The 57,671-nt window shown below is 32.9% G+C and carries 48 protein-coding genes, 4 tRNA genes and 2 rRNA genes (2 of these 54 running past the window's edge); 30 read left to right on the top strand and 24 right to left on the bottom strand.

All coding sequences use genetic code 11. From position 1 onward, the window contains the following. The 8 genes from speB to ACXAG4_RS00885 form a co-directional block, all read left to right on the top strand. Nucleotides 1–301 carry the end of an agmatinase gene (gene speB, locus ACXAG4_RS00920; protein ID WP_475294195.1) on the top strand. The gene continues 644 nt to the left of window position 1, outside the view, so the window shows 301 of its 945 coding nt (coding positions 645–945); its start codon lies beyond the left edge, outside the window; the stop codon is at nucleotides 299–301. Further along, a complete protein-coding gene (locus tag ACXAG4_RS00915; protein ID WP_475294194.1) occupies nucleotides 291–1,265 on the top strand; it encodes a deoxyhypusine synthase family protein in 975 nt (324 codons plus the stop codon). Before speB ends, ACXAG4_RS00915 begins: the two co-directional genes overlap by 11 nt. Nucleotides 1,266–1,276: 11 nt before the next feature. Next, the gene (locus tag ACXAG4_RS00910; protein ID WP_475294193.1) at nucleotides 1,277–1,570 is read left to right on the top strand and encodes a hypothetical protein; all 294 of its coding nucleotides are present in this window, start codon (nucleotides 1,277–1,279) and stop codon (nucleotides 1,568–1,570) included. Nucleotides 1,571–1,589: 19 nt separating this feature from the next. After that, nucleotides 1,590–2,015, top strand: a complete 426-nt coding sequence (locus tag ACXAG4_RS00905; protein WP_475294192.1) for an NUDIX hydrolase — start codon at nucleotides 1,590–1,592, stop codon at nucleotides 2,013–2,015. A gap of 117 nt (nucleotides 2,016–2,132) precedes the next feature. Beyond that, the gene (locus ACXAG4_RS00900; RefSeq protein WP_475294191.1) at nucleotides 2,133–2,921 is read left to right on the top strand and encodes an RMD1 family protein; all 789 of its coding nucleotides are present in this window, start codon (nucleotides 2,133–2,135) and stop codon (nucleotides 2,919–2,921) included. 39 nt (nucleotides 2,922–2,960) lie between these two features. Continuing rightward, on the top strand, nucleotides 2,961–3,707 hold the full coding sequence (locus ACXAG4_RS00895) for a TerC family protein (protein ID WP_475294190.1): 747 nt from the start codon (nucleotides 2,961–2,963) through the stop codon (nucleotides 3,705–3,707). 150 nt (nucleotides 3,708–3,857) lie between these two features. Next, nucleotides 3,858–4,055: a hypothetical protein gene (locus ACXAG4_RS00890; RefSeq protein WP_475294189.1), complete on the top strand. Its 198-nt coding sequence runs from the start codon at nucleotides 3,858–3,860 to the stop codon at nucleotides 4,053–4,055. Nucleotides 4,056–4,145: 90 nt separating this feature from the next. Beyond that, complete coding sequence (locus ACXAG4_RS00885) at nucleotides 4,146–4,457, top strand: hypothetical protein (RefSeq protein ID WP_475294188.1); 312 nt, start codon at nucleotides 4,146–4,148, stop codon at nucleotides 4,455–4,457. 48 nt (nucleotides 4,458–4,505) lie between these two features. On the opposite strand, the gene ACXAG4_RS00880 is transcribed toward ACXAG4_RS00885, so the two are convergent. Next, a tRNA-Leu gene (locus ACXAG4_RS00880) sits at nucleotides 4,506–4,589 on the bottom strand. Nucleotides 4,590–4,772: 183 nt separating this feature from the next. Between ACXAG4_RS00880 and ACXAG4_RS00875 the strand changes: the two genes are divergently transcribed. Together ACXAG4_RS00875 and ACXAG4_RS00870 are read left to right on the top strand one after the other, a co-directional pair. Then, a complete protein-coding gene (locus tag ACXAG4_RS00875; RefSeq protein WP_475294187.1) occupies nucleotides 4,773–7,502 on the top strand; it encodes a T9SS type A sorting domain-containing protein in 2,730 nt (909 codons plus the stop codon). A gap of 35 nt (nucleotides 7,503–7,537) precedes the next feature. Further along, complete coding sequence (locus ACXAG4_RS00870) at nucleotides 7,538–8,209, top strand: hypothetical protein (RefSeq protein WP_475294186.1); 672 nt, start codon at nucleotides 7,538–7,540, stop codon at nucleotides 8,207–8,209. 87 nt (nucleotides 8,210–8,296) lie between these two features. Here ACXAG4_RS00870 and ACXAG4_RS00865 read toward each other — a convergent pair whose 3' ends face one another. The 8 genes from ACXAG4_RS00865 to ACXAG4_RS00830 are packed head-to-tail and all read right to left on the bottom strand — an operon-like array spanning nucleotide 8,297 to nucleotide 17,191. Further along, on the bottom strand, nucleotides 8,297–9,862 hold the full coding sequence (locus ACXAG4_RS00865; protein ID WP_475294185.1) for an alpha-L-fucosidase: 1,566 nt from the start codon (nucleotides 9,860–9,862) through the stop codon (nucleotides 8,297–8,299). Beyond that, nucleotides 9,855–10,322, bottom strand: a complete 468-nt coding sequence (locus ACXAG4_RS00860; protein ID WP_475294184.1) for a MaoC family dehydratase — start codon at nucleotides 10,320–10,322, stop codon at nucleotides 9,855–9,857. Before ACXAG4_RS00860 ends, ACXAG4_RS00865 begins: the two co-directional genes overlap by 8 nt. A 20-nt stretch (nucleotides 10,323–10,342) precedes the next feature. Continuing rightward, on the bottom strand, nucleotides 10,343–11,413 hold the full coding sequence (locus tag ACXAG4_RS00855) for a Gfo/Idh/MocA family protein (protein ID WP_475294183.1): 1,071 nt from the start codon (nucleotides 11,411–11,413) through the stop codon (nucleotides 10,343–10,345). Nucleotides 11,414–11,415: 2 nt separating this feature from the next. Next, nucleotides 11,416–12,651: an ABC transporter substrate-binding protein gene (locus tag ACXAG4_RS00850; protein ID WP_475294182.1), complete on the bottom strand. Its 1,236-nt coding sequence runs from the start codon at nucleotides 12,649–12,651 to the stop codon at nucleotides 11,416–11,418. Continuing rightward, nucleotides 12,651–13,796 (bottom strand): CaiB/BaiF CoA transferase family protein, encoded by a 1,146-nt coding sequence (locus tag ACXAG4_RS00845; protein ID WP_475294181.1) that lies wholly within the window; start codon nucleotides 13,794–13,796, stop codon nucleotides 12,651–12,653. Before ACXAG4_RS00845 ends, ACXAG4_RS00850 begins: the two co-directional genes overlap by 1 nt. Before the next feature lie 5 nt (nucleotides 13,797–13,801). Continuing rightward, nucleotides 13,802–14,944, bottom strand: a complete 1,143-nt coding sequence (locus tag ACXAG4_RS00840; protein ID WP_475294180.1) for a CaiB/BaiF CoA transferase family protein — start codon at nucleotides 14,942–14,944, stop codon at nucleotides 13,802–13,804. 6 nt (nucleotides 14,945–14,950) lie between these two features. Continuing rightward, on the bottom strand, nucleotides 14,951–16,102 hold the full coding sequence (locus ACXAG4_RS00835) for an ABC transporter substrate-binding protein (protein WP_475294179.1): 1,152 nt from the start codon (nucleotides 16,100–16,102) through the stop codon (nucleotides 14,951–14,953). 15 nt (nucleotides 16,103–16,117) lie between these two features. Beyond that, entirely contained in the window at nucleotides 16,118–17,191 is a 1,074-nt protein-coding gene (locus ACXAG4_RS00830) for an L-rhamnose/proton symporter RhaT (protein WP_475294178.1), read from the bottom strand. A 104-nt stretch (nucleotides 17,192–17,295) separates the two neighbouring features. Here ACXAG4_RS00830 and ACXAG4_RS00825 point away from each other — a divergent pair, with 104 nt between their 5' ends. Then, a complete protein-coding gene (locus ACXAG4_RS00825) occupies nucleotides 17,296–18,063 on the top strand; it encodes an IclR family transcriptional regulator (protein ID WP_475294177.1) in 768 nt (255 codons plus the stop codon). A gap of 93 nt (nucleotides 18,064–18,156) precedes the next feature. Next, entirely contained in the window at nucleotides 18,157–19,020 is an 864-nt protein-coding gene (locus ACXAG4_RS00820) for a family 16 glycosylhydrolase (RefSeq protein ID WP_475294176.1), read from the top strand. 58 nt (nucleotides 19,021–19,078) lie between these two features. Here ACXAG4_RS00820 and ACXAG4_RS00815 read toward each other — a convergent pair whose 3' ends face one another. Then, entirely contained in the window at nucleotides 19,079–20,185 is a 1,107-nt protein-coding gene (locus ACXAG4_RS00815; RefSeq protein WP_475294175.1) for a glycoside hydrolase family 88/105 protein, read from the bottom strand. A 314-nt stretch (nucleotides 20,186–20,499) separates the two neighbouring features. Between ACXAG4_RS00815 and ACXAG4_RS00810 the strand changes: the two genes are divergently transcribed. The 5 genes from ACXAG4_RS00810 (at nucleotide 20,500) to ACXAG4_RS00790 (ending at nucleotide 28,750) form a co-directional block, all read left to right on the top strand. Next, complete coding sequence (locus ACXAG4_RS00810) at nucleotides 20,500–22,164, top strand: sulfatase family protein (protein ID WP_475294174.1); 1,665 nt, start codon at nucleotides 20,500–20,502, stop codon at nucleotides 22,162–22,164. A 14-nt stretch (nucleotides 22,165–22,178) separates the two neighbouring features. Further along, nucleotides 22,179–24,392: a glycoside hydrolase family 3 C-terminal domain-containing protein gene (locus ACXAG4_RS00805; RefSeq protein WP_475294173.1), complete on the top strand. Its 2,214-nt coding sequence runs from the start codon at nucleotides 22,179–22,181 to the stop codon at nucleotides 24,390–24,392. Nucleotides 24,393–24,494: 102 nt separating this feature from the next. After that, nucleotides 24,495–25,829 (top strand): family 43 glycosylhydrolase, encoded by a 1,335-nt coding sequence (locus ACXAG4_RS00800; RefSeq protein ID WP_475294172.1) that lies wholly within the window; start codon nucleotides 24,495–24,497, stop codon nucleotides 25,827–25,829. A gap of 84 nt (nucleotides 25,830–25,913) precedes the next feature. Further along, complete coding sequence (locus ACXAG4_RS00795; protein WP_475294171.1) at nucleotides 25,914–27,221, top strand: sulfatase-like hydrolase/transferase; 1,308 nt, start codon at nucleotides 25,914–25,916, stop codon at nucleotides 27,219–27,221. A gap of 11 nt (nucleotides 27,222–27,232) precedes the next feature. Continuing rightward, entirely contained in the window at nucleotides 27,233–28,750 is a 1,518-nt protein-coding gene (locus tag ACXAG4_RS00790; RefSeq protein ID WP_475294170.1) for a sulfatase family protein, read from the top strand. 45 nt (nucleotides 28,751–28,795) lie between these two features. Here the strand turns inward: ACXAG4_RS00790 and ACXAG4_RS00785 are convergent, their stop codons facing one another. The 5 genes from ACXAG4_RS00785 to ACXAG4_RS00765 form a co-directional block, all read right to left on the bottom strand. Continuing rightward, a complete protein-coding gene (locus tag ACXAG4_RS00785; RefSeq protein WP_475294169.1) occupies nucleotides 28,796–29,638 on the bottom strand; it encodes an alpha/beta hydrolase in 843 nt (280 codons plus the stop codon). Nucleotides 29,639–29,645: 7 nt separating this feature from the next. Then, nucleotides 29,646–32,135 carry a beta-galactosidase GalB gene (gene galB / locus ACXAG4_RS00780; protein ID WP_475294168.1) on the bottom strand — a complete coding sequence of 830 codons (2,490 nt, stop codon included), beginning with the start codon at nucleotides 32,133–32,135 and terminating at the stop codon, nucleotides 29,646–29,648. Between the two features lie 294 nt (nucleotides 32,136–32,429). Beyond that, nucleotides 32,430–33,932, bottom strand: coding sequence for a sulfatase family protein (locus ACXAG4_RS00775; RefSeq protein WP_475294167.1), 1,503 nt, complete (start codon nucleotides 33,930–33,932; stop codon nucleotides 32,430–32,432). Between the two features lie 98 nt (nucleotides 33,933–34,030). Continuing rightward, the gene (locus tag ACXAG4_RS00770) at nucleotides 34,031–38,224 is read right to left on the bottom strand and encodes a hybrid sensor histidine kinase/response regulator transcription factor (RefSeq protein ID WP_475294166.1); all 4,194 of its coding nucleotides are present in this window, start codon (nucleotides 38,222–38,224) and stop codon (nucleotides 34,031–34,033) included. Nucleotides 38,225–38,387: 163 nt separating this feature from the next. Further along, a tRNA-Lys gene (locus ACXAG4_RS00765) sits at nucleotides 38,388–38,460 on the bottom strand. A 146-nt stretch (nucleotides 38,461–38,606) separates the two neighbouring features. On the opposite strand from ACXAG4_RS00765, the gene ACXAG4_RS00760 reads away from it, so the two are divergent. Then, nucleotides 38,607–39,125, top strand: coding sequence for a shikimate kinase (locus ACXAG4_RS00760; RefSeq protein WP_475294165.1), 519 nt, complete (start codon nucleotides 38,607–38,609; stop codon nucleotides 39,123–39,125). Here the strand turns inward: ACXAG4_RS00760 and ACXAG4_RS00755 are convergent. Together ACXAG4_RS00755 and ACXAG4_RS00750 are read right to left on the bottom strand one after the other, a co-directional pair. After that, nucleotides 39,117–39,620, bottom strand: coding sequence for a phosphoribosyltransferase family protein (locus ACXAG4_RS00755; RefSeq protein ID WP_475294164.1), 504 nt, complete (start codon nucleotides 39,618–39,620; stop codon nucleotides 39,117–39,119). The two genes, ACXAG4_RS00760 and ACXAG4_RS00755, sit on opposite strands and share 9 nt — an antisense overlap. Before the next feature lie 91 nt (nucleotides 39,621–39,711). Continuing rightward, a complete protein-coding gene (locus ACXAG4_RS00750; RefSeq protein ID WP_475294163.1) occupies nucleotides 39,712–40,086 on the bottom strand; it encodes an RNA-binding S4 domain-containing protein in 375 nt (124 codons plus the stop codon). 144 nt (nucleotides 40,087–40,230) lie between these two features. On the opposite strand from ACXAG4_RS00750, the gene ACXAG4_RS00745 reads away from it, so the two are divergent. Then, entirely contained in the window at nucleotides 40,231–41,292 is a 1,062-nt protein-coding gene (locus ACXAG4_RS00745) for an FKBP-type peptidyl-prolyl cis-trans isomerase (protein ID WP_475294162.1), read from the top strand. A 75-nt stretch (nucleotides 41,293–41,367) separates the two neighbouring features. On the opposite strand, the gene ACXAG4_RS00740 is transcribed toward ACXAG4_RS00745, so the two are convergent. Beyond that, on the bottom strand, nucleotides 41,368–41,961 hold the full coding sequence (locus ACXAG4_RS00740; RefSeq protein ID WP_475294161.1) for an outer membrane beta-barrel protein: 594 nt from the start codon (nucleotides 41,959–41,961) through the stop codon (nucleotides 41,368–41,370). 203 nt (nucleotides 41,962–42,164) lie between these two features. Here ACXAG4_RS00740 and tgt point away from each other — a divergent pair, with 203 nt between their 5' ends. The 6 genes from tgt to ACXAG4_RS00710 all read left to right on the top strand — a co-directional run bounded on the left by tgt (nucleotide 42,165) and on the right by ACXAG4_RS00710 (nucleotide 49,407). Beyond that, the gene (tgt, locus tag ACXAG4_RS00735; RefSeq protein ID WP_475294160.1) at nucleotides 42,165–43,295 is read left to right on the top strand and encodes a tRNA guanosine(34) transglycosylase Tgt; all 1,131 of its coding nucleotides are present in this window, start codon (nucleotides 42,165–42,167) and stop codon (nucleotides 43,293–43,295) included. A gap of 42 nt (nucleotides 43,296–43,337) precedes the next feature. Then, nucleotides 43,338–44,414, top strand: coding sequence for an LptF/LptG family permease (locus tag ACXAG4_RS00730; protein ID WP_475294159.1), 1,077 nt, complete (start codon nucleotides 43,338–43,340; stop codon nucleotides 44,412–44,414). Beyond that, nucleotides 44,401–45,297 (top strand): DMT family transporter, encoded by an 897-nt coding sequence (locus ACXAG4_RS00725; protein WP_475294158.1) that lies wholly within the window; start codon nucleotides 44,401–44,403, stop codon nucleotides 45,295–45,297. Before ACXAG4_RS00730 ends, ACXAG4_RS00725 begins: the two co-directional genes overlap by 14 nt. 71 nt (nucleotides 45,298–45,368) lie before the next feature. Continuing rightward, nucleotides 45,369–46,322: an acetyl-CoA carboxylase carboxyltransferase subunit alpha gene (locus ACXAG4_RS00720; protein ID WP_475294157.1), complete on the top strand. Its 954-nt coding sequence runs from the start codon at nucleotides 45,369–45,371 to the stop codon at nucleotides 46,320–46,322. 168 nt (nucleotides 46,323–46,490) lie between these two features. Further along, nucleotides 46,491–48,032, top strand: a complete 1,542-nt coding sequence (gene dnaB / locus ACXAG4_RS00715; protein ID WP_147136555.1) for a replicative DNA helicase — start codon at nucleotides 46,491–46,493, stop codon at nucleotides 48,030–48,032. 190 nt (nucleotides 48,033–48,222) lie between these two features. Next, nucleotides 48,223–49,407 (top strand): asparagine synthetase B, encoded by a 1,185-nt coding sequence (locus ACXAG4_RS00710; RefSeq protein WP_475295228.1) that lies wholly within the window; start codon nucleotides 48,223–48,225, stop codon nucleotides 49,405–49,407. 3 nt (nucleotides 49,408–49,410) lie between these two features. Here the strand turns inward: ACXAG4_RS00710 and ACXAG4_RS00705 are convergent, their stop codons facing one another. Next, nucleotides 49,411–49,863: a hypothetical protein gene (locus ACXAG4_RS00705; RefSeq protein ID WP_475294156.1), complete on the bottom strand. Its 453-nt coding sequence runs from the start codon at nucleotides 49,861–49,863 to the stop codon at nucleotides 49,411–49,413. A gap of 89 nt (nucleotides 49,864–49,952) precedes the next feature. Here ACXAG4_RS00705 and ACXAG4_RS00700 point away from each other — a divergent pair, with 89 nt between their 5' ends. Further along, nucleotides 49,953–50,375, top strand: coding sequence for a secondary thiamine-phosphate synthase enzyme YjbQ (locus tag ACXAG4_RS00700; protein WP_475294155.1), 423 nt, complete (start codon nucleotides 49,953–49,955; stop codon nucleotides 50,373–50,375). Here ACXAG4_RS00700 and ACXAG4_RS00695 read toward each other — a convergent pair. The 5 genes from ACXAG4_RS00695 to thrS all read right to left on the bottom strand — a co-directional run bounded on the left by ACXAG4_RS00695 (nucleotide 50,372) and on the right by thrS (nucleotide 54,584). Further along, the gene (locus ACXAG4_RS00695) at nucleotides 50,372–51,175 is read right to left on the bottom strand and encodes an HAD family hydrolase (RefSeq protein WP_475294154.1); all 804 of its coding nucleotides are present in this window, start codon (nucleotides 51,173–51,175) and stop codon (nucleotides 50,372–50,374) included. The two genes, ACXAG4_RS00700 and ACXAG4_RS00695, sit on opposite strands and share 4 nt — an antisense overlap. Nucleotides 51,176–51,308: 133 nt before the next feature. Next, nucleotides 51,309–51,653 (bottom strand): 50S ribosomal protein L20, encoded by a 345-nt coding sequence (gene rplT / locus ACXAG4_RS00690; RefSeq protein WP_147136542.1) that lies wholly within the window; start codon nucleotides 51,651–51,653, stop codon nucleotides 51,309–51,311. Between the two features lie 143 nt (nucleotides 51,654–51,796). Next, on the bottom strand, nucleotides 51,797–51,994 hold the full coding sequence (gene rpmI, locus ACXAG4_RS00685) for a 50S ribosomal protein L35 (protein WP_019388182.1): 198 nt from the start codon (nucleotides 51,992–51,994) through the stop codon (nucleotides 51,797–51,799). Nucleotides 51,995–52,058: 64 nt separating this feature from the next. Beyond that, nucleotides 52,059–52,613 (bottom strand): translation initiation factor IF-3, encoded by a 555-nt coding sequence (infC, locus tag ACXAG4_RS00680; protein WP_475295227.1) that lies wholly within the window; start codon nucleotides 52,611–52,613, stop codon nucleotides 52,059–52,061. Nucleotides 52,614–52,649: 36 nt separating this feature from the next. Next, nucleotides 52,650–54,584 carry a threonine--tRNA ligase gene (thrS, locus tag ACXAG4_RS00675; RefSeq protein WP_475294153.1) on the bottom strand — a complete coding sequence of 645 codons (1,935 nt, stop codon included), beginning with the start codon at nucleotides 54,582–54,584 and terminating at the stop codon, nucleotides 52,650–52,652. 1,010 nt (nucleotides 54,585–55,594) lie between these two features. Between thrS and ACXAG4_RS00670 the strand changes: the two genes are divergently transcribed. The 4 genes from ACXAG4_RS00670 to ACXAG4_RS00655 all read left to right on the top strand — a co-directional run. Then, nucleotides 55,595–57,112, top strand: a 16S ribosomal RNA gene (locus ACXAG4_RS00670). 135 nt (nucleotides 57,113–57,247) lie between these two features. Further along, nucleotides 57,248–57,321: transfer RNA gene (locus tag ACXAG4_RS00665), tRNA-Ile, on the top strand. An 86-nt stretch (nucleotides 57,322–57,407) separates the two neighbouring features. After that, nucleotides 57,408–57,481, top strand: a tRNA-Ala gene (locus ACXAG4_RS00660). A gap of 140 nt (nucleotides 57,482–57,621) precedes the next feature. Then, nucleotides 57,622–57,671 (top strand): 23S ribosomal RNA (locus tag ACXAG4_RS00655); it runs 2,750 nt beyond the window's last position. Together the 16S and 23S rRNA genes with 2 tRNA genes alongside form the textbook arrangement of a ribosomal RNA operon.

The following is a 57,671-nucleotide window of genomic DNA, read 5'->3' as shown; positions in this document are numbered from 1 at the left end:
TTCTTCAATATTACCAAGTACAGGCACGCCAGAACCTGGTGGTTTATTATGGTATGAAACCTTAGATTTTTTAAAGCAGGTGTTTGAAGAAAAAAATGTAGTAGGGTTTGATATAGTTGAACTTTGCCCTAATGAAGCAGAAAAATCGTCAGACTTTTTAGCGGCAAAATTATATTACAAAATGTTAAGCTATAAATTTCAAAATGAAGATGTTGAAGATGGCTATAACGATGATTTTAACAACAACAATAACAATAAAGTAAATAACTTTTCAAAATTTAACCAAGACGATGAGTACTAAAGGCGCTATTTCAAATTTCATAGAAAAATACTATCTGCACTTTAATGCAGCATCAGTAGTTGATGCCGCTAAAGCTTACGAAGATCAATTAAACAATGGCGCTAAAATGCTAGTGTCTCTTGCTGGCGCTATGAGTACTGCAGAGTTAGGTAAAATTTTTGCTGAAATGATTAGGCAAGATAAAGTGCATATTATTTCATGTACAGGGGCAAACCTTGAAGAAGATATCATGAATTTAGTTGCACATTCGCACTACAAACGCGTACCTAATTACAGAGATTTAACACCACAACAAGAGTGGGATTTGTTAGGAAAAGGCCTAAACAGAGTTACAGATACATGTATTCCTGAAGAAGAAGCTTTTAGAAGATTGCAAAAACACATACATGCTATTTGGAAAGAAGCCGATGATAAAGGCGAACGCTATTTGCCACATGAGTTTATGTATAAAATGTTATTATCTGGTGTGTTAGAAGAGTATTACGAAATAGATTTAAAAGACTCATGGATGTACGCTGCAGCACAGAAAAATTTACCAATAGTTTGCCCTGGTTGGGAAGACAGTACAATGGGTAACATTTTTGCAAGCTACGTGTTAAAAGGAGAGCTTAAAGCAAGCACCATGAAATCTGGTATTGAGTACATGGCATTTTTAGCAGATTGGTACACTAATAATTCTGAAAAAGGTATCGGGTTCTTTCAAATAGGAGGCGGTATTGCAGGCGATTTTCCAATATGTGTAGTACCAATGCTATATCAAGATATGGAAAGAACAGATACGCCTTTTTGGAGTTATTTCTGTCAAATTTCAGATTCAACAACCAGCTACGGTTCATATTCTGGGGCAGTACCAAACGAAAAAATTACATGGGGTAAACTAGATATTGATACACCCAAATTTATTATTGAAAGTGATGCTACCATTGTAGCTCCATTAATTTTCGCCTATTTATTGGGTATGTAATTATGAAAAATATGATTCGTAAAATTGTAGATTATCAAAAGTTAAACGAAGATATTTTAAACCTTCTTTTAGAAAAATATCCTGATGGGTATGGTGATAATGATGTAATTACGTTTAAAAACGCTAAAGGAGAATTAGTAGAGGCTATTGAAGTTAAAACCGAAGATACCGTGTATCTTGTTAAAGTTGGGCTTAAACTTATAAAAGCTATGGAAGATTTTGCTGATGATTATGATCAAAACAATGATGATGATAACAGTGATTCTGAAATGGCAGATATGGAGTTTTTAGAGGATGAAGACTAATAATTTATTTCATCTTAAGGTGAAAAAAAAGGCAGTTAAAAAAATTGACAAGTCCAGACTTATAGCCTTCAATAATGACAATATTTTAGTTTTAGAAAAAATTGAAGGCAAAAGTAAATACTCTTTAGCAGGTGGTGTGAAAAAGAAAAAAGAGACTGATATTCAGTCTCTTATTCGAGAAGCTTATGAAGAAATTGGTGTGCAACTTTTTAAAAAAAACGTAAGTTATTTTGTCTCAAAAAAGCAGGTTACCAAACAAAAACAAGAAATATATAAGCACTATTTTGTAGCTAATTTAAATATAGAAAACATTCAAGTATTTGAAATTCATAAGTTTAAAGAAGCTAAATGGGTGCCATGGTGTGAAGCCTTAGAATTTTTAGACAAGCAAGACAAACAAGTTGTAGCTTTATATTTTGGGCAACAAACTAAAAAAGTAGATTAAAGCATCACTAACTTCAATACAAGTTTTCTGCAGCACTTTATTCAGAAAAGTTGAAACTTCAAAACACAATATAAAAAGCTTTAAAAGCAATGATGAGGTATTTACCTCGTAAAAACAATGGAAACAACAGCAAGTGCAATTCATATTGCCGAAATTATAGACATTCAGTCATTAAAAGGGGTTTTTAATTTAACACCTTTATACGCAGATAACGATGAGATTTTTTTGCAACTAAGTGAGTACAAATATTTATACGCATTTAAATACGGTATTATTTGTGTTTATAATTTTACTGAAGAAGAAACTACAGCGTTAAAACAAAAAATACACGCAACATTAAAAGGCGATGTTACAAAAACAACAATGGCAGAAACTATTGAAGTTGTTACAAATGCTAATACTTTTAAAATAGAGTTTGAAACCATTACAATACCAGATAGTGACTCTGAAAAACTACGTTTAATAATGTTAAACCTATCACAATCTGTAGCTTTAGATTTTTATTATAACATAGCCGAAAAATTATTAGAAGACACCAGAAGGCATACTAGTTTTCTTGAAGAGCAAGGAAAACTTAACATTAATGGTAAAAAGTTAAAACGATACATTGGTAAAGTATTAAACATTAAAAACAAAATTTCTGAAAACTTATACATTTTTGAATCGCATGAATTAGCAACTGATGATGAAGATTTGAATAAGTTTAATTTAGAGCTTAAAAAGAAATTTGATTTAGTAGATAGGCACCAAATTATTCACCAACAAGTAGATATTGTAAAAGAAAATTTAGATCTGTTTAAAGACATTATGTTTCATAGTGAAAGCAGCAGATTAGAGTGGATTATCATAATTTTAATTGTAATTGAAGTAATAGACTTAATTATTTTAAAAATAATGAACATTTAAAAAGCCTTTTTATAACTTTAGTAACATAAAATTTTAATTATGGAATGGCTAACCTCTTCTGAAGCTCTATTATCATTACTTACTTTAACAATTATGGAAATTGTTTTAGGTATAGATAATATTGTGTTCATATCAATTCAAACTGATAAATTACCCCAACATCAACAAAAAAAAGGAAGAATTTTAGGTTTAGCCTTTGCGTTATTTACCAGGGTTATTTTACTACTGTCTATAACATGGGTATTAACACTTACAAAGCCATTGTTTAATGCCGCTAATTGGTTCAATTTAACAGGAAGTTGGGTTGAAAGGTTATCATTTTCTGGCAGAGATTTAATATTGCTTGTTGGTGGTTTGTTTCTGTTATACAAAAGTATTATTGAAATTTATAACATGCTTGAAGGAGAACATAAAGTTAAAGTAGGCTCAAAACTATCATTTGCTCAAACTGTTATTCAAATTGGGTTGTTAGATATTGTTTTTGGTTTAGATTCTGTTATAACCGCAGTTGGTATGGCTTCGCATGTTGAAATAATGATTATTGCCATTGTAATAGCCATGATTATTATGGTGTTTTCAATACATAGTATTAGTAATTTTTTAAATAAACACCCAAGCGTTAAAGTGCTAGCATTGTCTTTTTTATTACTAATAGGGGTGTCATTAATGGCCGAAAGTATAGATGAACCCATAGCAAAAGGGTACATATATTTTTCAATGGGTTTTTCAATGTTTGTTGTTATGTTGGTTATTAGGTTAAAACCAGGTGGTAATGCTACATTATAGTATTTTTTTAATTAGAACTTATAGCTACTTTATAGTGAAAAAAAATAGCAAAAACACCTTAAAAAAAATGATAAAAAAACACCAACTAATCAAAAAATAAATTACATTTATAGTCATGTTTGCCACTGGTTTTTAGGCAAGTAAAATATAATGAAACATATTGTTAAGTCTATATTTTTGGGTGTTTGGAAGTTAAACTCAAAATGCGCTCATGGTGTGAGTAACTGGACTTTGGATAATACTTCTTCAATTTTTAATATACAAGCACAAATATTGGCTTGTATGCAAGATATTTCAATTTTATTTAACTCTAATTTACCTTTAATAACTGTAAGATTAAAGGTTTAGTTAGTTGTTTCGTATTCAAAATCTAGCCCTTAATATTTAGGGTTGGCACCTATCTATATACATTTTATTTAACAATTAATTTTTTAAACAATGAAAACAATTTGCATTTTATTATTAGCATTAATATCATTTAAAAACACAACTACTGCACAAGATTTAAAAACAGCAAAAGCTATTTTTGATGGTTATGAAGATGGTACTTACTATTTTACAGATAGTGAAGATGACGAAAAATACTATTCATTTGAAAAAATAGACGAAAGTATTTTAAAAACCTACGATTTAACAAGCAAAAAATACGATGGTAAAGTTTTTAATATTACCTACAAAATTGAATCTGAAAAAGATGAATTTGATGAATATTATGATGTTTGGGTTATTGTAAAAGTAGCTTTGTTGTAAAAAAAGAAAAGGGTAGATTTAAAATCTACCCTTTTTAATTTAATATTGTGCACACGAGAGGATTCGAACCTCCACGTTCTTAAGAACACTGCCCCCTCAAGGCAGCGCGTCTACCAATTCCGCCACGTGTGCTTTATTGGTGGCGCAAATATATAAATAACTACCTAATCAACTTCATAATGCACAAATCATTTTTTTAAAGAAGCGTAAATAAAATAGCTCTATTAAATCATTTATTCTAGCTATTAAAACATATGTACTATAAAAAAAGCAAGTGTAGATGTAACTTTGAGCAATTAACTAAAACAAATTTTAATGAGAAAGAATTACTTATTAGCATTGTTATTTTTAGTCTGCATAAATGTATTTGCAAAAGATATTTATGTGGCAAAGAATGGAGATGATAATAACCCCGGAACCATGGAAAGTCCTTACTTAACCATATCAAAAGCAGCTAGTGTTGCTGTTGCCGGTGATGTTGTTTACATAAGAGAAGGTACTTATGAAGAAACTTTAACACCTGCAAATTCAGGAACACCAGGAAACCCAATTGTTTTTCAATCTTATCCAGGTGAAAAAGTAATTATATCGGCAATGGAAGCCTTGTCTGGATGGACTCAAGATAGTGGGGTTATATATAAAACATCTATTTCTTTTAATTCTTTAGGGCAAGGGAATTTTGTAGTAAATGATCAAACACCACTAAACTTAGCTAGGTGGCCCAACAAAACAAGTGAAGACCCTTTTATTCTTAATTCTATAAGAAACACAGGCGGTAGTGACGGAAATGTTGTAAATGGTGCTTACCTTACTGAAGCAAGTATACCTGGAATTGATTGGACAGGTGGAGCATTATGGTTTTATGGCGATAGACCAGGTTCAGGATGGACCGCTTGGAAAAGAGAAATAACAAGTAGTTCAGCAGGTCGTGTGAATTTTAATTTCACATCAGACCAAGATTGGATTCGAACCTTTCACCCTCCATCAGATTTAGGAGACTTTTACTTAGAAGGGGTTAAAGCAGCCTTAGACTATGAAAATGAATGGTATTTTGACGAAGCAACAAAAACACTTTATGTGCAATTACCTGGAGGTGTAGCGCCTGAAGATGGTAAAATTCATATGCGTAGAAGAACAGAAGCAATAAACTTAAAGGATAAAAAGCATATTGAAATTAGAAATTTAGCGGTTTATGGAGGCAATATAAATATGGAAGATAGCTCTACATGGCAAGCAAATGGTAATAATAGAACAACTGATATTGTACTTTATGGCCTTTCAGTATTTTATGCAAATCATTCACAAGGTGTTTTTAATGGTGTTCATACAGGAAAAGCAGCTATAAAAATACAGGGTTCTAACCATGTGATAGAAAAATGTGAAGTAGCATTTGGAGCCACGTCAGGAATTGATGCTAGAGGTAATAATTTAATAATTAAAGATAATTATATACATGATTTTGATTTTCTATCTGTTTATGATGGCCCACTAATTATTAGAGGAATAAACAATACTTTGGTTCAAAATAATACTGTTTTTAATGGAGGTAGAGATGCTATACAATATAATGGTGAAACTAATGAAATAGCATATAATGATGTTTATAAAAGTAACCGTTTAGCAGATGATTGTGCTTTGTTTTACACAGTTGGCCCAAGAGAAACAGTAACTGAAATTCACCATAACTGGTTTCATGATACAGATTCTCCTGGTGTTAAATACAAAGCAGCAGGTATTTATTTAGATAATAGTGCGTCTAAATATAATGTGCACCATAACGTAGTTTGGAATACAGAATGGAGTAGCGTTCAAATAAACTGGGATGGCGCAGATATTAATATTTATAATAATACTTTATGGAATGGATCTGCAGTAATGGGAGCATGGCACAAAGAAGGAACTCAATTTACTAATGTAAATGTTTGGAACAATTTGGGCAGTGATAATAATTGGGAACCACAGTCTGACAAGCAAAATAATTTAGTAGTAACAGATGATGTGTTTGTTAATGCTACAACTGGTGATTTTAATTTAAAATCTGGCGCATCACCAATAGATCAAGGTAGAGAAATATCAGGAGTAACCGATGGTTTTCAAGGAGCTGCTCCAGATGTTGGAGCTTATGAAAATGGAGGAGATCAATGGGTTCCAGGTATTACTTGGGAGCCTCTTTACGGCCCTACAGGTAATGGTTGCTACGGCTTACCAGGTGAAAACTGTGTAACTTTTGACCCGAATGATGATGATAATGACGGCGTAGCAAATGCAGATGATTTATGCCCTGATACACCACTTGGAACAACTGTAAATACAGATGGATGTGCTGTTTTTACATTGCCTTCAGATAATTTTAAAATAAAAGCTATTGGCGAATCTTGTAAAGCAAGTAATGATGGAGTTATAATAGTAACATCTAATGAGTCTACTTATGATTTTACTGCTTCAATTGAGGAAACTTCCGCAGAAAAAACATTTACAACTAATGTGTCGTTTGAAAACTTAAGTGCAGGAAATTATACTATTTGTATAACAACAACAGCAGACGCTAATTATAAACAATGCTTTAATGTTTTAATAACAGAGCCAGAAGATTTGTCAGTAAGCTCAAAAGTAGATGATGTTAAAAAACAAGTAACTTTAAATTTAAGCGGAGGAACTAATTATAGTATTATTTTAAATGGTGAAGAAACTATTACAAATTCAAGTAGCGTAACTCTTAATTTATCTAAAGGTCTCAATAATATATCAGTTAAAGCAGATAAAGATTGCCAAGGTAAGTTTGAAAAAATGATAACCGTTTTTGATGATGTAGCTATTTACCCCAATAGTGTTAAAGATTATTTTAAAATAGCATTTCCTGAAAGTTTAGAAACTATGGCAACTATAAATGTGATATCTACCACCGGAAAAATAGTTGTTTCAAAAACAGCAACTATAGGTAGTAAGGAAACTACAATAAATACTAGCCAATTAACAGCCGGTATGTACTTTGTTAAAATTCAGTCTAAAACAATAAATTCTCAAACAAAAATTATAAAACAATGATATTAAGTAAATATATTAAAAGCGGTTTCATATTAATGAGCTTAGCATTTTTAAGCTGTGGAGGTAGTAGTGATGGAGGGAGTGATGATGGCCCAGGAGAAATAGTACCACCTGAAGCAGCCGTTTTAACATTTCCTGAAAAAGATGAAGCGTGTAATGAAGGTACAGTAATTTCAGAAACAGAAAGCCGTATTACTTTTCAATGGAACACTTCAGCAAACACAAATAGTTATACTTTGGTATTAAAGAATTTAGATACCGATGAAACATCAGAGAATACAACATCTAATAATTCAATATCATTAACAATACAAAGAAATACAGCCTATTCTTGGAGTGTAGTTTCAAAATCTAATAAAACAACCACAACAGCTACTAGTGAAACCTGGAAGTTTTATAATGCAGGTGAAGGTGTTGAAAATTATGCGCCATTTCCAGCAGAAGTTATAGCTCCAGCTATGGGTGCAGAGGTTGCTGCGCCTGTAACATTAAGTTGGTCTGGTAGTGATGTAGATAATGATATAGCATCTTATGATGTGTATTTAGGCACTACTAACCCGCCAACAACATTACAAGAAACTACTACAAATACAACTATAGAAAATATAGCATTAACAGCAAATACTGTTTATTATTGGAAAGTAATCACTACTGATGAAAGCGGTTCTAGTTCTCAGTCTCAAGTTTTTGAGTTTAGAACTGAATAGATTACAGTAGTATTTTTGTGTTGTCAAAAAAAAAATCCAGAGTAACTTTACTCTGGATTTTTTATTGTTTTATTTTATAAATATATTTTAGAAGTTAAATTTGAATGTATAAGCATGATTACCAGATTTTTTAGGAAGTTTAATATGTAAACCATCAACTTTAACTTCAAAATCTAAATCATCTTCACCTCCAATAAAATCAATGGTTTTTATAGGTTTCTTTAAAAGTGTATTGCCTTTTTTAAATGATTTGATTACCAGATTATTACTTTCAGGCCAATCTAAAGCTATAGCATAAAGTGTTTCGCCTTTAGTTGTAAACCTAATATCTTTTGCAGTGTTATCATCATTGTTGCGTTCACTCAAATGACCTTCAACAACTTTGGCATCACCTTCTCCATAAATTTCAAATGTACGTGTGCCATAAATAGCTTCACCATTAACTTTTAACCATTGCCCCATTTCAAGTAAACGCTCTTTTACAGGCTCTGGTATTGTACCATCTGCTCTTGGTGTAATATTTAAAAGTACGGCACCATTTTTACTAACCACATCAACTAAAAAGTCAATTAAACGGTTGGTAGATTTATAATCTGGATTACTAATATGGCTCCAAGATTTCCAGTCAATAGAGTCATCTGTAAGCCATGGGAAATCCTTTTTTTCACGCATTCTTGCGCGTTCTAAATCATATACGGCACTACCTTTTGCAAAATCATAAAATTTATAAGTAGATACTACTTTTTGGTTTTTCTTTTCAGCTTCATTGTAATAATATTGTAAAAATCCTTTTCGGTGTTCTTCGCTAATAATATCCATTTTATTATCAAACCACACTAAATCGGGGTTATATTTGTCAATAATTTCTTTTAGGCGGTTTAACCATTCATCATTAAAAGCTTTATCAGCCACAGGGTAATAAGACTCAATTCCGTTATCAATGTCGTGTTTGCTACGCGGCATTTTGTTATCGCCTTTTTTTAATTTTGGTCCATAAAGTCCTGCGTATTTAGGGTTTGAAGCGTCTGTTGTTTCATCCCAAGTAGGGTACCAACCAAATAACCAATGGCGGTGGTATGTAGCAATAAATTTCATATTACGTTTACGAATTTCTTTAGCTAACTCACCCATTACATCACGTTTTGGTCCCATATCTTTGGCGTTCCATTCTGTTAATTCACTATCCCACATAGCAAAACCATCGGCATGTTCAGATACGGGGCCTGCAAATTTGGCACCTGCTTTTTCAAATAAATCTGCCCACTCAACAGGGTCAAATTTTTCGGCTTTAAACATAGGTATAAAATCTTTGTATCCAAATTCGTTTAAAGGGCCATAAGTTTTAACATGGTAATCGTGTATTTTGTGTGCTTTTCCGTTTCTAGCCTCAGGATTATCTTTGTTTACATACATCCAGTGTGCGTACCACTCGTTTTCATAAGCAGGAACACTGTATGGTCCCCAATGGCAATAAATACCAAATTTGGCATCTAAAAACCAATCTGGGGTTTTGTGTTTTTTTAAAGATTCCCAATCAGCTTCATAAGTAGCTTTAACTTCTTTTTGGGTTTCATTAGCCTCATCTTGAGCTTTTGTTTTGTTATTACATGAAAACAATGTTGTTACAAGTAATATTATTAATACCTTATTCATGTGTTTGGTTTTTAGGGTGTTCTTTTTTCTTAGCTAATAAAATATGATCGCACACCAAAACAAGTTCGTCATTTTGGTTAAAAATTTCTACATGCTCATTTACATGACCCAAGTGAGCATGTTTAGAGTCTTTTTTTTCTGAAATTGTAACAACAACTCTAATGGTGTCACCAATATGTACGGGTTTGATGAACCTTAGTTTGTCATACCCTTTAGAAAAAGCTTCGGGGTTAATTTCTGTAGCTGTCATGCCAATACCTACGGCAAAAGTTAAGGTGCCGTGGGCAATACGTTGTTTAAATGGTTGGCTTTTACACCATTCAGCATCCATATGGTGAGGGAAATAATCGCCGGTGTGTCCTGCATGAACAACAAAATCTGTTTCGGTAATGGTTCTTCCTAGGGTTTCTCTTTTATGGCCTAGTGTATAATCTTCAAAAAATTGCGATTTTATATGCATATTAAAACTTTTTAATTCTATTAAACATTGTAATTTGGAGTAACACCACCGTTGTTGTTAGATTCGTATGCGGCTTCAACTATGGCCATAGAGTGTATAACATCTTCAACACTTGTATGTAATTCTTTTGAAGATCCTTCAACATAACGCATTAATGAGGCCATTGTGCCTACAAAAGCATCTGGAAACCATGAGCCTTCTAATGGAATTTCAACCCATTTAGGAGCTTTTCCTTCTTCAATTAAACAATATTGAAATAAGTCTGGTTTTCCGTTAGGGTAATCTAGTAATAAGCCAATGCGCGCTTTTATGGCGCCTTTAGTGCCTTCCCATTTTACAAAGCTTTCTTGATTTTTTTCTCCAAAATTATGATCATGATTGGTGTTTATAATGGCACGCATGGCATCACTATAATCCATTATAGTTGTGGTTCTGGTAGAAGACATTGTTTTGGCAGGATTTTTTAAGGTTTTAGAATACACCTTTTTTGGGTTGCCTAAAAACGAACGAATTAAGTCTATATAATGAATACTGTGTTGCTGAATTTCTAACCGTGGATGATTTACAACATTAGGAAAATATTCCCAAGGTGTATAAATTGAAAGTCTAATTTCAAAATCATACAGCTCACCAATTAATCCTTTTTCTATCATATATTTTGCAGCCATAACGTAAGGAGCAAAGCGCATTTGGCAGTTAATGGCAGCAATTAAATTTTTTCTGCGGCAAACGTTTAAAATTTCTAATGTTTGCTCGTAATTGTCGCCCATGGGTTTTTGAATTAAAACGGCAGCACTATTGGGCAATAATTCTAAAGTTTTAACAAATTGATTGGGCATTAAAGTTAAATCAAACACTGCGTTTTCTGGTGCATTTGCTACCATATCTTCTACAGAATCATAAACATTTGGAATGTTGAAAATCTCTGCTAAGTCAATAGCACGTTGTTTGGTTCTGTTTGTAATGCCAGCAACATTAAATCCTGCTTTTTTATAGGCAGGTAAGTGTGCATCGCGTACTATGCCACCTGCGCCTATTATGTAAATGGGTCTGTTTTCTTTTGGTAATTCTGGTTTGTAAACTAAATCCATGATTAAATATTTTCTATTTTATTTACTTTTTCTTGAGCCTGGTTTAATATAGTTTCAATGTTTTTTGATGTGTTTATAACATCTAAAACCAAAGCATCAATAACATTAGCAATGCTAGACCAATTTGATTTTCTTGGTAAAGATTTTGTGTTTTCGTGAAGTGTTTCTAGTTTATGATAATAAGGTACTTCATTATTAACATCTGTATCATGCCATGTAGATTTTCGGCATCCAATGGCACCTTCTAATGTAAGTAGTTTATCGTTTTCTTGGTTTACGGCAAATTTTATAAATTCATAAGCTATATTTTTATGTTTACTACCACTACCAATAACATACATCCAATAGGCATTTAATGAAGTGCCCATGCCGTTAGGGCCTGCAGGAACATTGGCAATATCAACTTTACCTTTTACTTTTGAAGTTTTTAAAAATTCACACATTGAAGCAAAACCAAACCAATTAACCATCATGGCTAAGTTGCCATTTGCAAAAGCCATACCTGATTTTACAGAATCAAAATCTCTTGATTTTGGGTGTATGGCATTGGTGTTTTTTAAAGCTTTACGGTAAAATGTCATGCCTTCAATAGCGGCTTTTGAATTTAGTTTTATGTTTTTGTTATGGTCAAAAAGGTTGCCACCACGCGTCCAAAGTTGTAGGCAAAAATCAAAAACAGTATTGTGCCCATCAGGATAAGCGGCAAATGTAGTGCCGTATAGGTTTTGGTCTGGTCTGTTAAAAAATTCAGCAACTTGCATTAAATCATCCCAAGTTTTGGGTATTTCTAAAGGTTTGCCGTAGGCACTGTAAAAGTTAACACCTTCTTCTATAGATTCAAATAAATCTTTTCTGTATATTAAGCATTCAGGCCCGTCATGAAATGGTAGAGCAACAATGTTGTTATCAAACTCTTGTTTATAGCGAAGGGAATGTGACCAACCGTTTGGGAAGTCTTCTGGCGGATCATTTTTTATATAAGGCGTTAAGTTTTCAATGGCATTATTGCTATATGCTTCGGTAATCCAATCTGTATTTATAAGCGCTATGTCCCAAAGCCCTTTTTTTAACCCTTCTTCTTTTAAAATGGTGTCGTATAACGGATGAAGATCTAACGGAACAGCTTCAATTTCTAAATCTGTACCAATTTGATAGCAAAATTTATCCCATATTTTAGCAATGGCTGTTTCAAAAGCATCAAATTTTCTAACTGCTATTCTAAGTTTGTTTTTCTTCATTATGCTTTTATCAATTCATTTAAGATAGCTTGAGTGTGTTCGCCCAACGCGGGAGAACCAACGGTTGACTTTAGTACTTTTCCATCTATTTTTATTGGGCATCGGGTGGTTTGGTATTTAAAACCATCGCCCATAACAACTTCTTGTATCATGTCTAGTACTTTAAAGCCTTCAAGTTCAAAAAGTTCATCCCAATGCATTATTTTGGCACACCATATATCTGCTGGTTCTAAAATAGATAGCCAATGTTCAGAGGTGTTTTTAGATAGTGTTTCGGCTAGTAAATCTTTAATTTCATCTCTTTGGTTATACCAACTTTCTACGTCTTGAAATGCTATTAGTTTTTCGTTGCCTAATAATTCGCCTAAAAAAGGAATAGAACCCATAGCCAATGATAAGTAACCATTGCTGGTTTTATAAACACCATAAGGTGCGCCTAAATATGCGTGTGCACTATGACGTTTTGGGCGTTCGGTTGGTTGCCCACCATCATGATAAAATGTGGTGATAGATTCAAATTGAAAATCTAGAATAGATTCTAGCATACTAACCGATACTTTACTGCTTTTACCCGTTTTTATACGGTTTAGTAATGCGGCTATAATACCTTGTACTAAATGTCCGCCAGATAAAATATCTACAATAGCAAGACCAACTGGTGTAGGGCCATTACCCTCGTTGCCGTTTAGCCAAGTTAAACCAGATAACGATTGTAATAGTAAATCTTGACCGGGTTTAGTTTTCCAAGGGCCTTCTGTACCGTAACCAGAAATTTCGCCATATATAATTTTAGGGTTTATTTTTTTTATGGTATCATAATCAAAACCAAGTCTATCTATAACACCAGGGCGAAAGTTGTGTACTAAAACATCGGCTTTTTCAATGAGTTTAAGAACACGTTGCTTGTCGGTTTCATTTTTTAAATCTGCTTGAAAGCTTTCTTTATTCCTATTGATGGCTCTAAAAACTGATGATTCGCCATTTAAAATAGTGTTTGAAACATATAATTGACGACAAATATCACCTGTTTCTGGGCGTTCAACTTTTATAACTCTAGCACCTAAATCGGCTAAACGTAGGGTTGCTGAAGGTGCTGATAAAAACTGACTTAAATCTATAATTAATATATCTTGTAATGGTTTCATTGGGCTTACAGGTTAAATTCTTTAATAATAGCATTGGTGTGTTGGCCTACTCTTGGTGCTGGTTTTTCGGCAAATAATCTTTCATCATTTACTCTAATTGGGCAGCGGGTAGTGTGCACATGTTCACCTGAAAGCAATTGTATTTTTTGGTCCCATTGTAATACGTTGTAAGCTTCGTGGTTTAATAATGTTTCGTAATCAAAAACGTTTGAACACCAAATACCTTCTTTTTCTAATATTTCAAGCCAATGCGATGTGTTTTCTTTAATTAAAAACGACCTTAATATATCCATAATCTCATCGCGGTTTGTAAACCATGATTTTGAGTCTGTATATTCTGTTAAAGTTTTGCAGTTAAGTACTTCGCCTAGTTTTATTAAAGACCCCATTGCCAAAGCAATATAACCGTCTTTAGTTTTGTATACGCCGTATGGAGCGCCAAGATATGCATGAGCAGAACCTTGTTTTGCACGCACTGGTTGTTTATTGCCATCGTTTAAATAAGTGGTTATAACTTCAAACTGAAAATCTAGCGTAGATTCTAGTAAGCTTACTTCTACTAAGGCGCCTTGGCCTGTTTTTTCTTTTCTAATTAAGCTAGATAAAATACCATGAGAAAGGTGTACGCCGGTAATTAAATCGGCTAGAGCAGCACCAACAGGCGTTGGGTTATCGTTTTTATTTCCTGTTAAATTGGCAAAACCAGACATAGATTGTATTAATAAATCTTGCCCTGGTTTTTTTGCCCATGGCCCAACGGAACCGTAGCCTGTTACTGTAGCATAAATTAATTGTGGGTTTATTTTTTGAACCGTATTATAATCTAAACCAATTTTCTCCATAACGCCTGGTCTGAAATTGTGCGTCATAACATCAACTTGTGCAATAAGTTTTTTAATACGTTCTAAATCTTCAGGGTTTTTTAAATCGGCAGCATAAGAATCTTTATTTCTATTTACCGTATGAAAAACCAAGCTGCTGCCATCTAAAAATAAGTTTTTAAGCGCTATTTGTCTGCCAGCTTCACCTTTTACGGGTCTTTCAATTTTAATAACACGAGCTCCTAAATCGGCTAATTTAAGTCCTGCCGAAGGGCCTGCCATAAATTGCGCAAATTCTAGAACCGTTATACCTTCTAATGGTTTCATAGTAAATTAAATTTCAAGTGATTTTTTGTATAATTCATTTAAGCCTTTTAATAAGTCTTTTTCATCACCACCATGCATCATGTAATTTCTAATAGGAGCACCGGCTCTGTCTTGAAAATACATGTGCCCGTTGTAACGAGGTCTTAAAAAAGCTCTGTCTAGTGCTGGTAGCGTATTTTTAAAAAAGTTAGCAGTTACGTTGTTTGTATGGGCATCAGTCCATGCTTTTCTGTGTCCTGGTTGACCGCCATTATCAAAAAATATTGTTTTTTGGCAGGCTTCGGAAGCAGTGTATTCAACGTATTTCATAACTGTATTAGTATGCTTTGTTTGCGCAGAAACAGCTAAACCTGTACCGCCCAAAGTTGAAATAGCACTAATACCATTAATTTCTACCATATCATGAAAATGAAGCAGCTTACGTGCATACCCATTTCTGCTGTAATTTGTGTAGCCGTAAGCCCATGGGCAGTAGGCATATTTATCGGTTTTTGTCATGGCTTCGTATACTTGAATAGGGTTCCAATTGAAAATGTCATTATCCATTTCAATAGCCAATTCTCGCAGCATTTTTAGGGCTTGTATTCCAATGGCTTCGCTAACAACGTGTTCTTTTGAAGTACACACATCTTCACCTAAATTGCAGCACATCATATAAAAATTCATTAAAGTATCTTGTGGAATACCAGGCATAACAACCAAGCCTTTTTTTGCAAGTTCTAATAAATCGTTATAAGTTTTAGGTAGTTTTAAATTTTTTTCAGCAAAAATATCGGGTCTGCTAGAAGCTACAGGTGTTGCGGCATCAATAGCTAAAGCCCATTGGTGACCATTGGAGGCATAACTTTTATGTGAGTGCCCAACGGTATTTTCTTCTAAATCTTTCATGAATTCTTTTGGAAGATATTCGTCTAAAGGAAGAATAACATTGTTTTTACCTGCAAAACCAGCCCATGGATGATCTATAATTAGTAAATCATATCGTTTTGCTAGTTCGTCAATAGGTTCATCGGCAAATGCTTGTAACGAACGTTTTTCCCAAGTAATATTAACATGAGGGTTTAATTCACAAAAGCGTTGCGCAGTAGCAACCACAGAAGTAAATCCTCTGCTATGATTCCATGTAATGCCCTTTAAATGTATTGGTTTTATGCTCATTTATATATGTGTTTTTTAATGACTAGTTGAGGTTAAATCGGTTCCTAGTTTGCTTCCGTAGGCTATAATTATAAAAGATACTACTAGAATAATTAGCGCAAAAACTAAGGTTAAATATGTGCGTTTGGTAACTTGTTTCCATTCTTTTAAAACAATACCAACTATGTAACTAAAGAAAATAAGCATAGACATGTGTAGTACCCAACTAGCAAATTTAAAGTTGCCCATTTGTACATGGCCAATTCCGTAAAAAAAGAATTGTCCGTACCACAAAGCACCACTTAAAATAGACATGCCTAAGTTTAAAGTGTAGTTTTTTCTGCCAACGCTTTTAATATCAATAACTTCCTTTAGTGTTTTGTTTTTTAAACCAACAATAGTAAACCAAATAAAGTTTGTAATAAATGCGCCTCCTGTAGAAAGAATTAAGTTTGCATTACCTTCAAAATTACCGGCACCGTATTTACTTGCTATTTGGGCAACGGGTGCGCCTACTTCTAATGAAATACCAAAAACAGCAGAAAGTACACCTGCAATTAATGTAAGAGTTAACCCTTTTTTCATATTAAAAGTTAAAGGCTCTGCTTTAGTTGCGTTATTGTTTTTTAAGTCTTTTTCTTTTCGGTAGCCAGCAATACCGCAAATAATAATGCCAATAAGAGCCAAAAACATACCAAAAAATATAGTGTAACCACCAGGAGCATTAAATTTTTCAACTAAAGTTCCATGCATAATTAAAGGTACAATAGTGCCTAATATAGCTGAAATGCCAATGGATATTGTATAAGTAAGTGAATACCCAATATGCCTAATAGCGAAACCAAAACACATGCCACCAAAACCATAAACAGACCCTAAAAGTGTTGCGTTTATTAATATTTCATTGTTAGCTTCTTTAAAAACATCCATTAAATTTGGTACGGTTAAAAAGCCTATTAAAAAAGGAAAAATGAACCATGCAAATGATGCTTGAACAATCCAGTAAGAATCCCAAGACCATTTTTTTACTTTTTGAAAAGGAACATAACATGTTGAAGCAGCAACACCGCCAATAGCGTGAATTAATGTTCCTAAAATTGGATTAGCCATACTTTTAGTTTAGTTTTTAATTTAAATACGAAATTATATTTTATATATGAAAAAAGCAAATAATTAGAATAGTTTTATTAATATTGTGTAATTCAATTTTTAATATGGCAGAAACAAAAACTGTAAAATATAATGCACCGGCGTTAGATAAGGGTTTAGATATTTTAGAATATCTATCAAAAGAGCGCGTGCCTTTAACGCAAGCAGAAATTGCGCAAGGTATAAATAGAACACCAAGTGAAATTTATAGAATGTTGGTATGTTTAGAGCAGCGTGGTTATATTGTTAGAGGGCATAGTGCAGGAAAATATAGGTTGTCATTAAAAATGTATAGTTTATCGCATTCACATACACCTTTTGATGAGTTAAAACGTGTGGCACATTACCCCATGCAAATGTTAAGTGAAAATACCAGGCAATCTTGCCATTTAAGTATTATGAACAGTGATCAACTACTAGTAATATCTCAAATGCGAAGCCCAAGTGCAGTATCATTGTCAATAGAAGTTGGTACACATTTTCCGTTGTCTAAAACAACTTCAGGATTGACACTTCTTTCTATGTTAAACAAAAAAGAGCGCAACAGTATATTATCTAGAGATGTTTTTTATAAAACTTGGGATAAAGAAAAGAAGGAAGCTTTCATAAAAGAAGTTGAAGCCATAAAAGACATAGGTTATAGAACTGCAGATAGCCAGCTAACAAGTGGTATTACAGATATAGCAATACCAATTGGTAAAAACTCTGAAGTACCAGCAGTTTTAGCAGTTTCGGTATTTACTTCAACATTACATGAAGAGTTAAATATGGAAACTATTATTGAAAATTTAAAACAAACACAAGAGAATATTAATAAGCTAATAGGCATTTAAAGTTAAAAAACTCATAAGTACAACGCTTTTAACCATCCGTCTCATTAAGAGCTTATAGTAGTATCTAATTTTGTAATATTAAAAAATAATATTATGAAATATTTATATACTTTGCTAATGTTTTTGGCATTTCAAATTACAAATTCACAAGATTTAACTATTCCACCAAAAAAATATGTAGATTCTGTTAGTTTAGAGAATGCTCCAAAGCGAAAAAATGACAAATTTCCTTTATCAGATCAAAAGAATTCTAAAAAATGGAAATTATTAAAGAAGTTTTCAGATGAATTTGATAGCAAATCTTTAAATACTGAAAGATGGTATCCAAATAATCCAGGATGGAAAGGAAGAAAACCAACATATTTTCATGGTTCAAATGTAAGCTTAGAAAATGGAGAATTAGTGTTTAGAGTAAACCAACATGGTAATGAAAAATTACCTGAAGGATATACACATTCAACCGGATTCATAAAAAGTAAAAACAAATTTTTATATGGTTATTTTGAAGCTGAAGGAAAGCTAATGGATGCGCCTTGGGTATCAGGTTTTTGGATGACCAACGTATCAAAAGACTGGTGGACGGAAATTGATATTTGTGAAAACGCCCCGGGCCTAAATTACAACCGCCATGATTTAAATTCTAACATTCATGTGTTTAGAGCGCCAAAAGACAAAGGAGACGTTAAAAAACATTTCTCCAGAACCAAAAAGTATTACTTTCCTCTAGAATTACAGGAAGATTATCATGTTTGGGGATTAGAATGGACTCCTGAGTATATACGTTTTTACATCGATGGAATTCTTTTTAGAGAAGCTGAAAACACTCATTGGCATCAGCCTTTAGAGGTGAACTTTAATTGTGAATCTAACAAGTGGTTTGGTGCATTACCTGATGATAACCGTTTAGATGGCGAGTACCATGTAAAGTATTTTAGAGTTTGGGAATTAAAAAAATAACATAAAAAGTAAAGCTTGTTTCTTAAAAATCAGAAACAAGCTTTGTTTTAAAGATGTATTATTTTTTCAACATTTTATAAATTTCTGCTCCAGCAGCAAGAAAAGCACCGGTACCATAAACCTCAGTTTTGTCTGCCCACGCATTACCAGGAGCTGCTCCTATTGGTTGAACATATCCAAGCATACCATCTTCAGTTATATGGCTGCAAAGACTATTCCAAGCCTTTTCAATATGTGGTAAATAAGTAGCTTTATCAAGTAAACCATTGTTAATACCCCAAGCAAGTCCAAATGTAAAGAATGAAGTACCACTGGTTTCTGGTGTAGGATATACATCTTGACTAAGTAAACTCATGGCCCAATGTCCTTCTGGTGTTTGAATTTTAATGAGTTTTTTTGCCATTTTCAAGTAGATATCTTCAAAGTATTTATATGTTTCAGAATCCTTTTCGTACTCATCCATAATTAAAGTTAATCCACCAAATACCCAGCCATTTCCTCTAGACCAAAATATTTTTTTTCCATGGGCTAATTTGCCAATGTAGCTATTATCTCTGTAGAATAAGTTCTCATCAAAGTCAAATAGATGTTGTTTTGTGGCTTCATATTCACGCATCATAAAGTTTGTATACTTTTTATCATTTGTTTCATTAGCAAGTTTGGCTAATAAAGGAGGTGCCATAAATAAAGCATCGCACCAAGTCCAACGTTCCAAATGTTTGTAATTATCAAGCGTAATTGGTTCTTTACTAGGGTTGTCAATAATGTAATTCATGCCTTTTATTGTTTGAGCAATCATTTCTTTATCACCATATTTTCTATACAGTTCAACATACATTTGGCCTACAACATGATCATCAGCATGATATTTACGCCAATGAAGTTTCCAGTTTTGTTCTTCACCAATATTTTTCAGCCATTTCCAATACTTTTTATTTTTAGCTACTTCAGCATATTTTACCATGCCAACATATAGTGCACCGTTAGTCCAATCTGCAATATGGTGTGGTTTTTGTCTTCCGCTGTAAGTATCTCTAAAATGTTTAATCTGCCAATTGGCAACACGTTTCATTTCTTTTTTTACAGATGATGCTTTTATGTTTTGAGCATTTACAGAATAGCAAAAAATAAAGATAACTAAGCAAGTTGTTTTAAAAATGTTCATTATGAAGTTTAGTTTAGATTAAGCTAATATATAAAAAAATACAATCGATTGTATTTTTGATTTTTATTTGAGTATTTTTGAATATTCAATCAAAAATTTTTTTATATAGTATATAATGTGTGGTTTTCATGTTAAGTTGTTGTTTTATAGTTTTTTATTTTTGAGGCTTTCTTCTTTGTATATATAAAATAAATATAATGTGCACAATAATTACTAATTTTTGAATGATAAATGGTATTATTTAAAACATATGTGTTACAAATTATCATAAAAGAAGTTGAATTTTATAATCGGAAAAATAAAGTTTCATAATTATGTTAAAAAAGTCTTTAGCAATTGTTGTATTAATAGCATTCATTTTCAGCTGTAATAAAAAGCAAATTCAAGAATCAAAACCTAAACAACCCAACATTATTTTTGTAATGTCTGATGATCATACCTCACAAGCTTTTGGTATTTATGGTAGTAGGTTAGCAAGTTTAAACCCAACACCAACTTTAGATAAAATTGCTAGAGAAGGGATGATTTTTGATAATTGCTTTGTAACAAATTCTATATGTACGCCAAGTAGAGCCACAATTATTACAGGACAATACAGCCAAACAAATGGTGTATTAGATTTAGAAGGACATATTAATCCTGAAAATCAATATTTACCACAAGAAATGAAAAAACTGGGGTATGAAACGGCTATAATAGGTAAATGGCACTTAGAACGTGAACCAGCATCTTTTGATCATTATACCGTTTTACCAGGGCAAGGTAAGTACCACAACCCATCATTTATTACTCAAGGCGAAAAACCTTGGCCACAAAATACAATACAAACAAAAGGCCATTCAAGTGATATGATTACTGATATATCTTTAGATTGGATTAAAAATAAGCGTGATAAAAACAAACCCTTCTTTTTAATGCATCATTTTAAAGCACCGCATGATGATTTTGAATTTGCACCACGTTATAAAGATTATTTAGAAGAAACACACATACCAGAGCCCGCTAGTTTATATGATAACGGTAATAATGGATCAATTGCAACCAGAGGAGTTAATGACTCATTAATCCATGATATTGGTTCTTCTGTATCTAAAAGAAATACAATTAGAGGAATGCACATGCGTTTATGGAGCGGACAATATACTAAAGTGTCAAACCCAGATTTTGACCCATCAAAGCGTATTAAAGAAGGCATGAGTGATAGAGACTTTACACATGAAACTTATCAAGAATATTTAAAACGTTATTTGCGTTGTGTGAAAGGTGTAGATGATAATATGGCACGTTTAGTACAATTCTTAAAAGACGAAGGATTATACGATAACACCATAATTGTATATACAGGAGACCAAGGTTTTATGCTAGGTGAACACGATTATATTGATAAACGTTGGATGTATGAAGAATCTTTAAGAATGCCATTTTTTGTTAGATATCCTAAATCAATTAAAGCTGGTGCTAGAACTAACGCCATAATAAATAACAGTGATTTTGCTCCTACATTAATTGAAATGGCCGGAGGTAAAACACCAGATTATATGCAAGGAAATAGTTTTATATCTATTTTAGAAACAGGTGAAGAACCAGAAAATTGGCAACAATCATCATACTACAGGTATTGGATGCATATGGCACATGCACACGCAAATCCTGCACATTTTGGTATTAGAACAAAAAAATACAAGCTTATATTTTTCTACGGAAAGTATTGGGTAGATACCGATAAGCCAGATGCAGAATGGAATAAAAAAAGCTGGGGTAACAGGTTTACAATGCACACGCCAGCAGCTTGGGAATTCTATGATTTAGAAAATGATCCTGAAGAAATGAATAACCTTTATAATAACCCAGCATATAAAGATATAATTGCAGATTTAAAAGAGCAATTGGCAAAAAAGCGTGAGGAATTAAATGAAGAAGACGGAGATAAATTTCCGCATATTCAAGAGGTAATTGATAAACATTGGAACGATATCTAAACATAATATAAGCCATGAAAAAAGGCAGTAAGCTAATAACACTTTTATTTTTATCTTTTTTTATAACAGCTCTTCAAGGGTGTAAAGAGCAAAAAAGCGAAAAAAAAGAAACTGTAGTAACTCAAGAACCTAAATTTCCTTGGGAGAACACAACACTTTCAGTAAATGAAAGGGTAAATATTCTTGTTAAAGAAATGACATTAGAAGAGAAATGTTCTCAAATGTTAGATGTATGTCCACCAATTGAAAGATTAGGAATCCCTGAATATAACTGGTGGAATGAAGCATTACACGGTGTGGCAAGAAATGGTAGAGCTACTGTATTTCCGCAAGCAATAGGACTAGGCGCTACATTTGATGAAGATTTAATAAAACGTGTGGGTACTGTTATTTCAGATGAGGCCAGAGCAAAATACAACGAAGCCATTAAAATTGGTAACCGTAGTAGGTATGCTGGTTTAACATTTTGGTCTCCCAATGTTAATATTTTTAGAGACGCACGTTGGGGACGCGGACAAGAAACCTACGGTGAAGACCCGTATTTAACAAGTAGAATAGGCGTGTCTTTTGTTAAAGGCTTGCAAGGTGATGATGCTAATTACATAAAGGCAGCAGCTTGCGCTAAACACTACGCGGTTCATAGCGGGCCAGAAGAATTTAGGCATGAGTTTGATGCTGTGGTGTCTAAAAAAGATTTATATGAAACCTATTTACCCGCATTTGAAGCATTAGTAAAAGAGGCTAATGTAGAAGGTGTAATGGGCGCTTACAATAGAACGCAAGGAGTACCATGTTGCGGTAGTCCATATTTATTACAAGATATTTTAAAAGATGATTGGGGTTTTAACGGCTACATAGTATCAGATTGCGGAGCAATAAGTGATTTTCATCGCTTTCATAAAGTTACCAATACACCCGAAGAGTCTGCAGCAATGGCTTTAAAAGCAGGTACAAGTGTAAACTGCGGAAATGTTTATAGCGTATTAAAAAGTGCGTTAAATCAAGGTTTAATTACAGAAGAATTAATTGACAAACGCTTAAAAGAAAATTTAAGTACACGTTTTAAATTAGGCTTATTTGACCCAGTTGGTTCAGGACCTTATGATGGTCTTGATGCTTCTGTGGTAGACTCTAAAGAAAATAGAAAAGTAGCTTTAGAAGCGGCTCAAAAGTCTATTGTGCTATTAAAAAATAAGAATAATATTCTTCCGTTAGATAAAAAAATAAAAACACTTTATGTAGTAGGGACTAATGCTTCAAATGAAGAAGTTTTATTGGGAAATTATTATGGCTTAACAAGTAATACACAAACTATTTTAGATGGTATTGTAGGTAAAGTAAGTCCGGGTACAAGTATTAATTACAAAGCAGGTGTTTTGCCATTTAGAAAAAATGTAAACCCAATAGATTGGTCTACAGGTGAAGCAGGAAAAGCTGATGCTTGTATTGCAGTTATGGGCATTTCTGCTTTATTAGAAGGTGAAGAAGGCGAAGCTATTGCTTCAAGTGAAAAAGGAGATAGAACCCAACTAAAATTACCACAAAATCAAATTGATTACATAAAGAAAATCAAAAGTAAAACTGATAAACCATTAATATTGGTTTTAACAGGAGGAAGCCCAATTGCTATTCCTGAGTTACATGATATTGTTGATGCCGTTTTATTTGTTTGGTATCCTGGTGAAGAAGGCGGAAATGCAGTTGCCGATGTCATTTTTGGAGATGTACCACCATCTGGGAAACTACCAATTACATTTCCAAAATCGGTAGATCAATTACCACCATATGAAGATTACAACATGAAAGGAAGAACATATAAGTATATGACAGAAGAACCCTTATATCCTTTTGGTTTCGGGTTATCATATACGTCGTTTAATTATAAAAATTTAAGTATTGGTGATGACTACAACGTAACTGTTGAAGTTCAAAATACAGGTAATTTAACTTCAGATGAGGTTGTTCAGTTGTATATTTCTTCACCTTTAGCAGGAACAGAAGATCCTATTTTCGATTTAAAATCATTTAAGCGCATTTCTTTAGAACCTGGAAAAAGTAAAACAATAACTTTCAATTTAAATAAAGCAGCATTCAATCAGTTTACTGAAGATGGAAAAAAAGTAATTAGAAATGGAGAGTACACCGTTTATGTTGCAGGGTCATTACCATCTCAAAGAAGTATAGACTTAGGAGCTTCTAAAGGAATAAGTACTAAGTTAATACTGTAAATTAATAATTTAAACTAATAATCAACCAACATTACAATTTTTTGTAAACTCTAATGTTGGTGGAATATTATGAATTTATAAAAACTTGTAAAAATAAACCTTGTGAAAAAAAGTTTCTTAATTATAGCTATAGCTATTTTTGTTCAAATTACAGCGGCGCAAAATCCAATTGTAACCCATATGTTTACCGCAGATCCAACCGCACGTGTTTTTGATGGTAAATTATATGTATACCCATCACATGATATTGTACCGCCAGAAGGAACAAAAGCGCCTCGTTTTTGTATGCCAGATTATCATATGTTTTCTCTAGAAGGTGGTAATACATGGAAAGATTATGGTGTAATCTTAGATCAAAATGAAGTGCCTTGGGGAGAAAAAAACTCCTATGGTATGTGGGCACCAGATTGTATTAAAAAAGGAGATACCTATTACTATTATTACCCAGCAAAACCAATAGATGGTTCTTCTTTTAGAAGAATAGGAGTTGGTACATCAAAAAGTCCTACAGGTCCTTTTAAATGGGAGAAAAGCTATATTGATGGTGTTAGCGGTATTGATCCTGGACTTCTATTGGATGATAACGGAAAAGCATACTTGTATTTTGGTGGTGGGAAAGAACTTTTTGTTGCTCCATTAAAAGATAATATGAAAGAAATTGCTGCTGAACCTATTAAAGTTGAGGGGTTGCCAGCCGGTTACAAAGAAGGGTCTTTCTGTTTTAAAAAAGATGGTAAATATTATTTCACATTTGCACATGTATTTGCTGATGAAGGTTACTCAATAGGCTATGCTACAAGTGATAACCCATTAGGACCATTTCAATATCAAGGAAAAATAATGGATAATATTGCAAATGGTACCAATCATCACTCTGTTGTTAAGTACAATAACCAGTGGATTTTATTCTATCATTTTTGGCAAGTAAGTGGTTATAACAAATTGCGCTCAATGTGTGCAGATTATATGGAGTTTAAAGAAGATGGCACCATAAAAAAGGTAAAACCAACAATGCGAGGTATTAATTCGCCAACAATAGGTGAAGAAATTCAAGTAGATAGACATAATGGTATTAAAGGAGCTGAAACTAGTTTTGTAAGTGGAGATGAACCGTTAGGTTGGATGGTAACCAATACTAGAATGATGAGTACTGTTCAATTTAATAATGTAGATTTTGCCGATGGTTCTGCAAAAAAAATGCAAGCCAGAGTTGCTTGTGGACAACGTATTGGGCATTTCGAGGTTAGAATAGGTAATGCTAAAGGTAAATTAATAGCAAAGTTTCCAATAAAAAATACCGGAGGTTGGAGTACATGGGAAACTATTGAAACACCATTACTAGAAAATATTAGTGGGAAACAAAATATAGTAGTTGTATTTCATTCAGATTGGGGTTCAACAAAAGCTGTTAATTTAAATTGGTTAAAATTGCTATAAATAAAATACATTTATAATGTAAACTAAAACATATGTGGAGTTTTTTTATAATCACTAACTCTAACTTTGTGAAAAACACACACCATGAAAGTAATTATTGTTTTAGTTCTTCTTTTTAATTTATCAATTTTTGGACAACCTAATATAATTTTGATTGAGTCTGACGACCAAAGCAATTTAGCTGTTGGTGCTTACGGATTTGATAATGTTAAAACACCTAACATAGATTCTTTAGCAGATTCTGGAGTATATTTTACCAATGCCTACAATATGGGGTGTTGGTCACCAGCTGTGTGTATTCCTAGTAGAACCATGCTATTTAATGGTGTACATTTATGGGAAGCTTCAAAAATAAATAAGCAAAAAAATCCAGGGCCATCTTTAACAGAACGATTAAATGCCCAAGGTTATGAATCTTATTTTACAGGAAAGTGGCATGCTTGGGGTAAACCGGTTAAAGAAATATTTCATCACTACGGTTCCATTTTACCCGGTCAATTAAAAACGTATAACTCTCCAGAAGGTCATTATACCGATGTTGTTGGCAAAGAGGCTGTTTCTTTTATACACGATGCTTCAAAAAAAGAGAAACCATTTTTTTTATATGTTGCATTTAATGCGCCACATGTACCAAGGCAGACCCAACAGAAATATTATGATTTATATCCTAAAAATGACATAAAATTACCTCCAAGTGTAAAAGCGGGTCCGCTTCATCCGCAGATAAAATATAATTACACGTCTGCACCCTTAAACCCAAAAACAATGCAAACACGTTACCAACAAAATAATGCTATGGTAACACATATGGATGAACGCATTGGAGATATATTAAATGCCTTAAAAGCAAAAGGGCTTTATGAAAATTCTATTATCATTTTCATGTCAGACCACGGTATTAGTTTTGGAGAAAATGGTGTTGCTGGTAAGGTTTGTTTATATGATGTAAGTGCTAAAGCCCCGTTAATAATTACGGGCCCCGGAATACCAAAAAATAAAAAGTTAGCCCAACGGTTGTATTTACAAGATATTTACCCAACTATTTTAGATTTTGTTGGGGCTGATATTCCTGAATACATAGATTTTAAATCTTTGAAATCTACAATAACCGAAGCTTCAAAAAATGACGTCTATGAGTCTATTTACTTGGCTATGTTTGATGACCAACGAAGTATTATTCAAGGCAATTATAAACTTATAATGTATCCAAAAGCTAAAGTTGCAGAATTATATAATCTTAAAAATGATAAATGGGAAATCAATAATTTAATAAAAAAATCAAGTTCAAAAATCATTGTGAAAAATTTACTTAAAGAGTTTGTACAATGGCAAAAAGAAACGGGTGATGAATTGGATATTAAATTAGCATTTCCAGAATATTTTAAAAGTTAAATTTAAAATTTATGAAAAAGTATAAAACAATAATATTATTGTTAGCCTTATCGTTTATAGGGTTTGCCCAAAAAAAGCCTAATGTTATTGTGGTTTTAGCTGATGATATTGGAACAGGTGATATTTCATATTACAGGCGTATGCATTCTAATAATATAATTGTTGAAACACCAACGTTAGATAAACTTTCAAAAGAAGGCATGGTGTTTACAGATGCCCATTCGCCAGCAGCGTTGTGCGCGCCAACACGTTATGCTGTTATGACGGGAAACCACTGCTACCGAAGTTATGCACCATGGGGCGTTTGGGGAAGTTATCAGCCATCACCAATAGAAGAGAATCAACTTACTTTAGGTAAACTCATGAAACGAGCGGGGTATAAAACGTCTTTCTTTGGAAAATGGGGATTTGGTATGGACTTCGGAAGAAAAGATAACCCTGAAGTTGTTTATAGAAGCCCAAGAAAAGAACATGAAACAGATGTTGACATAACAAAAGTTTTAAATAAAGGCCCTGTGCAAAACGGATTTGATTATAGTTATATGTATCCAGCAGGCATTCAAGCAGAACCTTATGCTGTTTATGAAAATGGTGTAATGACGCCGCTTGGTAAAGATTCTAAAATTGTATTAATAACCAAAGAATACGGTAAACAACGTGGTTTTAAACTCGATAAAAAAGAAGGCTTAGGAGACAGTAATTGGAACCCGTATAATGCAGGTAAATTACTGGTTGATAAAGCCGTTAAATTTATTGAAAGAAATGCCAAAACCAAAGAGCCTTTCTTTATGTATTACTGCTCACAAGCGGTACATAAACCACATACACCTTCAAAATTTTTGAACGGTACCAAAGTTGCTGGAACAACACCATCAAATCACTTAGACATGGTAAAAGAGCTTGATATTCAAATGGAAATGATGGTGAAAGCTCTAAAAGACCAAGGTGTTTATGATAATACATTAATTATTTTCACATCAGATAATGGCGGGTTATTGGTAAAAGAAACCTTGCAATCTGGCCATAACTCAAGTAGTATATACAGAGGTGGAAAAAATCAAGCTTATGAAGGTGGTACACGCGTGCCTTTTATTGCTTGGTGGCCCAGTAAAATTAAGGGTAAGCAAGTATCTAAAGAGCCTGTTTTAGGTATTGATGTTATGGCTACTTTGGCTGCTATTACAAACCAAAAGTTAGAAGAAGGTCAGGCTATAGATTCTTCTAATTTATTTCCTATTATGAAGGGAGAAAAAAATATAAATCCGCATGAGTTTTTAATTACGCAAAGCGGAACAAGTAAGTGTGGAATGATTACCGAAGATGGTTGGAAATTAATTATTAAGTTTGATAAAATAGACAAAACAGATGCAACAAGAACACCTATTGCTCTTTTTAATTTAAATGAAAATATTTCTGAAAAAGAAGCAAAAAATTTAATTGATAACCCTAAATATCAGCTTAAAGTTAAAACACTTTTTAATACTTATAATAAAACAAGAGATAGTAGAATAAAAACAGGAAACTTTTAATTGAGTTTCCTGTTTTTTATTTTTTCTTTTTAAATTTAAAAGAAGTTATTCTAAAATACGTTCAAGCCATTTTTCAGCTAAACGCGGCCACATTTTAGCGGCTATATTTCCGGGGCGTAAGCCATAACCATGTCCGCCATTTTGAATAAAATGTAAATCTACAGGTATTTTTTTATCTCTTAAAGCAGTTGTCATAACCAAAGCACTGTTACCGTATTTATCATCGGCTGTAGCAAAAATAAAAAACGGTGGAGCGTTGTTTGGTATTTTAATTTCTGGTGTTAAACTTCGGTTTTCACCGCGGTCTAAATATGCGGGATATATTAATACAGCAAAATCTGGTCTGCTAGAAATATCATCAGCATCATCAACTTTTGTATATGAGTTTGAAGTATAAAGTGTTGCCGCACGCGCACTTAAACTTCCGCCAGCCGAAAACCCTAAAACACCAATTTTATTTGGGTTTATATTATAGTTTTTGGCATTATTTCTAATTAATTTAATAGCACGTTGTACATCATTTAAGGCGCCTAATTCATTTTGCGGTACTCTATAATTTAAAACAAAGGCAGTATAACCTAAACTATTTAGCCAATAAGCCACTTCGCTACCTTCTAAATTTGTTGAAAGTACATTATAACCTCCACCAGGACATACAATAACCGCTCCTTTATTTTCATGAGCTTTAATGGGTTTAAATACTAAAAAATCAGGATTTGTGACTTTTGAAATCCTAATAACATCGTTTTTGTTATTATCTGATATTTCGTGTGCTTGTTTTGGTGCTGTTTCATTAGGCACTTTATTGGGCCATAATTTAACAGAAGGTTTTGTTTGTGCCATTACTATTTGTGATATTACAAATGATAAAATTAAAAAGCGTTTCATAAATAAGTTATTTTGTTTCAATTGTAATTGAAGTACTTTGTAAATTATCAGATGTGGCTTTAATATTTATGCTTCCAGCTGTTTCAGTAGATTTTACAACCAATAAACATTTGCCGCTAAAGGCTTGCCTTTGTGGTACTCTAAATGATGCCATTGATGTTTGGTCTCCATTACCAACAGCGGCTAAAGTACCTTCGCCTTTAATATCAAAATTAATTAAATTATTGGCTTTTGGGCAAATATTGCCATTTTCATCCAAAACTGTAACGGTAATAAAAGATAAATCTTCGCCATTTGCAGTAATAATACTTCGGTCTGCTTCTAACTTAATTTTGGCAGGTTTAGCGGCTGTTTTAATTTCTTTGGTAGCTGCTATTTTTCCATTTTTATAAGCTACAACTTTTATAGAACCGGGTTGATAAGGTACATTCCAAGATAGGCGGTATTTAGTTTTATACATACCTTTTTCAAAGTGATGATATTCAGATGGTATTTCAGTAAAATCTTTTCCTTTTATTTTTTTGCCATATGATTTTCCGTTTACAAACAGTTCAACTTCATCGCAATTGGTGTATGAATAAACCGGAATTAGTTTACCTTCTTCACCTTCCCAATTCCAATGAGGTAATACATGAACCATAGGCTTTGTGGTCCATTGGCTTTGGTATAAATAATATCTGTCTTTTGGGAAACCACATAAATCTACTGGTGCAAAATATGATGAACGCGAAGGCCAATCATCATTCCAATACCCGTTGGTTGAATTGTCTCTTCCTCCGTAAGGTGTTGGTTCACCTAAATAATCAAAACCTGTCCATACAAATTCACCTAAAGAGTTTGGGCTTTGTGCTTGGGCATCAAACTCAATATCTGGAGCATAAGCCCATGGTGGGCCAACAGTAACATCATAGCTTGAAACATGGTTGGTTTCATGTTTTTCTTTAAATTCAATAGGCAGATGATAGATGCCGCGGCTACTAGTTTGCGATGAGGTTTCAGAACCATAAACAATCATTTCGGGGTTTTCTTCAATTATTTTAGAATAAGTTGTTGGCCAATAATTCATGCCAACAATATCAACATAATTGGCAAGTTTGTTTACAAAAGGAGCAGGGTAGTAGTTAAAACCAATGGTTGTTGGTCTTGTATTATCTTGGTCATGGCAAATATCGGTTAGGTGTTTTGTTAATTTCCAACCATCTTTTTTTCCTTGTTCTAAAATTTCGTTACCAATACTCCACATAATAACCGATGGGTGATTTCTATCACGTTTTATCATATCGCGCAAATCTTTTTCATGCCATTCATCAAAGTATTTGTGATAACCGTTTGGTACTTTGCCTATTTTCCATTCATCAAAAGCCTCATCAATAACAACAATTCCTAGTTTATCGCACACCTCTAACATTTCTGGAGAAGGAGGGTTGTGGCTTGTACGTAAAGCGTTTACCCCCATACTTTGCATAATTTGCATTTGGCGTTCAGTAGCTCTGTAGTTTACGGCAGCGCCTAAAGGACCTAAATCATGGTGCATACACACCCCATTAAAGCGTACTTTTTTACCGTTTAATAAGAACCCGTCTTTTGTATTAAATTCAATTGTTCTTACCCCAAAAGGTGTGTTATATTCATCAACAATGATATTGTTAATTTTTATAGATGAATGTGCTGTGTATAAATACGAAGCGTTTATATCCCAAAGTGTAACATTTGAGATTTGAGCAATTGTTGGTACTACTATTTCAGCGTTTGCTTTTACATTGGTTTTTGATGTTTTGGTGGCTACTATGGTGCCATTTTCATCTTTAATAACAGTTTCTAAAAGTGCATTAACAATTAAGTTAGAACTGTTTTTAATGGTAGTTTCTATGTTAACTATGGCGTTTCCGTTTTCAACTTTAGGTGTAGTAATGTAGGTGCCCCATTGCGGAATGTGAACTGGGTTATTAATTTTTAATCTTACATTTCTGTAAATACCTGCCCCAGCATACCAACGCATTGATAAGTCTTCAGGCGCTAATTGTACAGCAATAATATTATTTCCGCCAAAATTAATATGTTTGGTTAAATCAAATTCAAAACCTATATAACCATAAGGTCTTTCGCCAATGTATTTTCCGTTAAGGTAAACCTTGGCGTTACTCATGGCACCATCAAATTCAATAGCTATTTGTTTGCCTTGTAATTCTTTTTCAACAGTAAAATGTTTTCTGTACCAACCAATACCATGTACAGGTAAGCCACCAGTACGGGCATTGTATTTACTATTAAATGGACCTTCAATAGACCAATCGTGAGGCACGTTTACTTTTTGCCAATTAGTATCATCAAAATCTATAGTTTCAGCATTTTTAATACTATCTTTTTTAAAAAGCCAGCCTTTATTAAAATCTGAATCATTTATTACTTCATTTTTGTTTGCAGCAGGTTTACAAGAAGTGCAAAAAATGCTAAAGCTGATTAATAGCAGTAAAGTGTTTAGTTTTAAAACATTCATGTGTTTAAATAATTTTGTTTGCTTGTTATGTTAAGGTTTTATGTTGATTTTTTGTAAAATTGAATTATTTTGATTGTAATTACAAAACCGAACATTTGTTGCACTAATGTGAACAAAAGATGTGTTATAGTATTTACAAAAACATGAAATTAGCAATGTGTATTATAATTATTATATATACTTTTAAATGAGTTACAAATTGTTTTAGTGCACATGTGGAAAAATTCAATTTTGAGTTAGTTAAGTACTATAATTAGTTAAAAGGCCTTCTAGTTTTTAATTAGAAGGCTTTTTTTAAAGAGATATTATTGATGTTAAATCTAAAGGGTCATTCATATCTTTTTGAAGCTTAACTAAATCATTAAATAAGGTTTTTACTTTTTCTTTGTAAGTATCATCATTGGCTAAGTTATTCATTTCTTCAGGATCTTTATTCATATCAAATAACTGAATTTTTTTAATTTTAGGATAAATGATGAGTTTAAAGCCATCTTTTCTAATCATGCGCTGTAAATCAACATAACCATTGTAAATAGCGTTGTAATTACTGGTGCTTTGTTCACCTTGTGCTAAATCTAAAACACTATTAAAAAACACGTATTCTGGCTTTTCAATATTGGCTAATTCAAGGCTAGTAGCCATGGCGTCTTGTAAATAAATATCGGCATTTACTTTTTTATTTTCAGGAATATCAGGGCCCATAATCATAAAAGGAGCTCTAATACTATGGTCGTATTGAGATTGTTTACCAATTAAGCCATGTTTGCCAATGGCTAAACCATGATCTGCTGTAAAAATAATGTAGGTGTTATCCATTTTTCCTGTAGCTTCAAGCCTGTCTAAAATTTTTCCAATTTGGGCATCTAAATGTGTTATTATTGCATAATATTCTTGTATATGCTTTTTTGTTGCATATTCTGTTCTAGGAAATGGTGCTAATGCTTCATCTCTTAAATTAGGGCCACAACCCATATGGTCTTTAAACGGGTATTCTGGCTGCCAACTTTTTGGCAAGCTAACATTTTCTAAAGGATACATATCAATGTATTCTTGCGGTGCTTGCCTAGGGTCATGTGGAGCATTAAAGGCTAAATACATAAAAAACGGGTTTTTACTCTTTTCAGCGTTTTCAATAAAACTAATAGCATCATCTTTTAAAACTTCGCTCCAGTGTTTACCGCCTTCCCAAAAACCACCAAATTTAGGGTTTGATGGAGACCAAGTTGTATCGTTTTCACTCAAAGGCCTGTTGTAGCCAATAGGCATTAAAGTGGCAGGATCTGTATCTGTGCCTTCAATGGCTTTAAATTTTGCTACTTGCTCATTGTGCTCCCAAGCATCATTAGGCATACCGGGTCTGGTATGTTTTACATTTTGAAAAACGCTATCTGCTTTTGCATCAATATGCCATTTACCAGTCATGTAGGTATCATAACCAGCGTTTTCCATTAATTTTCCCCAAGTTTTATCTAATTCTTTGTTTTTGGCCCAATTTTGTCTGAAATTATTAACATTCCACACAGTTCTACCAGACATTATCATGGCTCTTGAAGCTGCACAAATTGCACCATTCCAAGCACCCATGTTGTAGGCGTGTGTAAAGGTGGTGCCGTGTGTTACTAGTTTATCTAAATTTGGGGTTATAATTTCGTTATTACCCAAGGCATTTATGGCAGAGTAGGTCATATCATCTGCAAAAATGAAAACTACGTTGGGTTTTTGTTTAGATGGTTCTTTTTTTTGTTTGTTACATGCAACAATAAATAACAGCAAAACTGCTAAAAAAAGTTTTTTCATTTTAGTTTAATTAGGGTTTGGTTTTTATAACCTTAAAAGTAGCTAAAATAGAAGAGAACAAACTGTAAAGTATGTTCATAATTAGGTAATAAATGATTTTATTTTTCCTCTTTTTTAGAGTTTTCAGTTTTTTTATGTTTTTGACTTACATATTCACTTGGTATAACACCAAACTGTTTTTTAAAGCATTTGGCAAAATATGATGCGGTATTGAAACCAGTCATATACATAATTTCTTTTACGGAATAATCACTTTGTTCAAAGAGTTGAACGGCTCTTTTTAGTTTTATATTTCTTATAAATTCACTTGAAGATAGGCCTGTAATTTCTTTAAATTTTGAATATAGATTACTTCGGCTATAGCCCATTTCTTTTACAAGCATTTCTACATTAAAGTCTGTATTCATCATATTGTCTTCAACAATACTAATGGCTTTTTGAAGAAATTGTTCATCCATTGAAGTTACAGTAACTTCTTTAGGTTTTAAACTTATATCTCGGTTAAAGCGTTTCCTTAAATCTTCTCTGTGTTTTATGATATTTGAAATTTTAAGTTCTAAAAGTTCAATATCAAAAGGTTTTCTAATGTAGCCATCGGCTCCTATTTTTCTACCTTCAATTTCAGTTTCTTGAGATAGTTTAGCTGTAAGCATTATAACGGGAATATGGCTGGTTTCTTTTTTAGTTTTTATGTTTTTACATAAGCCAAACCCATCCATTTCTGGCATTACAATATCAGTTAAAATAACACTAGGCATAAGTTTGTTGGCTAGCTCAACACCCATAGCGCCATTGTCTGCTTCATAAATTGTGTAGTTTTTACTTAGTGCTTGTTTTATAAATTTTCTTATATCACTATTATCATCAACTACAAGTAAAATAGGAAGGTTTGATTTGTTTAATGATAAATTTTGATCAATAAGTTCATCATTTATACTAATTGCTGCTGTTTCAGCTTCAGAAGAACGTACATAAAAATCTACATCTTCTTTATCTTTAAGTGTTATTTCGGGTAAATCTTCATAGGCTTTTCGTTCGGTTGGAAGGGTAACTGTAAAAACAGTTTCAACATTTGGCTCGCTTTCAATTTCAATAGTTCCTTGGTGTAAATCAACCAAACTTTTGGTGAAAGATAAACCAATGCCAACACCTCTTTGTTTTTTCTTACCGGCTTTATTATCTGTATAAAAGCGTTCAAAAATATTTTTTATTTTTTCTTCGTCTATACCAGAGCCACTATCGGTAACTTTAATAACCACACTTTTTTCGTCATTAACAAACATGTTAATTTTAATAGCACCGTGCTGAGGTGTAAATTTAAAGGCGTTTGAAAGTAGGTTAGACATTATTTTTTCTAACGCTTCGTGGTCAAACCAAGACATTATAGGCTCTTCTTTAGCGTTTAAAGTAAATTCTATATCTTGTTTATTTGCTAAAAACTGAAAAGGTTCTGTAATTTCTCTTACAAAATGAACAATATTACTTTTTCTAAGTACTAAGCGCATTTTACCTTGGTTTACTTTTCTAAAATCTAAAAGCTGATTTACAAGGCGTAATAAATACTCAGTGTTTTTTTGCATGAGCCCATATTGTTCTTGCACTGTTTTTTGATCTATTTCATGACCATGCTTTTGCAAGTATTTTAATGGGCCTTTTATTAAGGTTAAAGGCGTACGAAATTCATGAGAAATGTTTGTAAAAAATTCTAATTTTACACGGTTTAGTTCTTCATTTTTTTCTTTTTCAATGTATTCTAATTCTAACTCGTGTTTTTTAGTGGTTTTAATAATTGTAAACCTACGGTACATTAAAAGTACGCCAATTATAAGAGCACTATAGAGAAAATACGCGAGATTAGATTTCCAGAAAGGAGGTAAAATACTAATTTTTAATTGTGTTGGATTAGAATCCCAAACGCCATCATTATTTGATGCTTTTACTTTTAGTGTATAGTTACCTGAGGCTAAATTGGTGTAGGTAGCAAAACGTTTTTTTGAGTTTGTGTACACCCAATCAGCATCAAAACCTTCTAGCATATATGCAAACTTATTTTTTCTAGGAGCTGCGTAGTGTAGGGCTGCAAACTCTATAGAAAAACTGTTTTCATAAGGTTTAAGCTCAATAGATTCAATGTTATTCACGTCTTTATCAAATAATATCCTGCCATTTATTTCATCGCCTATATTAATTTGTTTGTTTGATATTGAAAAGTTGGTAATAATAGTATTGGCTTCAATGGTGTTGTCTGTTATTTTTTCAGGAAAAAACGCATTAAAACCATTTACGCCTCCAAAAAGGAGTTGCCCATTAGCTCTTTTAACACATGCTAATTCTTGAAATTCATTGCTTTGAAGCCCGTCATTAACATCATAATTTTTAAAAGTTTCTTCTTTTGGATTGAACTTTGAAATACCTTGGTTTGTAGATATCCATAAATTGCCTTCATTATCTTCTAAAATTCCTTTAATTACATTGCTAGGTAAGCCTTCGGCAACAGAGTAAGCTTTAAATGAAGGTGGGCTGTTTTTGTTTCCTGGTATAAGTTTATTTAAACCACCACCAAATGTGCCAAACCAAAGATCACCAGATTTACTTTCGTATATTGGTAAAATATAGTTATGGCTTAAACTTGTATCATCATTAGGTATGTTTTTAAAAACTTCAAACTTTGGGTCTTTTTTTAAAGCTTCTTCAGGTGTTAATTTACATAAACCATTACCTGTTGCAAACCACAAATTGCCTTTTGTATCTTCAAAAATATTTCTAATTATATTATTTGATAAACTGTAAGGGTTGTTTTTGTTGTGGCGTAAATTATCTTTTTTGTAGGTGTTTGTGTTTTTATAGTACGCCCACCTGTGTATACCGCCACGGTAGGTGCCTATCCAAATATTTTTATATCTATCTTCAGTTATTGAAAAAACACTGCTTTGTATTTCAGTGGTGCCCTTAAAACTAGAATCATCTATTTTTTTTGAAGGGTTGCTAATATCTAATAAAAATAAACTAGGAAAATCTTCACCTCCAATTATTAGGTGTTTTTTACCGTAATAATTAATTTCTTCTATTGCAAAAGATTTTTTTATAACATCAAAGTTTTGATACCCTGTATATAAATTATCAGCATTATTTTTAGCCAACATATTTAAACCTCCACCTTCAGTACCTATCCAAATATTACCATTGCTGTCTTCAAACATAGATCTTATTTTGTCATAGCTTAAACTTGCAGGGTCTAATGTCTTCTTTACATGATGAAACTGTTTCCTGTCGGGGTCGTACTTATTAATGCCACCTCCATTGGTACCAACCCAAATAATGCCTGTTTTATCTTTATAAAGTGATTTTATTATGTTTTTACTTATACTGTATTGGTTTCTTGGGTCATAAGTAAACGTTTTTAGTAAGGTTGGAGTTTTATTTTGGCTATTATTGTTAAAATAGCTTAAACCATTGTTTGTACCAACCCAAATAAAATTACCGTCAGTTAATAAACAGTTTACAGGGCTACTTTTAACATATGAAACTTTACTGTTAGGTAAATTTAAATCTAATAGGTATATACCCCAAGATGAACCTATTATGAGCCTACCAAAATTATCTTCGGTAATGCTTCTAATAGAAGCGTTTGTGTTTAAGCCTATTTCATTATTTATGAGTTTTAACTCAAAATTATTGTTATGATTTATATGTATTTTAAACAATCCTTCTAAAGATGCTAACCATAATTGGCCTTTGCTGTCCTCAAAAACCTGATAAGCTTCTCTTATAGAAACATTTTTAAATACAGTATCATCAATAGGTTTGTTTAAATCTAGTAGGTTTAAAGCATTAGGGGTTCCAATCCATAATCTATTTTTTGAATCTTTAAAAAGAGAACTTATATGGTTGTTAGATATGCTTTTTGGGTTTTTATCATCGTGAGTAAAACGAAAAAACTTATTTAAAGATTTATCAAAATAATTTAAGCCATTACCAGTTGTTCCTATCCATAAATTACCGTTTTCACCACCGGTTACAGCATAAGTTAAATTACTACTAATACTATTTGGGTTATTTCTTTGTGGGGTGTAAACAGAAAAGCTATAACCATCATATTTATTAAGGCCGTCATGGGTTGCAAACCACATGAACCCTTCTTTATCTTGAAATATACTATTTACATCATTTTGAGATAAACCATCATCTGTAGTAATATGGTTAAAATATATTGAGTTTTGGGCATTAAGTTGATTGATACCTATGAATGAAATATATAGATATACTAGGGCTACTAATTTTTCTTTTAACATATGATAAAAATACTAGATTATCTTTTTTTACCAAAGTTACCATTAAATAATGATTAAATAATTACTTAAAAAAACGAAAATATAAGTTTTGAATAAGTGTGAAGAATTCTATAAATAAAAAAACCTTACTAAAATTAGTAAGGTTTTTTTTAATATTAAAAAGTGACCGGGCTGGGGCTCGAACCCAGGACCCTCTCCTTAAAAGGGAGATGCTCTACCAACTGAGCTACCAGGTCATTTTTTTTTAGCAGCCAACATGTTGTTGTTTGCGGGTGCAAATATATAACCTATTTTTAATTAAACAATACTTTTTTTGAAGAAATTTTCGTTTTTTTGCATCGCGAAAGCGTATGTTTTTAATAATCAATTTATAACGTAAAAAATGATTCTTGTTTTAATTGGGTATATGGGCTCTGGTAAGTCTTCAATTGGTAAAAAATTAGCTAAAAAATTAAATTATGATTTAATTGATTTAGATGATTTTATTGAAGAAAAGGAAAAATCAACCGTAAAAGAAATTTTTGACAACAAAGGCGAAATATATTTTAGAAAAAAAGAGCAAACCTATTTACAAGAACTTTTAAGTGAAGATAAAAACATTATTTTGTCATTAGGAGGTGGTACACCTTGTTTTGGTGACAATATGGAGCAAATTTTAAATACTAATAGTGTTTTGAGTATTTACTTAAAAGCATCTATACCAAAATTAGCTAAAAAGTTAATTAAAAAGAAAGCAACACGCCCGTTAATAGCGCACATTGAAACCGAAGAGGCGTTAACAGAATTTATTGGTAAACATTTGTTTGAAAGGTTGCCGTACTACAGTAAAGCGACACATCATGTAATTACAGATGATAAATCTAAAAAAGAAATAACTAAAGATATTTTAAAACTACTGTAAAACGGCTTCAAAAGCATTGTCTTTTAAAGTCACTTCAATATGTTCATGTAATGATGTTGATAATGAAATACCTTTAAAATCGGCCTTTACAGGGTATTTTTTATGATTTCGGTTTACCAAAACAGCTGTTTTAAATTGCTTTAAAGGAACATTTAAAAAATGTTTTACACCATAAATTAATGTGGTGCCAGAATTTAAAACATCATCAACTAATACTAAAGATTTGTTTTTATAATTGTCTTCAGTAATTGAGGTTTTTATTTCAGATTGCGGATTTTTTTTATCAATTAGTACCTTGCAAAGTACTGGTGTTATTTCAGATATACTTTCTAATTCAGCTTTCAATTTTTCGGCAAACACATAACCATTTTTATCAATACCAGCTAAAACAACTTCTTTTTCGTCAACATTGCTTTCGTAAATTTGAAAAGCAATACGTCTAATTTTATGTTCAATTTGTGTGTGGTTTAAAATAACGTTGGTTTTAACAGTCATAACATTCTAAATTCAGAAAAAATAAAATATAAAATTACTCATTTTTAATATATGAGCATATGTTTCAAACTAAAAAAGAATTAATTAAAAATTATTCTTCAGCATCGGTAGTGTAATCATCAATATCTCGTCTATCTTTTTTTGTAGGCCTGCCAGTACCTTTTTTACGGTAGTAATCTTTAGAGTATTTTAAAAGTTCTTGGGCTTCAAAGGCTTCTTTTGGTGTGGTGTCAGTTCTGTAAATATCAACTAATTTTGCGCCTACTCTGTTAGGGGGTAAATCGTTTACTTTTAGGCTATAATTAATTTGGTTTTTTCTAACTTCAATTACATCAAGCGGGTATACCTCTCGGCTAGGTTTTACTATGTCTTGGTTTACACGCACATGCCCTTTTTTACAAGCTGTTGTTGCCAATGATCTGGTTTTGTAATACCTAACACACCATAAATACTTATCAATTCGCATATAATTATTGCTAAAACTACGTTAATGTTATTGTGCAAGATTGCATTAAAATTGTATCTTGCGCGTCAAAAATACGCATAAATGCATTCTAATCTAATTATGCGTTGTTTACTTACTAAATTTAAGTTGAAAATAAAATAGTTTATGAAATTAGAAAAAATAAGCCTACTAATTTTTTGTTTGGCACTTTGTATCTTCTCTTGTGGAAATGATGACGAAGGAAGTGATGATATTGAAATAGTTGATAGAGATAGAAATGAGCAGCAGGTTATTGATAACGATTCTTTAATAGATTTTTTAGAAACACATTATTATAATTCTGATGTATTTGAAACGAATACAAACGCAAGCATTTCAGACTTAGTAATTACACGAATGGCCGCAGGTGAAACAGTGCCAGATGGCCATACCTTACTAAAAGATGCTGTTGGTGTTTCTAGAAAAACCACTTTTGCAGAAATAGATTATGAATTTTACGTATTGGTTTTAAATGAAGGCGGTGGTGATTTTAGACCAAGCTTTGCAGATAATATTTTAACTACTTACGAAGGTTATACTTTAGATGATAATTTAAACGATTTAACCGATGCTTTTGATAGTAAAACAACTCCAGATACATATTTTGGTTTAATTGATTTAATACCAGGTTGGAGGCGTGTGTTTCCTATGTTTAACGTTGCTAATGGGTATGTAGATAATGGCGATGGTACCGTTAATTTTAATAACCCAGGTATGGGTGTTATGTTTTTACCTTCTGGTTTGGCATATTACCAAGAGGCCAGAACAGATTTACCAAGCTATTCGCCACTAATTTTTAAGTTTGAACTAATACATGCAGAAGAATTAGACCATGATGGCGATGGTATTCCATCGTATTTAGAAGAGTTATCAGGCAATCAAGAATTTAATACTAATAGTGAATCTGGCGTTTTTGATGGCGATGATACAGATGAAGATAGTATACCTAATTATTTTGATACTGATGATGATGGCGATGGCGTTTCAACTGCTGCTGAAATAAGCGAACTTTTTGAAATTAAAACATACAATGAGCCAACAAAAGCAGCTTTAGAGGCTTTAACTTTTGGAGCTAACGAAAAATTAGTACACATAGTAGAATTAGCCAATGGAACATTTACTGGTACTACAATTACAACTACCGATACTGATGGTGATGGTATTTTTGATTATTTAGATGCTGATTAATTTTTTTAGATAAAACCACTATAAAAAAACCTCGCTTTTCAGCGAGGTTTTTGTTTTTTATAAAAATAGTATCTTTTATAGTATTATAGATAAACTTAAAATTAATTGATCTGGCCTGGTGTCTAACCTATCAGGGTTAATGCTATTATTCTGTAAAAAAGTAGCTTCGTTTTTATTAAAACCACGTTCATATCTTACATCAATTCCTACTTTATTAAAGTTTAAACCAATACCAAAATTAAGTCCTACAGAAAAATCATCTTCAACATTGTTAATAGAAATACCATCAAATTCTGTATCTAAAATATACTGTAATGATGGCCCTCCAAAAACGCTAATTGGTCCTAAAACTTTTGCGCCAACAAGTAAAGGGGCATCAAGTTTTTGCATGGTAAAATCATCACTATTATAATCACTTTTAGTGCTGGTATAAACAACCTCAGGTTTAAAATAAATTTTTTCTCCAATTTTACCAAACACGCCAATGTGGTAGCCAATGTTGCGGTCTGGGTTTTTAGAGTTATTACTAATAGATTCAAAATACTTACCATTAGCATTGTAATTTAATCCGCCCTTTATACCAAAACCTGTAGCGGTTTGAGCCATACAAGTAGCCGATGAAATTACAATTACCAATAGTGCTAAAACTTCTTTTTTTAAAAATTTCATAATTGTTCGTTTTTTAAGATTTGCTTAACAATAACAAAAACGTTGCCAAAACTAATTTATTTTTCAAATTCGTGTAAAATGTATACATTAAAAAACGATTAATAGGTTGGTAATTTAAAGCTTCACAATAGTTATAATACGTTAAAAAATAATTTTAGAATAAAAAAAATATGTAGGTTTGCCAACTGAATACAAAGTATAAAATGAAGTTTACATTAAAAGCACAAGACCCTAAAAGTAAAGCAAGAGCAGGAGAGATAACTACAGATCATGGGGTAATACAAACACCCATATTTATGCCCGTTGGCACAGTTGCAACCGTAAAAGGTGTGCACCAGCGTGAACTTAAAAATGATATAAATCCTGATATTATTTTAGGTAACACCTATCATTTATACTTGCGCCCGCAAACTAAAATTTTAGAACAAGCCGGCGGACTTCATAAGTTTATGAATTGGGATAGAAATATATTAACAGATTCTGGCGGATACCAAGTATATTCACTATCAGCAAATAGAAAAATTAAAGAAGAAGGTGTGAAATTTAAAAGCCATATTGATGGCAGCTATCACACTTTTACACCTGAAAACGTAATGGAAATTCAGCGTAGTATAGGTGCCGATATTATTATGGCTTTTGATGAATGTACACCATACCCATGCGATTATAACTATGCAAAACGCTCTATGCACATGACGCACCGTTGGTTAGATAGGTGTATAAATCATTTAGAAAAAACACCTTTAAAATACGGCTATAATCAAGCATTTTTTCCAATAGTGCAAGGTAGTACTTATAAAGATTTGCGTGTACAATCGGCTGAATATATTGCAAATGCTGGTGCCGTTGGTAATGCCATTGGTGGCTTATCTGTTGGTGAACCTGCCGAAGAAATGTATGCCATGACAGATGTTGTTTGTAGTATTTTGCCAGAAGATAAGCCACGTTATTTAATGGGCGTTGGTACACCAATCAATATTTTAGAAAATATAGCGTTAGGTGTAGACATGTTTGATTGTGTTATGCCAACACGTAATGCTAGAAACGGTATGTTATTTACAGCCCACGGCACCATAAACATTAAAAATAAAAAGTGGGAAGATGATTTTTCGCCAATAGATGAAATGGGAATAACTTTTGTAGATACAGAGTATAGTAAAGCCTATTTACGCCATTTATTTTCGGTAAATGAGTTATTGGGTAAACAAATAGCAACCATTCATAATTTAGGTTTTTATTTGTGGTTGGTTAGAGAGGCAAGAAAGCATATATTAGCCGGAGATTTTAATACATGGAAAAACACCATGGTTAAACAAATGGATAAAAGACTTTAAAAGAAAGCCAAAAATGCTTTAAAAAATATGAAGTTATAACGCATGAAAATATTAGATTGGTACATACTAAAACGCTATTTACTTACATTTTCCATGATGTTATTGTTGTTTGTACCTATTGGAATAACAGTGCATTTAGCCGAAAAAATAGGTAAAATTTTAGACAGCGAAGCACCAATGTCTGAAGTGCTTTTGTATTTTTTAGACTTCACTATTTATTTTGCGCATTTGCTGTTTCCGTTGTTTTTATTCCTATCGGTTATTTGGTTTACATCAAAACTGGCTAATAATACCGAAATTGTAGCCTTTTTAAGCTCTGGCGTTTCGTTTATGCGTTTTTTAAGGCCCTATGTAATTGGTGCCGTTATTGTAGCGTTATTTTCTTTGCTATTAGGTATGTTTTTAGCACCTAAAGCCAGTGAAGGCTTTAATAACTTCAGCTATAAATATTTAAAAAAAGGCCGAAAAGCCGTTGAAAATACCAATGTTTTTAGGCAAATTAATGATAATGATATTATTTATGTAAGTAGTTATGATGTGAAAAATAACTACGGAAACAATTTTACTTTAGAACATTTTGAAAACAATAAACTAGCTTATAAAATTACAGCAAATACAATACGTTATGTAGAAAAAGACTCGGTATACAGACTTATAGATTATACCAAACGTCATATTTTAGAAAACGAAGATCGTATAGAATCTGAACGTACAAAAGATACTCTTTTTGATTTTAAAGTAGATGATTTAATACCAGTAATTTATGCCGCCGAAACAAAATCATACGGAGATTTAAAACGCTTTATTGATAGTGAAGAGGCAAGAGGCTCATCAAACGTAGGGCGTTTTAAATTAGTACTTTACAGAAAATGGAGTTTACCAGTATCAGTATTTATTTTAACCATAATAGCAGTAGCTGTTTCGTCAATTAAAAGGCGCGGTGGTATGGGCGTTAATTTGGCTTTAGGTATTTGTATAGCCATGGTGTTTGTGTTTTTTGATAAGGTTTTTGGTGTTATGGCAGAACAATCGGACTTTCCGCCATTAATAGCCGTTTGGTTTCCTAATATAATTTTTGGTATCTTATCTATTTACTTGCTTTATAATGCCAAGCGTTAAATTTAAAAATTACCTGCATTTACATGTTTTAGTTTTTATTGCAGGTTTCACCGCTATTTTAGGTGAAGTCATAACCATTTCTGCAATTCCGTTAGTTTGGTACAGAATGTTAATGGCATCAATTTTAATGTTTATTTATATTAAAATAGCTAAAATAAAGCTTCGTGTAAAGCCTAAAGCTATTTTAAAGTTAGCATTAGCCGGCATAGTAATAGCCGCTCATTGGGTTACCTTTTTTGCAGCCATTGATGCTGCAAATATTTCTATTGCTTTATCTATGTTTTCAACAGGTGCTTTTTTTGCCTCAATTTTAGAGCCTATTGTATATAAACGTAAACTCATTTGGTATGAAATTTTACTAGGTATTTTAGTAATTATAGGTGTTTTTATAATTACGCAAAGCGAAATTAAATACATAAATGGTATTATTTTAGGAATTTCATCGGCATTTTTATCATCACTATTTGCCGTATTAAATGGTAGTTTTTTAAAGCAACATTCGGCCACAACCATATCATTTTATGAATTTTTAAGTGGCGTATTTTTTATAAGCATTTATATAGCGCTATTTACTGATGGTTTTACAGCAAATTTTTTCAATATCTCTAAAAATGATATTATCTATTTATTCATATTAGCTTCAGTATGTACAGCTTATGCTTTTATTGCGTCTGTATATGTAATGAAGGTTATAAGTCCTTACACTGTGGTGTTGTCATATAATTTAGAACCTGTTTACGGTATTATTTTAGCTGTTATTTTGTTTCCTGAGACAGAAAAAATGACACCCAATTTTTACTACGGAGCCACTGTTATACTTACAACAGTTTTGTTAAATGCGACGTTAAAAAATTCTAGAAAATTAAAAAGAAAACAAACTTAGGTGTTAAACAAGTTTAAGTTTTTATATTTGTAGCCTAACTTTAAGTTAATAGCATTAAACCAAAAATTCTTATGGAATATTTAGAATTTGAACTTCCAATAAAAGACCTAGAAGAGCAATTACTAAAATGTAAAGTAATAGGAGAAGAAAGTGAAGTTGATGTAACTGAAACTTGCTCTCAAATAGAAAAAAAATTAGCAGCAGCACAAAAAGACATATATAAAAACCTAACACCATGGCAAAGGGTACAATTATCAAGGCACCCAAATAGGCCATATACGTTAGATTATATTAAAGCCATTTGTGGTGATACGTTTTTAGAATTACATGGCGATAGAAATGTAAAAGATGATAAAGCCATGGTAGGCGGTTTAGGTAAAATTGGCGACCAATCATTTATGTTTATTGGTCAACAAAAAGGTTATAACACCAAAACCAGGCAATACCGTAATTTTGGTATGGCAAACCCAGAAGGATACCGTAAAGCATTACGCTTAATGAAATCTGCCGAAAAATTTGGTATTCCTGTTGTAACTCTAATTGATACTCCGGGCGCATACCCAGGTTTAGAAGCTGAAGAACGCGGCCAAGGTGAAGCCATTGCCCGAAATATACTTGAAATGGCCAGATTACAAGTGCCAATTATTGCTATAGTTATTGGCGAAGGTGCATCTGGTGGTGCTTTAGGTATTGGTGTTGGAGATAAAGTATTAATGTTAGAAAACGCATGGTACTCCGTAATTTCTCCAGAAAACTGTTCGTCTATTTTATGGCGTAGTTGGGAATACAAAGAACAAGCAGCCGAAGCACTTAAACTTACAGCAAGTGATGCTAAAAAAATAAAAGTGGTTGATGATATTATTAAAGAACCGCTTGGTGGTGCACACCGCGATAGAGAAAAAACATTTACCAATGTTAGTAACACTATTGTAAAAACATACGAGTCATTAAAAAACTTATCACCAAAAGATTTAGTTTCAAAACGTATGGATAAATATGAAAATATGGGCGTGTTTAAAGGCTAATCCTTTTAAAACCACATGATACAAAATCTGAAGCTTATGCTTCAGGTTTTTTTTTGAGCTTATTCACAATATTTTTAAGTTATTAACAGTTAAATTGTTAACTGTTGGTTAAAAACCCAACACAGCCTTTATGTAAAAGGCATCAACTTTTTAGTTACTTTCGCAGTTATGAAACAGCCTAACCAAATCCAAGGATATAAAGTAGATAAGAGTACCTTGATTAACCTAGAAAAAGGAAAGATACCACCTCAAGCAATTGATTTAGAGGAGGTTGTGTTGGGTGCAATGATGATTGATAAGAAGGGTGTTGATGAAGTTATTGATATTTTAAGCCCAGAAGCATTTTACAAAGAAGCACATCAATATATATTTGAGGCAGTTTTTCAGCTGTTTGAAAACAGTGAACCAATAGACTTATTAACCGTTTCTACACAATTAAAAAAGAATGCAAAACTAGAAATGGTTGGAGGAGATTTTTACCTAATTTCCTTAACACAAAAAGTATCATCTTCTGCACATATTGAGTTTCATGCCAGAATTATTCTTCAAAAGTTTATTCAGCGAAGCTTAATTAAAATTTCAAATGAAATTATTGAAGATTCTTATGATGAAACCAAAGATGTTTTTGATTTATTAGATAAAGCAGAATCTAAACTTTATGAGGTAACACAAGGCAACATAAAAAAATCTAGTGAGTCTGCCCAAGAGTTGGTTATTCAAGCTAAAAAGAAAATTGAAGAAATTTCAAATAAAGAAGGCTTAAGTGGTATTCCTACAGGTTTTACTAAGTTAGATAAATTAACATCTGGTTGGCAACCATCTGATTTAATTATTGTAGCTGCACGTCCTGGTATGGGTAAAACCGCATTAACCCTGTCTATGGCAAGAAATATAGCGGTAGATCAAAACATTCCGGTTGCTTTTTTCTCATTAGAAATGGCATCAGTACAGTTAATTACTCGTTTAATTTCTAGTGAAACGGGCTTGTCTTCTGAAAAATTACGTACCGGTAAATTAGAAAAACACGAGTGGGAACAATTAAATGTGAAAGTAAAAGGTTTAGAAAAAGCGCCGTTATTTATTGATGATACGCCTTCACTTTCAATTTTCGATTTAAGAGCAAAAGCACGTCGTTTATCATCACAACATGGTATAAAGCTTATAATGATAGATTATTTGCAGTTAATGACAGGTGGTAATAGCCATGGTGGAAACAGGGAGCAGGAAATATCAATGATTTCTAGAAACCTTAAAGCTTTAGCAAAAGAATTAAATGTGCCAGTAATTGCACTATCGCAGTTATCGCGTGCGGTTGAAACTCGTGGCGGTAGTAAACGCCCTTTACTTTCAGATTTACGTGAATCTGGTGCTATTGAGCAAGATGCCGATATTGTAAGTTTTATTTACAGACCAGAGTATTATAAAATTGATGAATGGGATGATGAAGAACGCTCACCAACCGAAGGACAAGCAGAATTTATTATAGCAAAACACCGTAATGGTGGACTTGAAAATATTAGACTTAAATTCTTAGGACATTTAGGTAAGTTTGATAATTTAGAAGATTTTGATTCGCCTTTTGAATTCCACTCAAAAATGAATGCAGCCGCTAATGATGATACCTTTAAATCTGAAGGTTTTACAGCATCACCAGACCAAGCTTTTGGTAGTTCATTTAACAATGATAATGATGACGAAGTACCATTTTAAATATGATTGTATTTAACTTCTGTTAAAACTTACAGGTTAAAAATAATTTTAAGTATCTTTCAATTTGTAAATAATGTGCTTATATTTTATGAAGCACCAAAAAGTAGCCCAAATTTTGAAGAAGATATTCTTAATTTTATTATTCTTTTTTATAACGTTTAAAACATTTGCATCTTACATTCTGGTGCCCATGGATGCCGAAACCCAAAAAAATCACCTAAAAGCTTATGGTATTACATATTGGGTGCTTAATAAAGAATTAAAAGTTAAGTGGCTGTTAAACTACCGTGGGGGTTCATTTTTATTGCCAGATACAAATGCTATACAAAAAGAATGTCAAATTAGAGGCGTTAATTTTGAAGTAATTTCAAACAGTAAAGCTGAAAATATTTTGCAAGAAATTAGCAGCCCCAGTAAAAATATGGAAGCTGTGGTTTTAGAAAAAGCACCTAACATTGCTGTATACACACCCAAAGGAAAACAACCTTGGGATGATGCTGTAACCATGGTTTTAAAGTATGCCGAAATTCCTTATGAAACTGTTTATGATGAAGAAGTGTTAAACGATAACTTATTGTTGTATGATTGGTTACACTTGCACCACGAAGATTTTACTGGGCAATACGGTAAATTTTACGGTGCTTACAGGGCAGCTTCGTGGTATATTGAAGAAAAAAAATCTGCCGAAGCATTAGCAGCAAAATTAGGATATAATAAAGTATCTGAACAAAAAAGAGACGTAGCTTTAAAAATTAGAGATTACGTTGTGGGCGGTGGTTTTATGTTTGCTATGTGTAGTGCAACAGATAGTTTTGATATAGCATTAGCTGCCAATGGTATTGATATTTGTGAACCTATGTTTGATGGCGATGGTAGTGATGCTGGCTACCAAAGTAAAATAGATTATAATAATACTTTTGCTTTTACAGATTTTATTTTAGAAAGAAGTCCATTGGTCTATGAGTTTTCTTCAATAGACATGACAAGAAAACGAAATGTACCAAAAACAACCGATTACTTTTCACTAATGGAATTTTCGGCAAAATGGGATCCAATTCCAACCATGTTATGCCAAAATCATACAGCTTTAGTAAAAGGTTTCATGGGCCAAACAACATCATTTACCAAAAAAGAAATAAAATCTAACGTATTAATTATGGGTGAAACCAAAATTAATGGCGAGGCAAAATATATTCACGGTATTAAAGGCAAAGGTTTTTTTACCTTTTACGGCGGGCATGATCCGGAAGATTACCAGCATAGGGTAGGCGATGCAAAAACCGAACTAGATTTACACCCAACATCTCCTGGATATAGACTAATATTAAATAATGTGTTGTTTCCGGCCGCTAAAAAGAAAAAACAAAAAACTTAAAAACTACAGTTCAACTGTTCTAGTAGTTCTTTTAAATGTATACACATAACCATCACTACCTGTTCCTGTAGATAAGCTGTTTTGGTCAATGCTCATATCATCATTATTATCTCCAAAAGTTTCAATCTCTCCAAACTCAACACCTTCAACAATTAAAAATAAATTTTCATTATGCTCATGAAAAAATAAATTGTAATTACCAGAATCTAAACCATCTTCTAAATCAGCATTTTCGTTGTTATTGTTAATGTTTAGTATGCTATTATTGTTATCAAAAACCCAAACAATATCGCCAATTTCAAAATCATGATCTACACCGGCTACACCACCAGTAACATTTATTAAATTCCATTCGTTAATAGTTATAACAACAGGTTCATTATTACTGTCTTCATTCAAACTGCAACTTGAAACACTAAGTAAAATAACAGTTAATAGTAAAGCTAATTTCTTCATAAAATTTAGTTTTATTATAAGATAGTATTTTATTAAAAAGGTTGCGTATACCGTTTAAATTATTTTTATTGAAAGCATAAATAATAATAATGAAGTTTTTTCAAAAAGAAATAAAATTAAAAGCATACAGCAGAGGTTTTCATTTAATTACTTCGGAAATTTTAAATGCATTACCTAATATTGAAGATATTAAAATAGGGCAATTGCAGGTGTTTATTAAGCACACATCGGCAAGTTTAACAATAAATGAAAACGCAGATTGTACAGTAAGAGAAGATTTTGAAAGCCATATAAACAAAATAGTACCTGAAAATGCACCGTATTACAAACATACTTACGAAGGAGCAGATGATATGCCTGCACATATAAAAGCATCATTATTTGGCGCATCAATACAAATACCTATAACAAACGGACGTTTAAATTTAGGCATTTGGCAAGGTATTTATTTATGTGAGCATAGAAATTATGGCGGCTCAAGAGCCGTAGTGGTTACTGCTTTTGGTAATTAAATTTTATTTTTTAATAATTTGTCTATAATACATTCAACACCAAATTCATCATTACTTTTGGTTTGGTAGTTTGCAATTTGCTTTACATTTGTGTGTGCGTTTTGCATAGCATAACTAAATTTAGCCATTTTTAGCATTTCTAAATCGTTGTTGTAATCACCAAAAACCATAGTTTCGTTTTCTGAAATGTTATATTTTTCTTGTAGCATTTTTAAGGCGTGCCCTTTATTAGCTAAACTGTCAGATATATCTAACCAATTTTTTCCAGATATTTTAATAGCGTAGTTTTTTTCAAAATGTTTTACTAACGGATAAATGTATTTTTCTGAATCTTCAGAATGATAAATAGCAATTTTCATAATATCTTCTTCAATTTCATCAACACTATCAATTACTTTAAATATTGGGTAATACTCTGATAATACAGGTATATACCCGTAGGAATTACTCTTAAAATACCCCTTACTTTTGGTGCAAAACACAGGGTGAATATGGTTATTAGAATCTATAATTTGTTCTAAACTGTAAATATTCTTGGTGTTTATTGGGGTAGAAAGTAGTTGCTTATCGTTTTCAATAACTAAACCACCATTTTCAGCTACTATTATTATATCATTTTTTATAGTTTCTAACTTGTTAACTATACTGTAATATGGGCGACCACTGGCGGCAACAAATTTTATATTGTTTTGTTTTAGGCTTTTAAATTGTTTTAAAAATAAACTACTAACTTCATGGTTAGAGTTTAAAAGTGTACCATCCATGTCACTTACAATGAGTTTTACTTGAGATAAATCCATTAAAAAAATAGTATTAATTTACTGCTACAGTAATTAAATTTATGTTTAAAAATATTAAATAAAAAAATCCAACTCAAAAAAGAGTTGGATTTTTTATTAAGCGAAATATATGTTTTACAATAGGCTAAGCGCCTTATTTTACTTTTTCAACTACAGCTTTAAAAGCTTCAGGGTTATTCATAGCTAAATCTGCTAATACCTTACGGTTTAATTCTATGTCATTAGCTTTTAATTTCCCCATAAATTGAGAATAAGATAAACCGTGTTCTCTAGCTCCGGCGTTAATACGCGTAATCCATAAAGCACGGAAAGTTCTCTTTTTTGCTTTGCGGTCTCTGTACGAATATTGCATCGCTCTATCAACCGCGTTTTTAGCTACTGTCCAAACGTTTTTACGTCTTCCAAAGTAACCTTTTGCTTGTTTAATAATCTTTTTTCTTCTAGCTCTTTTTGCTACAGAATTTACTGATCTTGGCATAATTTTTAAGTTTTTTGTAGTGGGCGGTTTATAGTTTTTAGTAATTCAGTTTTAAAGAAAACTTTTTAACTTTTAACTTTTAACTCTTTAATTGAGCCACACTCCAGGGTTTTACAATTTGTTTTAACCAATTAAAACATTTGTTACTTTAATCGTAACATTGTTTTAATATTATCTTCGTCAGCCTTATGTACTAAAGTATCATGGGTTAACGCAAGCTTACGCTTTTTAGACTTCTTTGTTAAGATGTGACTTTTAAAAGCGTGCTTTCTTTTAATTTTACCAGTGCCCGTTAATTTAAAACGTTTTTTGGCACTAGATTTTGTTTTCATTTTAGGCATTTTCTTTTCCTAGTTTTAATTATTTCGCTTAATTATTTTGAATAAGATTTTATAAAATCTCTTATTACTTTTTTTCTTTTTTAGGGGCAATAAACATGGTCATACGTTTACCCTCTAATTTTGGCATTTGTTCTACTTTACCAAACTCTTCTAAATCTTGAGCTAAACGTAAAAGTAAAATTTGCCCTTGTTCTTTAAATATTATAGAGCGGCCTTTAAAAAACACAAAAGCTTTTAGTTTGGCACCTTCTTTTAAAAACTTTTCGGCATGTTTCTTTTTAAACTCATAATCATGGTCATCAGTTTGTGGCCCAAATCTAATTTCCTTAACGACTACTTTACTTGCTTTCGCCTTTAAAGCTTTATCTCGTTTCTTTTGTTCGTAAAGAAACTTTTTGTAGTCCATAACTTTACACACAGGAGGATCTGCTTTTGGTGATATTTCAACCAAATCTAAGCCTTGATCATCGGCTATTGCTAAAGCTTCTCGTATGTTATATATACCTACTTCAACATTTTCACCAACCAATCTTACTTTCGGTGATTTAATTTTAGAGTTAATTCTGTGTTTATCCTCTTGTACTACCCTTTGGGGTTGTCTTCTTCTTCTAATTGCTATGGCTTAAAAATTTTAATTAAACTTTATTTTATTTTTCTAGAACGATTTTAACGTTTTATTGATCTCTTCTTTTATAATGTTTGAGAAAGTTTCAATGCTCATCATACCTAAATCTTCACCACCGTGTTTACGTACTGTAACTTTTTTTTCTTTCTCTTCTTGTTCACCAATTATAAGCATATACGGGAATTTTTTCATTTCAGATTCCCTAATTTTCTTGCCTATGGTTTCATTTCTATGGTCTACAAGGGCGCGAATTTCGTTATTTTCTAGCAAATTTAAAACTTTTTCCGAGTATTTTTCATATTTCTCGCTGAGAGACAATATCATACACTGCGTTGGCATTAACCATAATGGGAAATTACCTCCAGTATGTTCAAGCAATATTGCTACAAAACGCTCTAAACTTCCAAACGGTGCTCTGTGTATCATTATAGGGCGATGCAATTCATTATCACTACCTTTATATGATAAATCAAAACGTTCAGGTAAATTGTAATCAACTTGTATGGTACCTAGTTGCCATTTTCTACCTAAAGCATCTTTAACCATAAAATCTAGTTTTGGGCCATAAAAGGCAGCTTCGCCTTCTTCAATAATATAATTAAGACCTTTGTCAGAAGCAGCATTAATAATGGCGCGTTCAGCCTTTTCCCAATTGGCAACATCACCAATATATTTGTCGGGATTTTTCGGATCCCTTACAGATACCTGTGCCGTAAAGTTTGCAAAACCTAATGAACCAAACACATATAATACTAAGTCTATAACATTTTTAAACTCTTCGTCCAACTGGTCTGGTGTGCAAAATATATGCGCATCATCTTGTGTAAAACCTCTAACGCGTGTTAAACCATGTAGTTCACCACTTTGCTCGTATCTGTAAACAGTACCAAATTCAGCATAACGTATAGGTAAATCTTTATAACTCCATTGTGCACTATTGTAAATTTCACAATGGTGCGGGCAGTTCATGGGTTTTAATAAAAACTCTTCATCTTCTTTAGGAGTGGTAATTGGTTGGAAACTATCTTCACCATATTTAGCGTAATGCCCAGAGGTAACATAAAGTTCTTTTTGTCCAATATGAGGAGTAACCACCATTTCATAACCAGCTTTTTTTTGTGCCGCTTTTAAAAAGTTTTCCAAGCGTTCTCGTAAAGCGGCACCTTTAGGCAACCATAAAGGTAAACCTTGGCCAACCTTTTGCGAAAAAGTAAAAAGCTCAAGCTCTTTACCAAGTTTTCTATGGTCACGTTTCTTAGCCTCTTCAAGTAAATTTAAATATTCCGTTAATTCTTTTTGCTTAGGAAAAGAAATACCGTAAACACGTGTTAACTGTGGTTTGTTTTCATCACCACGCCAATAGGCTCCGGCAACACTTAAAACTTTTACAGCTTTTATAATGCCAGTATTAGGTATATGACCGCCACGACATAAATCTGTAAATGTAGAATGATCGCAAAAGGTAATAGTGCCATCTTCTAAGTTTTCAATAAGTTCCGTTTTAAAAGCATTGTCTTTATATAGCGCTAAAGCTTCGGCTTTAGTTACAGATCGCATTTTAAAATCGTGTTTACCACGAGCAATCTCCAACATTTTATTCTCAATAGTTTTAAAATCTTTTTCAGATACTACATGCTCGCCAAAATCAACATCATAATAAAAACCATTTTCAATAGCAGGCCCAATAGTAAGTTTAACACCAGGGTACAATTCTTCAATAGCCTGAGCTAATACGTGAGCAGATGAGTGCCAAAAAGCAGTCTTGCCAGCATCATCTTTCCAGGTATACAAAACTAAAGAACCATTAGTGGTTAATGGGGTAGAGGTTTCAACAGTTGTATCATTAAAACTTGCCGAAATAACATTTCTAGCCAAACCTTCGCTAATACTTTTAGCAACATCCATTGGTGTAACGTTTTCTTCAAACGTTTTTACACTACCATCTGGTAAAGTAATATCTATCATGAAATAAAATTAAAATAAGGCACAAATATAATAGTATAAAAAAACACACACAATATATATGTAGGTATAATTTTAATTATAGCGTTCCCCTACATACTTTGGGGTCGGGCTTTCACTACTCAATCTTTTTAAAGTAATGTTGTAGTACCATTATAGGTATATAAATTGTTAGAGTTAAAGTATGTTTTGCAGAGTTAAAGACATAAAAACACTTTAAAAAGGATTTCAAACAAGCCGTTCAATCCCTAACGCGCGTGTTAGTAGCGGTCATTTTAAATAAATAAGTGCTGTATTTATTAGCAGTAAACAGCAAACAGAGCGCATTCATAATAAAACAAACGGCATAAAACCCAAACAATAACACATATATATTAGTATTAATAATACAGTAGCAAATAACCAGATTCACCAACAAACACAAATAAAAATATAATCGGTGAATAATATCAAAAAAATATTCGCATGTAAAGTAGTGATTAATAAAGGGTTAAAATACGGTTAAAAATAAAATATAAATAAAGATAAAAAAAGGCTTGCGAGAAAGAAAAAGGGTTGTATATTTGCACCCGCAAAACGGATGACACACGTTAGAAGTTAAGCAGAAGTTCATAGAAAAACGAGATTTAAACGAAGGTTAAAAAACTTTCAAAAAAAATCAAAAAAGTTATTGTGAGTTCAAAAAAAGGTGCTATGTTTGCACCCCGCAAAAATAGCTAACAAAACAGTTAGAAATCGAGCGGTAAGTTCACTAAAATATTGGGTTAAAATTTTGAAAAAATATTTTCAAAAAAAAACTTAAAAAAGTTTTGTGAGTTTAAAAAAGGGTTTTATATTTGCACCCGCTAAACGAGGAAACGACATTTAGAGAAGAAATAAAGTTCATAAACATATTGAAATTGACAGCGTAAATATTAACTGGAAACGGTTAATATAAACAAGAGAATAAACCATTTTGAGTACTGAAGATTCTATTAGTTGTTAAAGACACAGTCGAAAGACTTAAAAATTTAACGATGAAGAGTTTGATCCTGGCTCAGGATGAACGCTAGCGGCAGGCCTAACACATGCAAGTCGAGGGGTAACAGGAGAGCTTGCTCTTGCTGACGACCGGCGCACGGGTGCGTAACGCGTATACAATCTGCCTTGTACTGGGGGATAGCCTTTAGAAATGAAGATTAACACCCCATAGTATTATAGATTCGCATGATGAAATAATTAAAGGTTACGGTACAAGATGAGTATGCGTCCTATTAGCTAGTTGGTGTGGTAACGGCACACCAAGGCAACGATAGGTAGGGGCCCTGAGAGGGGGATCCCCCACACTGGTACTGAGACACGGACCAGACTCCTACGGGAGGCAGCAGTGAGGAATATTGGACAATGGGCGGAAGCCTGATCCAGCCATGCCGCGTGCAGGAAGACTGCCCTATGGGTTGTAAACTGCTTTTGTACGGGAAGAAACACTCCTACGTGTAGGAGCTTGACGGTACCGTAAGAATAAGCATCGGCTAACTCCGTGCCAGCAGCCGCGGTAATACGGAGGATGCAAGCGTTATCCGGAATCATTGGGTTTAAAGGGTCCGTAGGTGGACTGGTCAGTCAGAGGTGAAATCCTGCAGCTTAACTGTAGAACTGCCTTTGATACTGCTAGTCTTGAGTTATTATGAAGTAGTTAGAATATGTAGTGTAGCGGTGAAATGCATAGATATTACATAGAATACCAATTGCGAAGGCAGATTACTAATAATATACTGACACTGATGGACGAAAGCGTGGGGAGCGAACGGGATTAGATACCCCGGTAGTCCACGCCGTAAACGATGGATACTAGCTGTTCGACTTCGGTTGAGTGGCTAAGCGAAAGTGATAAGTATCCCACCTGGGGAGTACGTTCGCAAGAATGAAACTCAAAGGAATTGACGGGGGCCCGCACAAGCGGTGGAGCATGTGGTTTAATTCGATGATACGCGAGGAACCTTACCAGGGCTTAAATGTAAGTTGCATGATTTAGAGATAGATCTTTCTTCGGACTACTTACAAGGTGCTGCATGGTTGTCGTCAGCTCGTGCCGTGAGGTGTCAGGTTAAGTCCTATAACGAGCGCAACCCCTGTTGTTAGTTGCCAGCATGTAAAGATGGGAACTCTAGCAAGACTGCCAGTGCAAACTGTGAGGAAGGTGGGGATGACGTCAAATCATCACGGCCCTTACGTCCTGGGCTACACACGTGCTACAATGGTAGGGACAGAGAGCAGCCACACCGCGAGGTGGAGCGAATCTATAAACCCTATCTCAGTTCGGATCGGAGTCTGCAACTCGACTCCGTGAAGCTGGAATCGCTAGTAATCGGATATCAGCCATGATCCGGTGAATACGTTCCCGGGCCTTGTACACACCGCCCGTCAAGCCATGGAAGCTGGGAGTGCCTGAAGTCCGTCACCGTAAGGAGCGGCCTAGGGTAAAATCGGTAACTAGGGCTAAGTCGTAACAAGGTAGCCGTACCGGAAGGTGCGGCTGGAACACCTCCTTTCTAGAGAAAGACGACTAGTAGTGTAAGTTTTTAAGAAAGAGATAGTTTATTCTTCTTGCTGTTAATTTAAAATATAAAGTAAGTCATTAGGCATTAGTGATTAAAGCTAAAGACTAAGGGCGAGCGACTAAGTACAGTCTCATAGCTCAGCTGGTTAGAGCGCTACACTGATAATGTAGAGGTCGGCAGTTCGAGTCTGCCTGAGACTACAAGTTCATTAAATATTGAAAAGGAAATTCTAGAGGTTGAGAATTCTAAATTCGTAATTCTGAATTCTACAATTTGAATTCATTACGGGGAATTAGCTCAGCTGGCTAGAGCGCTTGCCTTGCACGCAAGAGGTCACCGGTTCGACTCCGGTATTCTCCACTAAATTCTGAGTTAATTTCAGAATAAAAGTTCATTGACATATTGAAAAAGATACATGATAATTAGATAGAAATATTTAATATAAAATTATAATAATTGTAACGAGCAATTATGTAAACTCATTAAAAAAGCAAAAAGTACAATAAGCTAAATAAGGGCGTATGGGGAATGCCTAGGCTCTCAGAGGCGA

The sequence above is a fragment of the Seonamhaeicola sp. ABD4_175 genome (assembly GCF_056160885.1).
Note: the sequence above shows the minus strand (reverse complement) of the source record. Positions and strands in the feature narration are given on the sequence as shown.

What these genes read in the sequence shown, in the direction of transcription:
- ACXAG4_RS00915 (WP_475294194.1), top strand. Translation starts at nt 291, where the DNA reads ATGAGTACTAAAGGCGCTATTTCAAATTTCATAGAAAAATACTATCTG.
- ACXAG4_RS00910 (WP_475294193.1), top strand. Translation starts at nt 1,277, where the DNA reads ATGATTCGTAAAATTGTAGATTATCAAAAGTTAAACGAAGATATTTTA.
- ACXAG4_RS00900 (WP_475294191.1), top strand. Translation starts at nt 2,133, where the DNA reads ATGGAAACAACAGCAAGTGCAATTCATATTGCCGAAATTATAGACATT.
- ACXAG4_RS00895 (WP_475294190.1), top strand. Translation starts at nt 2,961, where the DNA reads ATGGAATGGCTAACCTCTTCTGAAGCTCTATTATCATTACTTACTTTA.
- ACXAG4_RS00890 (WP_475294189.1), top strand. Translation starts at nt 3,858, where the DNA reads ATGAAACATATTGTTAAGTCTATATTTTTGGGTGTTTGGAAGTTAAAC.
- ACXAG4_RS00885 (WP_475294188.1), top strand. Translation starts at nt 4,146, where the DNA reads ATGAAAACAATTTGCATTTTATTATTAGCATTAATATCATTTAAAAAC.
- ACXAG4_RS00875 (WP_475294187.1), top strand. Translation starts at nt 4,773, where the DNA reads ATGAGAAAGAATTACTTATTAGCATTGTTATTTTTAGTCTGCATAAAT.
- ACXAG4_RS00870 (WP_475294186.1), top strand. Translation starts at nt 7,538, where the DNA reads ATGAGCTTAGCATTTTTAAGCTGTGGAGGTAGTAGTGATGGAGGGAGT.
- ACXAG4_RS00865 (WP_475294185.1), bottom strand. Translation starts at nt 9,862, where the DNA reads ATGAATAAGGTATTAATAATATTACTTGTAACAACATTGTTTTCATGT.
- ACXAG4_RS00860 (WP_475294184.1), bottom strand. Translation starts at nt 10,322, where the DNA reads ATGCATATAAAATCGCAATTTTTTGAAGATTATACACTAGGCCATAAA.
- ACXAG4_RS00855 (WP_475294183.1), bottom strand. Translation starts at nt 11,413, where the DNA reads ATGGATTTAGTTTACAAACCAGAATTACCAAAAGAAAACAGACCCATT.
- ACXAG4_RS00850 (WP_475294182.1), bottom strand. Translation starts at nt 12,651, where the DNA reads ATGAAGAAAAACAAACTTAGAATAGCAGTTAGAAAATTTGATGCTTTT.
- ACXAG4_RS00845 (WP_475294181.1), bottom strand. Translation starts at nt 13,796, where the DNA reads ATGAAACCATTACAAGATATATTAATTATAGATTTAAGTCAGTTTTTA.
- ACXAG4_RS00840 (WP_475294180.1), bottom strand. Translation starts at nt 14,944, where the DNA reads ATGAAACCATTAGAAGGTATAACGGTTCTAGAATTTGCGCAATTTATG.
- ACXAG4_RS00835 (WP_475294179.1), bottom strand. Translation starts at nt 16,102, where the DNA reads ATGAGCATAAAACCAATACATTTAAAGGGCATTACATGGAATCATAGC.
- ACXAG4_RS00830 (WP_475294178.1), bottom strand. Translation starts at nt 17,191, where the DNA reads ATGGCTAATCCAATTTTAGGAACATTAATTCACGCTATTGGCGGTGTT.
- ACXAG4_RS00825 (WP_475294177.1), top strand. Translation starts at nt 17,296, where the DNA reads ATGGCAGAAACAAAAACTGTAAAATATAATGCACCGGCGTTAGATAAG.
- ACXAG4_RS00820 (WP_475294176.1), top strand. Translation starts at nt 18,157, where the DNA reads ATGAAATATTTATATACTTTGCTAATGTTTTTGGCATTTCAAATTACA.
- ACXAG4_RS00815 (WP_475294175.1), bottom strand. Translation starts at nt 20,185, where the DNA reads ATGAACATTTTTAAAACAACTTGCTTAGTTATCTTTATTTTTTGCTAT.
- ACXAG4_RS00810 (WP_475294174.1), top strand. Translation starts at nt 20,500, where the DNA reads ATGTTAAAAAAGTCTTTAGCAATTGTTGTATTAATAGCATTCATTTTC.
- ACXAG4_RS00805 (WP_475294173.1), top strand. Translation starts at nt 22,179, where the DNA reads ATGAAAAAAGGCAGTAAGCTAATAACACTTTTATTTTTATCTTTTTTT.
- ACXAG4_RS00795 (WP_475294171.1), top strand. Translation starts at nt 25,914, where the DNA reads ATGAAAGTAATTATTGTTTTAGTTCTTCTTTTTAATTTATCAATTTTT.
- ACXAG4_RS00790 (WP_475294170.1), top strand. Translation starts at nt 27,233, where the DNA reads ATGAAAAAGTATAAAACAATAATATTATTGTTAGCCTTATCGTTTATA.
- ACXAG4_RS00785 (WP_475294169.1), bottom strand. Translation starts at nt 29,638, where the DNA reads ATGAAACGCTTTTTAATTTTATCATTTGTAATATCACAAATAGTAATG.
- galB (WP_475294168.1), bottom strand. Translation starts at nt 32,135, where the DNA reads ATGAATGTTTTAAAACTAAACACTTTACTGCTATTAATCAGCTTTAGC.
- ACXAG4_RS00775 (WP_475294167.1), bottom strand. Translation starts at nt 33,932, where the DNA reads ATGAAAAAACTTTTTTTAGCAGTTTTGCTGTTATTTATTGTTGCATGT.
- ACXAG4_RS00770 (WP_475294166.1), bottom strand. Translation starts at nt 38,224, where the DNA reads ATGTTAAAAGAAAAATTAGTAGCCCTAGTATATCTATATATTTCATTC.
- ACXAG4_RS00760 (WP_475294165.1), top strand. Translation starts at nt 38,607, where the DNA reads ATGATTCTTGTTTTAATTGGGTATATGGGCTCTGGTAAGTCTTCAATT.
- ACXAG4_RS00755 (WP_475294164.1), bottom strand. Translation starts at nt 39,620, where the DNA reads ATGACTGTTAAAACCAACGTTATTTTAAACCACACACAAATTGAACAT.
- ACXAG4_RS00750 (WP_475294163.1), bottom strand. Translation starts at nt 40,086, where the DNA reads ATGCGAATTGATAAGTATTTATGGTGTGTTAGGTATTACAAAACCAGA.
- ACXAG4_RS00745 (WP_475294162.1), top strand. Translation starts at nt 40,231, where the DNA reads ATGAAATTAGAAAAAATAAGCCTACTAATTTTTTGTTTGGCACTTTGT.
- ACXAG4_RS00740 (WP_475294161.1), bottom strand. Translation starts at nt 41,961, where the DNA reads ATGAAATTTTTAAAAAAAGAAGTTTTAGCACTATTGGTAATTGTAATT.
- tgt (WP_475294160.1), top strand. Translation starts at nt 42,165, where the DNA reads ATGAAGTTTACATTAAAAGCACAAGACCCTAAAAGTAAAGCAAGAGCA.
- ACXAG4_RS00730 (WP_475294159.1), top strand. Translation starts at nt 43,338, where the DNA reads ATGAAAATATTAGATTGGTACATACTAAAACGCTATTTACTTACATTT.
- ACXAG4_RS00725 (WP_475294158.1), top strand. Translation starts at nt 44,401, where the DNA reads ATGCCAAGCGTTAAATTTAAAAATTACCTGCATTTACATGTTTTAGTT.
- ACXAG4_RS00720 (WP_475294157.1), top strand. Translation starts at nt 45,369, where the DNA reads ATGGAATATTTAGAATTTGAACTTCCAATAAAAGACCTAGAAGAGCAA.
- dnaB (WP_147136555.1), top strand. Translation starts at nt 46,491, where the DNA reads ATGAAACAGCCTAACCAAATCCAAGGATATAAAGTAGATAAGAGTACC.
- ACXAG4_RS00710 (WP_475295228.1), top strand. Translation starts at nt 48,223, where the DNA reads ATGGATGCCGAAACCCAAAAAAATCACCTAAAAGCTTATGGTATTACA.
- ACXAG4_RS00705 (WP_475294156.1), bottom strand. Translation starts at nt 49,863, where the DNA reads ATGAAGAAATTAGCTTTACTATTAACTGTTATTTTACTTAGTGTTTCA.
- ACXAG4_RS00700 (WP_475294155.1), top strand. Translation starts at nt 49,953, where the DNA reads ATGAAGTTTTTTCAAAAAGAAATAAAATTAAAAGCATACAGCAGAGGT.
- ACXAG4_RS00695 (WP_475294154.1), bottom strand. Translation starts at nt 51,175, where the DNA reads ATGGATTTATCTCAAGTAAAACTCATTGTAAGTGACATGGATGGTACA.
- rplT (WP_147136542.1), bottom strand. Translation starts at nt 51,653, where the DNA reads ATGCCAAGATCAGTAAATTCTGTAGCAAAAAGAGCTAGAAGAAAAAAG.
- rpmI (WP_019388182.1), bottom strand. Translation starts at nt 51,994, where the DNA reads ATGCCTAAAATGAAAACAAAATCTAGTGCCAAAAAACGTTTTAAATTA.
- thrS (WP_475294153.1), bottom strand. Translation starts at nt 54,584, where the DNA reads ATGATAGATATTACTTTACCAGATGGTAGTGTAAAAACGTTTGAAGAA.